Annotated in this window: 50 protein-coding genes (1 of these 50 cut by a window edge); 35 read left to right on the plus strand and 15 right to left on the minus strand. The window is 72.8% G+C overall.

Translation table 11 applies throughout. From position 1 onward, the window contains the following. A partial coding sequence (gene ilvC, locus ACIO3R_RS23590) for a ketol-acid reductoisomerase (protein ID WP_402108429.1) occupies positions 1-582 on the plus strand: 582 nt, incomplete at its 5' end. Between the two features lie 97 nt (positions 583-679). Here ilvC and ACIO3R_RS23595 read toward each other — a convergent pair. After that, positions 680-4,054, minus strand: a complete 3,375-nt coding sequence (locus ACIO3R_RS23595) for a pyruvate carboxylase (RefSeq protein ID WP_385355635.1) — start codon at positions 4,052-4,054, stop codon at positions 680-682. Positions 4,055-4,521: 467 nt separating this feature from the next. On the opposite strand from ACIO3R_RS23595, the gene ACIO3R_RS23600 reads away from it, so the two are divergent. Next, on the plus strand, positions 4,522-5,352 hold the full coding sequence (locus ACIO3R_RS23600; RefSeq protein WP_385039621.1) for an IclR family transcriptional regulator: 831 nt from the start codon (positions 4,522-4,524) through the stop codon (positions 5,350-5,352). A 67-nt stretch (positions 5,353-5,419) separates the two neighbouring features. Here ACIO3R_RS23600 and ACIO3R_RS23605 read toward each other — a convergent pair whose 3' ends face one another. After that, on the minus strand, positions 5,420-5,986 hold the full coding sequence (locus ACIO3R_RS23605) for a flavin reductase family protein (RefSeq protein ID WP_385039613.1): 567 nt from the start codon (positions 5,984-5,986) through the stop codon (positions 5,420-5,422). A gap of 299 nt (positions 5,987-6,285) precedes the next feature. Here ACIO3R_RS23605 and ACIO3R_RS23610 point away from each other — a divergent pair, with 299 nt between their 5' ends. From ACIO3R_RS23610 to ACIO3R_RS23640, 7 genes are all read left to right on the plus strand, one after another. After that, positions 6,286-7,155 carry an alpha/beta fold hydrolase gene (locus ACIO3R_RS23610; RefSeq protein WP_402108433.1) on the plus strand — a complete coding sequence of 290 codons (870 nt, stop codon included), beginning with the start codon at positions 6,286-6,288 and terminating at the stop codon, positions 7,153-7,155. After that, a complete protein-coding gene (locus ACIO3R_RS23615) occupies positions 7,152-8,858 on the plus strand; it encodes an FAD-binding protein (RefSeq protein WP_402108436.1) in 1,707 nt (568 codons plus the stop codon). The genes ACIO3R_RS23610 and ACIO3R_RS23615 overlap by 4 nt, the downstream gene beginning before the upstream one ends. Further along, positions 8,855-9,892, plus strand: coding sequence for a 2Fe-2S iron-sulfur cluster-binding protein (locus tag ACIO3R_RS23620; protein WP_402108439.1), 1,038 nt, complete (start codon positions 8,855-8,857; stop codon positions 9,890-9,892). Before ACIO3R_RS23615 ends, ACIO3R_RS23620 begins: the two co-directional genes overlap by 4 nt. 111 nt (positions 9,893-10,003) lie before the next feature. Then, positions 10,004-10,858: an acetaldehyde dehydrogenase (acetylating) gene (locus ACIO3R_RS23625; protein ID WP_385352047.1), complete on the plus strand. Its 855-nt coding sequence runs from the start codon at positions 10,004-10,006 to the stop codon at positions 10,856-10,858. A gap of 28 nt (positions 10,859-10,886) precedes the next feature. Then, a complete protein-coding gene (gene dmpG, locus ACIO3R_RS23630; RefSeq protein WP_385039602.1) occupies positions 10,887-11,945 on the plus strand; it encodes a 4-hydroxy-2-oxovalerate aldolase in 1,059 nt (352 codons plus the stop codon). Between the two features lie 8 nt (positions 11,946-11,953). Continuing rightward, positions 11,954-13,138 carry an acyl-CoA dehydrogenase family protein gene (locus tag ACIO3R_RS23635; protein WP_402108442.1) on the plus strand — a complete coding sequence of 395 codons (1,185 nt, stop codon included), beginning with the start codon at positions 11,954-11,956 and terminating at the stop codon, positions 13,136-13,138. Positions 13,139-13,256: 118 nt separating this feature from the next. Then, the gene (locus ACIO3R_RS23640) at positions 13,257-14,186 is read left to right on the plus strand and encodes a VOC family protein (RefSeq protein WP_385039596.1); all 930 of its coding nucleotides are present in this window, start codon (positions 13,257-13,259) and stop codon (positions 14,184-14,186) included. Between the two features lie 190 nt (positions 14,187-14,376). Here ACIO3R_RS23640 and ACIO3R_RS23645 read toward each other — a convergent pair whose 3' ends face one another. Next, positions 14,377-14,646, minus strand: coding sequence for a ferredoxin (locus ACIO3R_RS23645; RefSeq protein ID WP_402108445.1), 270 nt, complete (start codon positions 14,644-14,646; stop codon positions 14,377-14,379). Beyond that, positions 14,646-15,803 (minus strand): Rieske 2Fe-2S domain-containing protein, encoded by a 1,158-nt coding sequence (locus tag ACIO3R_RS23650; protein WP_385041242.1) that lies wholly within the window; start codon positions 15,801-15,803, stop codon positions 14,646-14,648. The genes ACIO3R_RS23645 and ACIO3R_RS23650 overlap by 1 nt, the downstream gene beginning before the upstream one ends. 256 nt (positions 15,804-16,059) lie before the next feature. Here ACIO3R_RS23650 and ACIO3R_RS23655 point away from each other — a divergent pair, with 256 nt between their 5' ends. The 14 genes from ACIO3R_RS23655 to ACIO3R_RS23720 all read left to right on the plus strand — a co-directional run bounded on the left by ACIO3R_RS23655 (position 16,060) and on the right by ACIO3R_RS23720 (position 31,297). Beyond that, on the plus strand, positions 16,060-17,220 hold the full coding sequence (locus tag ACIO3R_RS23655; RefSeq protein ID WP_385041246.1) for a steroid 3-ketoacyl-CoA thiolase: 1,161 nt from the start codon (positions 16,060-16,062) through the stop codon (positions 17,218-17,220). Positions 17,221-17,229: 9 nt separating this feature from the next. Beyond that, positions 17,230-19,425: an acyl-CoA dehydrogenase gene (locus ACIO3R_RS23660; protein WP_402108449.1), complete on the plus strand. Its 2,196-nt coding sequence runs from the start codon at positions 17,230-17,232 to the stop codon at positions 19,423-19,425. A gap of 1 nt (position 19,426) precedes the next feature. Then, positions 19,427-20,317, plus strand: a complete 891-nt coding sequence (locus tag ACIO3R_RS23665) for a MaoC/PaaZ C-terminal domain-containing protein (RefSeq protein ID WP_402108452.1) — start codon at positions 19,427-19,429, stop codon at positions 20,315-20,317. Next, positions 20,314-20,961 carry a PaaI family thioesterase gene (locus ACIO3R_RS23670; RefSeq protein WP_385041254.1) on the plus strand — a complete coding sequence of 216 codons (648 nt, stop codon included), beginning with the start codon at positions 20,314-20,316 and terminating at the stop codon, positions 20,959-20,961. Before ACIO3R_RS23665 ends, ACIO3R_RS23670 begins: the two co-directional genes overlap by 4 nt. A gap of 13 nt (positions 20,962-20,974) precedes the next feature. After that, on the plus strand, positions 20,975-21,736 hold the full coding sequence (locus ACIO3R_RS23675; protein WP_402108455.1) for an SDR family NAD(P)-dependent oxidoreductase: 762 nt from the start codon (positions 20,975-20,977) through the stop codon (positions 21,734-21,736). Positions 21,737-22,012: 276 nt separating this feature from the next. Continuing rightward, positions 22,013-23,674: an AMP-binding protein gene (locus ACIO3R_RS23680; protein ID WP_402108458.1), complete on the plus strand. Its 1,662-nt coding sequence runs from the start codon at positions 22,013-22,015 to the stop codon at positions 23,672-23,674. A gap of 67 nt (positions 23,675-23,741) precedes the next feature. Next, complete coding sequence (locus tag ACIO3R_RS23685) at positions 23,742-24,908, plus strand: acyl-CoA dehydrogenase family protein (RefSeq protein ID WP_402108460.1); 1,167 nt, start codon at positions 23,742-23,744, stop codon at positions 24,906-24,908. After that, positions 24,905-25,876 (plus strand): bifunctional MaoC family dehydratase N-terminal/OB-fold nucleic acid binding domain-containing protein, encoded by a 972-nt coding sequence (locus tag ACIO3R_RS23690; RefSeq protein WP_402108463.1) that lies wholly within the window; start codon positions 24,905-24,907, stop codon positions 25,874-25,876. Before ACIO3R_RS23685 ends, ACIO3R_RS23690 begins: the two co-directional genes overlap by 4 nt. Beyond that, positions 25,876-26,994 carry an acyl-CoA dehydrogenase family protein gene (locus ACIO3R_RS23695; protein WP_402108466.1) on the plus strand — a complete coding sequence of 373 codons (1,119 nt, stop codon included), beginning with the start codon at positions 25,876-25,878 and terminating at the stop codon, positions 26,992-26,994. Before ACIO3R_RS23690 ends, ACIO3R_RS23695 begins: the two co-directional genes overlap by 1 nt. Beyond that, positions 26,991-27,425: a MaoC family dehydratase gene (locus ACIO3R_RS23700; protein WP_385036020.1), complete on the plus strand. Its 435-nt coding sequence runs from the start codon at positions 26,991-26,993 to the stop codon at positions 27,423-27,425. Before ACIO3R_RS23695 ends, ACIO3R_RS23700 begins: the two co-directional genes overlap by 4 nt. Further along, complete coding sequence (locus ACIO3R_RS23705; protein ID WP_402108469.1) at positions 27,422-28,606, plus strand: lipid-transfer protein; 1,185 nt, start codon at positions 27,422-27,424, stop codon at positions 28,604-28,606. The genes ACIO3R_RS23700 and ACIO3R_RS23705 overlap by 4 nt, the downstream gene beginning before the upstream one ends. Next, positions 28,603-29,466 carry a MaoC/PaaZ C-terminal domain-containing protein gene (locus ACIO3R_RS23710; protein WP_402108471.1) on the plus strand — a complete coding sequence of 288 codons (864 nt, stop codon included), beginning with the start codon at positions 28,603-28,605 and terminating at the stop codon, positions 29,464-29,466. Before ACIO3R_RS23705 ends, ACIO3R_RS23710 begins: the two co-directional genes overlap by 4 nt. Beyond that, positions 29,459-30,268, plus strand: a complete 810-nt coding sequence (locus ACIO3R_RS23715; RefSeq protein WP_402108474.1) for a 2-keto-4-pentenoate hydratase — start codon at positions 29,459-29,461, stop codon at positions 30,266-30,268. The genes ACIO3R_RS23710 and ACIO3R_RS23715 overlap by 8 nt, the downstream gene beginning before the upstream one ends. A 102-nt stretch (positions 30,269-30,370) precedes the next feature. Beyond that, on the plus strand, positions 30,371-31,297 hold the full coding sequence (locus tag ACIO3R_RS23720) for a 3-oxoacyl-ACP reductase (protein WP_385036024.1): 927 nt from the start codon (positions 30,371-30,373) through the stop codon (positions 31,295-31,297). Between the two features lie 42 nt (positions 31,298-31,339). On the opposite strand, the gene ACIO3R_RS23725 is transcribed toward ACIO3R_RS23720, so the two are convergent. Continuing rightward, positions 31,340-31,951 carry a TetR family transcriptional regulator gene (locus ACIO3R_RS23725; protein ID WP_385036025.1) on the minus strand — a complete coding sequence of 204 codons (612 nt, stop codon included), beginning with the start codon at positions 31,949-31,951 and terminating at the stop codon, positions 31,340-31,342. A gap of 68 nt (positions 31,952-32,019) precedes the next feature. Here ACIO3R_RS23725 and ACIO3R_RS23730 point away from each other — a divergent pair, with 68 nt between their 5' ends. The 4 genes from ACIO3R_RS23730 to hsaA all read left to right on the plus strand — a co-directional run bounded on the left by ACIO3R_RS23730 (position 32,020) and on the right by hsaA (position 37,456). Continuing rightward, entirely contained in the window at positions 32,020-33,687 is a 1,668-nt protein-coding gene (locus ACIO3R_RS23730; protein WP_402108477.1) for an FAD-dependent oxidoreductase, read from the plus strand. Positions 33,688-33,796: 109 nt separating this feature from the next. Further along, on the plus strand, positions 33,797-34,591 hold the full coding sequence (locus ACIO3R_RS23735; protein ID WP_402108479.1) for an SDR family NAD(P)-dependent oxidoreductase: 795 nt from the start codon (positions 33,797-33,799) through the stop codon (positions 34,589-34,591). Between the two features lie 63 nt (positions 34,592-34,654). Further along, positions 34,655-36,247 carry a FadD3 family acyl-CoA ligase gene (locus ACIO3R_RS23740; RefSeq protein WP_402108482.1) on the plus strand — a complete coding sequence of 531 codons (1,593 nt, stop codon included), beginning with the start codon at positions 34,655-34,657 and terminating at the stop codon, positions 36,245-36,247. Between the two features lie 42 nt (positions 36,248-36,289). Continuing rightward, positions 36,290-37,456: a 3-hydroxy-9,10-secoandrosta-1,3,5(10)-triene-9,17-dione monooxygenase oxygenase subunit gene (gene hsaA / locus ACIO3R_RS23745; RefSeq protein WP_402108485.1), complete on the plus strand. Its 1,167-nt coding sequence runs from the start codon at positions 36,290-36,292 to the stop codon at positions 37,454-37,456. Positions 37,457-37,508: 52 nt separating this feature from the next. Here the strand turns inward: hsaA and ACIO3R_RS23750 are convergent, their stop codons facing one another. The 5 genes from ACIO3R_RS23750 to ACIO3R_RS23770 are packed head-to-tail and all read right to left on the minus strand — an operon-like array spanning position 37,509 to position 42,433. After that, the gene (locus ACIO3R_RS23750; protein ID WP_402108488.1) at positions 37,509-38,297 is read right to left on the minus strand and encodes an SDR family oxidoreductase; all 789 of its coding nucleotides are present in this window, start codon (positions 38,295-38,297) and stop codon (positions 37,509-37,511) included. Between the two features lie 28 nt (positions 38,298-38,325). Then, positions 38,326-39,399: an acyl-CoA dehydrogenase family protein gene (locus ACIO3R_RS23755; protein WP_402108491.1), complete on the minus strand. Its 1,074-nt coding sequence runs from the start codon at positions 39,397-39,399 to the stop codon at positions 38,326-38,328. Between the two features lie 24 nt (positions 39,400-39,423). Continuing rightward, positions 39,424-40,410 carry an acyl-CoA dehydrogenase family protein gene (locus ACIO3R_RS23760; RefSeq protein WP_402108494.1) on the minus strand — a complete coding sequence of 329 codons (987 nt, stop codon included), beginning with the start codon at positions 40,408-40,410 and terminating at the stop codon, positions 39,424-39,426. Then, positions 40,410-41,585, minus strand: coding sequence for an acyl-CoA dehydrogenase family protein (locus tag ACIO3R_RS23765; protein WP_385036033.1), 1,176 nt, complete (start codon positions 41,583-41,585; stop codon positions 40,410-40,412). Before ACIO3R_RS23765 ends, ACIO3R_RS23760 begins: the two co-directional genes overlap by 1 nt. After that, complete coding sequence (locus ACIO3R_RS23770; RefSeq protein ID WP_385036034.1) at positions 41,585-42,433, minus strand: enoyl-CoA hydratase; 849 nt, start codon at positions 42,431-42,433, stop codon at positions 41,585-41,587. The genes ACIO3R_RS23765 and ACIO3R_RS23770 overlap by 1 nt, the downstream gene beginning before the upstream one ends. A 46-nt stretch (positions 42,434-42,479) precedes the next feature. Here ACIO3R_RS23770 and ACIO3R_RS23775 point away from each other — a divergent pair, with 46 nt between their 5' ends. From ACIO3R_RS23775 to ACIO3R_RS23795, 5 genes are all read left to right on the plus strand, one after another. Next, positions 42,480-43,646 carry an acyl-CoA dehydrogenase family protein gene (locus ACIO3R_RS23775; protein ID WP_402108498.1) on the plus strand — a complete coding sequence of 389 codons (1,167 nt, stop codon included), beginning with the start codon at positions 42,480-42,482 and terminating at the stop codon, positions 43,644-43,646. Beyond that, positions 43,643-44,428, plus strand: a complete 786-nt coding sequence (locus ACIO3R_RS23780; RefSeq protein WP_402108501.1) for an SDR family oxidoreductase — start codon at positions 43,643-43,645, stop codon at positions 44,426-44,428. Before ACIO3R_RS23775 ends, ACIO3R_RS23780 begins: the two co-directional genes overlap by 4 nt. Then, positions 44,425-45,027 (plus strand): TetR/AcrR family transcriptional regulator, encoded by a 603-nt coding sequence (locus ACIO3R_RS23785; protein ID WP_385036037.1) that lies wholly within the window; start codon positions 44,425-44,427, stop codon positions 45,025-45,027. The genes ACIO3R_RS23780 and ACIO3R_RS23785 overlap by 4 nt, the downstream gene beginning before the upstream one ends. 32 nt (positions 45,028-45,059) lie before the next feature. After that, positions 45,060-46,217, plus strand: a complete 1,158-nt coding sequence (locus tag ACIO3R_RS23790) for an acetyl-CoA C-acetyltransferase (RefSeq protein ID WP_385036038.1) — start codon at positions 45,060-45,062, stop codon at positions 46,215-46,217. Between the two features lie 165 nt (positions 46,218-46,382). Further along, positions 46,383-47,339, plus strand: coding sequence for a DUF4862 family protein (locus ACIO3R_RS23795; RefSeq protein ID WP_402108503.1), 957 nt, complete (start codon positions 46,383-46,385; stop codon positions 47,337-47,339). Positions 47,340-47,433: 94 nt separating this feature from the next. Here the strand turns inward: ACIO3R_RS23795 and ACIO3R_RS23800 are convergent, their stop codons facing one another. Continuing rightward, positions 47,434-48,801: a M64 family metallopeptidase gene (locus ACIO3R_RS23800; protein ID WP_385034350.1), complete on the minus strand. Its 1,368-nt coding sequence runs from the start codon at positions 48,799-48,801 to the stop codon at positions 47,434-47,436. Positions 48,802-48,940: 139 nt separating this feature from the next. On the opposite strand from ACIO3R_RS23800, the gene ACIO3R_RS23805 reads away from it, so the two are divergent. Together ACIO3R_RS23805 and ACIO3R_RS23810 are read left to right on the plus strand one after the other, a co-directional pair. Next, positions 48,941-50,374, plus strand: coding sequence for a helix-turn-helix domain-containing protein (locus tag ACIO3R_RS23805; protein WP_402108505.1), 1,434 nt, complete (start codon positions 48,941-48,943; stop codon positions 50,372-50,374). Positions 50,375-50,469: 95 nt separating this feature from the next. Further along, the gene (locus tag ACIO3R_RS23810; RefSeq protein ID WP_385034354.1) at positions 50,470-51,672 is read left to right on the plus strand and encodes a teichoic acid biosynthesis protein C; all 1,203 of its coding nucleotides are present in this window, start codon (positions 50,470-50,472) and stop codon (positions 51,670-51,672) included. Between the two features lie 81 nt (positions 51,673-51,753). Here the strand turns inward: ACIO3R_RS23810 and ACIO3R_RS23815 are convergent, their stop codons facing one another. Genes ACIO3R_RS23815 through ACIO3R_RS23830 form a run of 4 tightly spaced genes read right to left on the minus strand, consistent with a single transcriptional unit; the run spans position 51,754 to position 55,212 of the window. Then, positions 51,754-52,821 (minus strand): NAD(P)H-dependent flavin oxidoreductase, encoded by a 1,068-nt coding sequence (locus ACIO3R_RS23815; protein WP_401285698.1) that lies wholly within the window; start codon positions 52,819-52,821, stop codon positions 51,754-51,756. After that, positions 52,818-53,597 carry a CoA-transferase subunit beta gene (locus tag ACIO3R_RS23820; RefSeq protein WP_402108509.1) on the minus strand — a complete coding sequence of 260 codons (780 nt, stop codon included), beginning with the start codon at positions 53,595-53,597 and terminating at the stop codon, positions 52,818-52,820. The genes ACIO3R_RS23815 and ACIO3R_RS23820 overlap by 4 nt, the downstream gene beginning before the upstream one ends. Further along, a complete protein-coding gene (locus ACIO3R_RS23825) occupies positions 53,594-54,442 on the minus strand; it encodes a CoA transferase subunit A (protein WP_385034408.1) in 849 nt (282 codons plus the stop codon). The genes ACIO3R_RS23820 and ACIO3R_RS23825 overlap by 4 nt, the downstream gene beginning before the upstream one ends. A 14-nt stretch (positions 54,443-54,456) precedes the next feature. Then, the gene (locus ACIO3R_RS23830; protein WP_385034360.1) at positions 54,457-55,212 is read right to left on the minus strand and encodes an enoyl-CoA hydratase family protein; all 756 of its coding nucleotides are present in this window, start codon (positions 55,210-55,212) and stop codon (positions 54,457-54,459) included. 139 nt (positions 55,213-55,351) lie between these two features. Between ACIO3R_RS23830 and ACIO3R_RS23835 the strand changes: the two genes are divergently transcribed. Continuing rightward, positions 55,352-56,260 carry the 5' portion of an SDR family oxidoreductase gene (locus tag ACIO3R_RS23835; protein WP_385034362.1) on the plus strand. The gene runs 12 nt beyond the window's last position, so 909 of the gene's 921 nt are visible here — the first part of the coding sequence; its start codon is at positions 55,352-55,354; its stop codon lies off the right edge, out of view.

The raw sequence follows: 56,260 nt of genomic DNA on the forward strand, positions 1-56,260 counted from the left end.
CAGTACGAGGAGGGCCGCGGCGTTCCGTGCATCGTGGCCGTCGAGCAGGACGCCACGGGCAAGGGCCTGGAGCTGGCGCTGTCGTACGCCAAGGGCATCGGCGGCACCCGCGCGGGCGTCATCAAGACGACGTTCACGGAGGAGACCGAGACCGACCTCTTCGGTGAGCAGGCCGTTCTCTGCGGCGGTACCGCGGCCCTGGTGAAGGCCGGGTTCGAGACGCTGACGGAGGCGGGTTACCAGCCGGAGATCGCGTACTTCGAGTGCCTCCACGAGCTGAAGCTGATCGTGGACCTCATGTACGAGGGCGGTCTGGACAAGATGCGCTGGTCGATCTCGGAGACCGCGGAGTGGGGCGACTACGTCACCGGCCCGCGCATCATCACGGCCGACACCAAGGCCGAGATGAAGAAGGTCCTCGCGGAGATCCAGGACGGCACCTTCGCCAAGGCCTGGATGGCGGAGTACCACAACGGTCTGCCCAAGTACAACGAGTACAAGAAGGCCGACAGCGACCACCTGCTGGAGACCACCGGCCGCGAGCTCCGCAAGCTCATGAGCTGGGTCGACGACGACGCGTAACAGCACTCCGGCCGTCGGACGTCCGGCCCCCGGTGCGCGCAGGCGCCCGCGGGGACCGGACGCCGTGCTGTCCGGGGCCGGAGTCCGGTCCGGTGGCTCAGGCGGTCTCGATGAGCAGATCGCCCGCCTCGACCTGCTGGACCCGGCCGATCGCGAGGCGTCGCACCACCCCGGCGGCCTGGGCGGTGATCGAGGCCTCCATCTTCATCGCCTCGATGGTGGCGACGGTCTGGCCGGCCGACACCGAGGCACCCTCCTCCACCTGGAGGGTGACGACTCCGGCGAACGGCGCCGCGACATGGCCCGCGTTGCCGCGGTCCGCCTTCTCCGCGGCCTTGACCTCGGTGGCGACGGACCGGTCTCGCACCGACACCGGCCGCAACTGCCCGTTGAGGGTGGCCAGTACGCTGCGGAACCCGCGCTCGTCGGCCTCGGAGATGGCCTCCAGCTCGATCAGCAGGGTAACACCGGGTTCGAGCGTGACCGTGTGCTCGGTCTCCGTCTCCAGCCCGTACAGGAAGTCCCGGGTGGGCAGGACCGAGGTGTCCCCGTACGTCTCGCGGTGCGCCTCGAACTCCTTCGTCGGGCCGGGGAACAGCAGCCGGTTCAGCGTCGCCCGCGGCGAATCCCGCAGACCCTCGCGGTCCTCGTCCGACAACCGCGGCGTCTCGGACTTCGCGGGCCGGCCCTGGAGCGCGCGGGTACGGAACGGCTCGGGCCAGCCGCCGGGCGGGTCGCCCAGCTCGCCGCGCAGGAACCCGATCACGGAGTCCGGCACGTCGAACCTGCCCGGGTCGGACTCGAAGTCCGCCGCCTCCACCCCGGCGCCCACCAGATGCAGCGCCAGGTCCCCGACGACCTTCGACGACGGCGTCACCTTCACCAGCCGGCCGAGCATACGGTCGGCCGCGGCGTAGCAGTCCTCGATGAGTTCGAAGCGGTCGCCCAGGCCGAGGGCGATGGCCTGCTGGCGCAGGTTGGACAGCTGGCCGCCGGGGATCTCGTGGTGGTAGATCCGGCCGGTGGGCGAGGCGAGTCCGGACTCGAAGGGGGCGTAGACCTTGCGGGTCGCCTCCCAGTAGGGCTCCAGGTCGCCGACCGCCTGGAGGGAGAGGCCCGTCGCGCGCTCGGTGTGGTCGGTGGCGGCCACCAGCGCGGACAGCGGGGGCTGGCTGGTGGTGCCCGCCATGGAGGCGACCGCCGCGTCCACCGCGTCCACGCCCGCGTCGATGGCGGCGATCAGCGTGCCGAGCTGCCCGCCGGCCGTGTCGTGGGTGTGCAGGTGGACCGGCAGGTCGAACCGCTCGCGCAGCGCGGTGACGAGGGTGCGGGCGGCGGGCGGGCGCAGCAGCCCGGCCATGTCCTTGATGGCGAGCACATGGGCGCCCGCGTCCACGATCTGTTCGGCCAGCCGCAGGTAGTAGTCCAGGGTGTACAGGGTCTCGCCGGGGTCGGAGAGGTCCGCGGTGTAGCAGAGCGCCACTTCCGCGACCGAGGTGCCGGTGGCGCGTACGGCGTCGATCGCCGGACGCATCTGGGACACGTCGTTGAGGGCGTCGAAGATCCGGAAGATGTCCATTCCGGCGGTCGCGGCCTCGGCGACGAACGCCTCGGTGACCTCGGTGGGGTAGGGCGTGTAGCCGACCGTGTTGCGGCCGCGCAGCAGCATCTGGGTGCAGATGTTGGGCACGGCCTCCCGGATCTTCACCAGCCGCTCCCACGGATCCTCGGCGAGGAAGCGCAGCGCCACGTCGTAGGTGGCGCCTCCCCAGCATTCGAGGCTCAGCAGCTCCGGCGCGGTCCGGGCGACGTGCGGTGCGACGGCGAGCAGGTCCCGGGTCCTCACCCGGGTGGCCAGCAGCGACTGATGGGCGTCGCGGAACGTCGTGTCGGTGACGGCGACGGCCGACTGGGCGCGCAGCTCGGCGGCGAAGGCCTCCGGGCCGAGGGCCGCGAGGCGCTGGCGTGAACCGTCCGGCGCTGTCCCGGCCGGCAGGACCGGAAGCTTGTCCGCCGGGTCGATGACGGAGGGGCGGGGGCCGTACGGCCGGTTGACGGTGGTCTCCGCGAGGTAGCCGAGCATCCGGCTGCCGCGGTCGGCCGAGGGACGGGCCCGGATCAGCTCGGGGTGTTCCTCGATGAAACTCGTCGTGATGTGTCCCGCCCGGAAGTCGGGCTGGTCCAGCACGGCGCCCAGGAACGGCAGGTTGGTCGCCACGCCCCGGATGCGGAACTCCGCGATGGCCCGGCGCGCCCTGCGGGCCGCGTTGGTGAAGTCGTGTCCGTGACAGGTGAGTTTGACGAGCATCGAGTCGAAGTGGGCGGACACCTCCGCGCCGGTGTGGACGGTGCCGCCGTCCAGCCGCACCCCGGGCCCGCCGGGGGAGCGGTAGGCGGAGATGGTGCCGGTGTCCGGCCGGAAGCCGTTGGCCGGGTCCTCGGTGGTGATGCGGCACTGCATCGCGGTGCCGTTGAGGGTGATGTCGTCCTGGGTGAGGTTCAGTTCGGGCAGCGTCATGCCCGCCGCGATACGGAGCTGGGCGATCACCAGGTCGCGGCCGGTGACCTGTTCGGTCACGGTGTGCTCGACCTGGATGCGCGGGTTCATCTCGATGAAGACGTGGTTGCCGCGCTCGTCGACGAGGAACTCGACCGTGCCCGCGTTCACGTAACCGATGTGGTGGGCGAAGGCGACGGCGTCGGCGCAGATCCGGTCCCGCAGCTCCGGATCGAGGTTCGGGGCGGGCGCGATCTCGACGACCTTCTGGTGGCGGCGCTGGAGCGAGCAGTCCCGCTCGTACAGGTGCACGACGTTGCCCTCGGCGTCGGCGAGGATCTGCACCTCGATGTGGCGGGGGTTGATCACCGCCTGCTCCAGGAAGACCGTCGCGTCGCCGAAGGACGAGCGTGCCTCGCGCATGGCCGCGTCGATCGACTCGCGCAGCTCGCCGGCCTCGGCGACCCGGCGCATGCCGCGCCCGCCGCCGCCCGCGACGGCCTTGACGAAGACCGGGAAGCCGATGCCGTCGGCTGCGGCGACGAGCGCGTCGACGTCCTCTGAGGGCTCGGAGGACTTCAGGACCGGTACGCCGGCCTCCCGGGCGGCGGCGACCGCCCGGGACTTGTTCCCGGTCAGGTTGAGCACCGGGGCCGGGGGGCCGACGAACGTGATGCCGGCCGCGGAGCACGCGGCCGCGAGGTCGGGGTTCTCCGACAGGAAGCCGTAGCCCGGGTAGATCGCGTCGGCGCCCGCCTTCCGGGCGGCCTCGACGACCTCGTCGACCGAGAGGTAGGCGCGCACGGGATGGCCGGTCTCACCGATCCGGTAGGCCTCGTCGGCCTTGGCCCGGTGGAGGGAGTTGCGGTCCTCGTGGGGATACACGGCCACCGTGGAGATGCCGAGCTCGAACGCCGCGCGGAACGCGCGGATCGCGATCTCGCCACGGTTGGCGACCAATACCTTGTCGAACATCAAACTCCCCAGTCGTGTCACGAGCGCGTGGCGTCAGGACGGGCGATGTCGCACGAGTACGCCGGTCGGCGTCCCGTGGTCACTCGGCGGCGGCGGACTGCTCCGTGGTTTCTCGGGCCCGAAGCGTTCGACACCGTACCGGAGACCTACCCAGAGATCGCGGACACAGAGGATGGTCTGCGTCACGTGGGACGGACCCGGGGATTTCCCGGTTCATGACGGTTCGTCGGCAATCGGCCGGCTGTCCGGTGCGGAGGCGCCCGGCCGCGCGGCGGAGGGTGTCCGCGGGGCGGCGGTGCCCCGCGCGTCGAAAAGAGGAGGCGCGCATGTCTTCACTGGGATCGGGGGGCGCTGTTACATTCCGGAAAACAAGAATTCATTTCAGTCTGTGACTGGAGGCTCCCATGACGGCTGTCCATGAGGCTCTCGACGTGCATGTGCCGGACCGTCGCGAGCTGCCACCGTCGATGGTCGAGCGGGTGACGCTGATCATGGACGTCTTCGAGGGCCGGACCGCCCGGCTGTCGCTGGAGGAGGTGGCCAGGTCCACGCGGCTGCCCCGGTCGACGGCGCACCGGATACTCGACCAGCTCGTACGGCTGCGCTGGCTCGAACACACCGGACTCGGCTACGGGCTCGGCCGCCGCGCCCTCGGCCTCGGCGGCGGGGACGGCGCGCACAGCAGGATCCGTGAGGCCGCCGCCGCCCGGCTGCACCACCTGCAGATCAAGACCGGCCTGGTCGTCCATCTGGCCGTCCTGGACGGTGCGGAAGTGCACTACCTCGACAAGGTCGGCGGCCGCTTCGCCGCGGCGGTCCCGTCCCGTGTCGGCGGCCGGGCCCCCGCTCATTCGACCGCGCTCGGCAAGGCCATGCTGGCCTGGCTCGAACCGGAGGACGTCGAGACCAGGGCGGCCGGTGCCATCGGCCGCCTGACCCGGCACACCATCTCCGACCTCGGCACCCTCCACCAGGAACTCAACCGCATCCGGCGCCGCCACGGCCTCGCCTTCGAACGCGGCGAGTGCTTCCCCGACATCGCCTGTGTCGCCACCGCCGTGCGCGGCCCCGAGGGCCCGGTCGCGGCGATCTCACTGGTGGGGGACGCCCTGTCCCCGCTGGAGAAGGTCGCACCGCTGGTCGTGGACGCGGCCCGGCAGGTGTCCCGCGAACTGTTCCCCGAACAGGAGGCGCCGGTCAGAGGGGCGCGGCGCGCGGCGGCCGTGCCGGAGGAGACCTGGTCCCCGCAGGCCATGGACCGGCTGCTGGCCGCGGGACAGTACGGCGACTGGCAGTAGAACGCGGACGGCCTCCTGCGGCGGACCGGAGTCCGCCGGCAGGAGGCCGTATACGAACGGGGACGCCTCACCCCCAGGGGGCGCCCCAGCCCCACGGGTCGGGGACCGCGGCCACCGGGCCCCCGACGCCGAAGCCGCCGCGGAAGAAGAGCATCGGCCGCTGATCGGTGACGGTCTCCAGAGCGAGGACCCGGCCCACCACCACATCGTGGTCGCCCGCGCCGCGCACGTCCTGGACATCGGCGTGCACCCGGGTCAGGACGCCGGGCAGCGACGGCGTTCCCCAGCGGGACACCTCCCAGTCCAGCCCCTCGAACCTGCGGCCCCGGGCCGACCCGAACCGGCCGCAGAGATCCGACTGTTCCTCGGCCAGGATGTTCACGGCGAACCGCCCGGACTCCCTGATCCTCGGCCACGTACGCCCCCGGTGGTCGGCGCAGAACAGCACGAGGGCCGGTTCGAGCGACACGGACGCGAACGACTGGCAGGCGAAGCCGGCCGGTTCCCCGTCCCGGCCGATGCCCGTCACCACCGTGACCCCCGAGGCGAAGGTCCCCATGGTGCGCCGCATCCGCAGGGGTGTCGGCTCGGTCTCCTCACAGGCCTCGGGCGCGGACAGGGACTCTGCGGTCATCGGATTCACCTCGACGGGGACGGTGCGGTGGTGTGCCCGGGACCGGGCAGGGGGCCGAAGCTAGGACACCGGCCGGGCCCGCCGGGAACGCGCTCCCGATCAGTGGAACGCCGCCGGCCGCCCGGCCCTTGAGGCCGTCGACGGCCCCGTGACCGTACGCATCCCGCTGACCGAGACGGCCGCCGCGCCCTCCCGCGGGGCGTGGCTACCGTCCAGGAACTGTTCACGCGGCCCTCACGGCCGCCCAGGGCCGGCGGCGGCCCGGACCCACCCGAACACCGAGGCCAATCGAGGCAGGGATGATGACGGAGCTGAGCCACGACTCCACATTGCGCGAACTCACGACCGATCAGGGCGTGCTGCGCTACCACGAGGCCGGTGACGGCCCGCCCCTGCTCCTGTTGCACGGATCCGGGCCCGGGGTCACGGGCTGGCGCAACTACCGGCACAACCTGGCCGCGTTCGCGGGGCACTTCCGCTGCCTCGTCCTGGAGTTCCCCGGATTCGGCGTCAGCGACCCGGCCGGCGGCCACCCCATGGCGACGGCCGCCGCCTCGGTGACCCGGTTCCTGGACGGGCTCGGCCTTCAGCGGACCGACATCGTCGGCAACTCCATGGGCGGCATCGTCGGCACCGGGTTCGCCCTCGCCCACCCGGACCGGGTACGCCGCCTCGTCACGATCGGCGGCATCGGCCGGAACCTGTTCAGCCCCGGACCCGGTGAAGGCATCGGGCTGCTCACGGAGTTCACCGACGCACCGACCCGCGAGCGCCTGATCCGCTGGCTCAACTCGATGGTGCACGACCGGTCGCTGGTGACCGAGAAACTCATCGAGGAGCGGTGGGCGCAGGCCACCGACCCGGAGACGCTCGCCAGTGCCCGGCTGATGTACGGCAGCGAGGCGTCCGCCGCACGGGCCGCCGACGCCGCCGCGTCCGACGAGCCACCGTACTGGGCCATGCTGCACCGGCTCCGGGCGAAGACCCTGCTCACCTGGGGCCGCGACGACCGGGTCAGCCCCGTCGACATGTCGATCCTGCCGATGCGCACCATTCCGGACGCGGAACTGCACGTCTTCCCCGACTGCGGGCACTGGGTGATGATCGAGCAGAAGGCCGCCTGGGAGAGCGCGGTCCTCGCCTTCCTCACCCGTGAGGACGCGGCGTGAGCGCCGGGGCCAGGGAAGCCTGGGACGAGGAGTTCGACTTCGTCGTCGTCGGCAGCGGCGGGGGCGGCATGGCCGCCGCGCTCACCGCGGCCGACAGCGGCCTGACCACCGTCGTCGTCGAGAAGGGCGCGATGTACGGCGGCACGACCGGGATCTCCGGCGGCGGCATCTGGATCCCCAACAACCCGACCCTGCGGGCCAGGGGCCACGACGACAGCCGGGCCTCCGTGCGCCGCTACCTCGACCGGCTCACCGGTGACCGGGTACCGGGCGCCCGACTCGACGCCTACGTCGACCAGGGGCCGGCCGCGATGGAACTGCTCGGCAGGAGCCGCTGGATGCGCTTCTTCTGGGTCAAGGGCTACGCCGACTACCACCCCGAGTACGAGGGCGGCCGTCCGCTCGGCCGGTCCGTCGAGGCGCTGCCCTTCGACACCCGCAAGCTCGGCGAGGACGAGAGGCACCAGCGGCCCAACAGCCTCAAGGGCCCGCTCGGACTGTGGATCACCGCGAAGGACTACCGGGACCTCGCCATGGTCAAGCGGACCTGGCGCGGCCGCTGGGCCTCCGTGATCGCCGCCTGGCGCGTCTCGTCCAACACGGTCCGCCGCCGCCACATGGCGACCGGCGGCCGGGCGCTCGTCGCACGGATGCGCATGGCCCTCAAGGAGGCCGGCGTCCCCGTGTGGCTGCGCAGCCCGATGACCGGGCTCGTCACCGGCCCGCGCGGCAGGGTCACCGGAGTCGTCGTCGAACGGGACGGCAGGGCCGTGCGGGTCGGCGCCAGGCACGGCGTCCTCCTCGCCACCGGCGGCTTCGACCACAACCAGGAGATGCGCGAGAAGTACCTGCCGGAGGGCGGCCGGGACAACCACAGCGCCGGAGCCGTCGAGAACGTCGGGGACGGCATCGTCGCCGGTCAGGAACTCGGCGCGGCCCTCGACTTCATGGACGACGCCTGGTGGATGCCGTCCGTGCACCACCCCTCCGGAGCGACGGTTCCGCTGGTCTCCGAGCGGTGCATCCCCCCGTCGGTGATCGTCTCCGGCGACGGCCGGCGCTTCACCAACGAGTCCTCGCCGTACGTGAACTTCGTCCACGACCAGATCGAGGGCGGGCACACGCCCGCGTGGTTCGTGATGGACGCCAAGGCCCGCGCCCGCTACCCGTTCGCCCAGATCCTCCCCGGTATGCCGTTCCCCAGAGCGTTCTACGAGAACGGCACCGTGCACCGCGCGGACAGCATCGCCGGACTCGCCCGGAGCATCGGCGTCCCCGCGGACGCCCTCACCGCGACCGTCGAACGGTTCAACGGCTTCGCCCGGACCGGCCGGGACATCGACTTCGGGCGCGGCGACAGCGCCTACGACCGCTACTACGGCGACCCGACGATGAAGAACCCCAACCTCGACGAGATCGTCAAGGCCCCCTACTACGCGATCCGGATCGAGGTCGGTGACCTCGGCACCAAGGGCGGACTCGTCTGCGACGAGCACAGCCGGGTCCTGCGCGAGGACGGTTCGGCCATCACCGGGCTCTACGCCACCGGCAACACCTCCGCGTCCGTGATGGCCAACGAGTACGCGGGACCGGGCGCCACCATCGGCCCGTCCATCGTGTTCGGCTACATCGCGGCCCGGCACGCGGCCACCGCCCGCGCCGCCCCGTCCGCCGGGGCCGGCACCACCGGGGGCGCGCCATGAGACCCGCTCCGCTGACCGTGCGCGTCGTCGAGGTGATCCGGGAGACGGCCGACGCGCACTCCCTGGTCCTGGAGCCCGCCGACGGGGAACGAGCCCGGTTCACGTACCGGCCCGGCCAGTTCCTCACCGTCCGGGTGCCCTCGGAGCGCCCCGGCGGAGCCGCCCGCTGCTACTCGCTGTGCAGCTCCCCGGCGCGCGACGAGCACCTGAAGGTGACCGTCAAGCGCACCGCCGGGGGATACGCCTCGCACTGGATCTGCGACCACGTCACCGAGGGCGACACCCTGGAGGTGCTGCGGCCCGCGGGCACCTTCACCCCCGACTCGCTCGACGGCGACTTCCTGCTGTGCGCCGCGGGCAGCGGCATCACCCCGGTGATGTCGATCCTCGTCTCCGCCCTGCACGCGGGGACGGGCGCGGTCACCCTCCTCTACGCCAACCGCGACGAGCGCTCCGTCATCTTCCGCGACGAACTGGCCTCGCTGGCGAAGGAGTACGGCGACCGGCTCACCGTCCTGCACTGGCTGGAGTCCGTCCAGGGCCGGCCCACCGCATCCGGCTGGCGAGCCCTCGCCGGCCCCTACGCCGGGCGTCCGGTCTTCGTCTGCGGGCCCGGCCCCTTCATGGACCTGGCGACCGGGGCGCTCACCGGGCTGGGGATACCACCGGACCGGATCACGGTGGAGCGCTTCACCTCGCTGACCGGCGACCCCTTCGCGGAACCCGGGCCCGCGCCGGAGCCGGAGGGCGCGGGGCCCGCCGGTACGGCGGAGGTGGAGCTGGACGGGGTGCGCCACACCGTCCGATGGCCGCGGGACACCCCGCTGCTCGACGTGCTGCTCGCCGCCGGACTGGACGCGCCGTACTCCTGCCGGGAGGGCAGTTGCAGCGCCTGCGCCTGCCTCCTCACCGAGGGCGAGGTCGCCATGGAACGCAACGAGGTCCTCGACGCGGCCGACCTCGCCGACGGTCTGATCCTCGCCTGTCAGGCGCGCCCGCTCAGCGACCGGCTGAAGGCCACCTACGACGGCTGAGCCACCCCCTCCCGCATCTGTTCCCCGTTCCCACTCGACCCGGATGAGGTTCGAACCGTGACCAAGGCGACCGCCGCGATCGTCGGATCCGGCAACATCGGCACCGACCTGATGTACAAACTCCTGCGCTCGCGGGACATCGAGCCGCGCTGGATGATCGGCATCGACGAACAGAGCCCCGGCCTCAAGCGCGCCGCCGACCACGGCCTGCACACGAGCGCCGACGGCGTCGACGCCCTGCTGGCCGGCGAGGAACGGCCGGACCTGGTCTTCGAGGCCACGTCCGCGTACGTCCACCGGGCCAACGCACCCAAGTACGCCGGACTCGGCATCCAGGCCATCGACCTGACCCCCGCCGCGATCGGCCCGGCGGTCGTGCCCGCCGTCAACCTCGGCGACCACCTCGACGCGCCGAACGTCTCCCTCATCACCTGTGGGGGACAGGCCACCATCCCGATCGTGCACGCCGTCTCCCGGGTCACCGAGGTCGCCTACGCGGAGATCGTCGCGAGCGTCGCCTCGCCGTCCGCCGGGCCCGGTACCCGCGCCAACATCGACGAGTTCACGCTCACCACCAGCCGGGGCATCGAGACGATCGGCGGCGCCGCCAAGGGCAAGGCCATCATCATCCTCAACCCGGCCGAGCCGCCGACGCTGATGCAGGACACCGTCTTCTGCGCCGTCCCCGCCGACGCCGACCGGGACGCCGTCACCACGTCGATCCGCGAGACCGTCGCCCGCGTCGCCACGTACGTACCCGGCTACCGGCTGCGCACCGAGCCGCAGTTCGACGAGCCGACCGCGCTCAGCGGTGGGTTCGCCCGGGTCGCGGTCCTCATCGAGGTGGAGGGCGCGGGCGACTTCCTGCCGCCGTACTCCGGGAACCTCGACATCATGACCGCCGCCGCCACCAGGGTCGGCGAGGGCTTCGCCCAGCGGATCACCGCCCGCCGCGCCGGCGCCTGACCGCCGCACACCGAGGAGTACACGAGCCATGCCCTACAGTTCCGGCCTGGACATCCGGGTCACCGACTCGTCCCTCAGGGACGGATCACACGCAAAGCAGCACCAGTTCACCGTCGACCACGTCACCTCCGTCGTCGCCGCCCTCGACGACGCGGGCGTCCCCGTCATCGAGGTCACCCATGGCGACGGCCTCGGCGGGTCCTCCTTCAACTACGGCTTCAGCCACACCCCCGAGCAGGAGCTGATCAAGGCCGCGGTGAAGACCGCCCGCCGGGCGAAGATCGCCTTCCTGATGCTGCCCGGTCTCGGTCTCCAGGACGACATCCGCGAGGCCGCCGACAACGGCGCCGCGATCTGCCGCATCGCCACCCACTGCACCGAGGCGGACATCGCCGTCCAGCACTTCGGGCTGGCCCGCGAACTCGGCCTGGAGACCGTCGGATTCCTGATGATGTCGCACAGCCGACCGCCCGGAGAACTGGCCCGGCAGGCACGCATCATGGCCGACGCCGGCTGCCAGTGCGTCTACGTCGTCGACTCCGCGGGCGCCCTCGTCATGGAGCAGACCAGCGACCGTGTCGCCGCCCTGGTCGCCGAACTCGGCGACGACGCCCAGGTCGGCTTCCACGGCCACGAGAACCTCGGCCTCGGCGTCGCCAACTCGGTCCTCGCGGTACGCGCCGGAGCCCTTCAGATCGACGGATCGACCCGCCGCTTCGGGGCGGGCGCGGGCAACACCCCCGTCGAGGGGTTCGCCGCCGTCGCCGAGAAGCTGGGCATCCGTACCGGCATCGACGTACTGAAGATCATCGACGCGGCCGAGGACGTGGTGCGGCCCGTCATGGACGGCGAGTGCCTGCTCGACCGGCTGTCGCTGACGATGGGCTACGCGGGTGTGTACTCCAGCTTCCTGAAGCACGCCGCCCGTCAGGCCGAGACCTACCAGGTGTCCGGCGCCGAGATCCTCATGGAAGCCGGCCGCCGCAAGCTCGTCGGAGGCCAGGAGGACCAGCTCATCGAGATCGCGGTCGCCCTCGCGGCCAGGAACCGGGCCACGACCGCCGCCCAGAACTCCCCGGGGAAGTGAGAACAGCCATGTCCAATCCGGTACTCGACGCCGTCGAAGCCCGCGCCGACGAGATCCGTGCGCTCGGCCCCGCCAACGAGGCGCTCGGCAGGCTCGACGACCAGGCGGCGAAGATCCTGCGCGAGGTCGGCGCGATCCGCATGCTCCAGCCCAAGGCCCACGGCGGTCTCGAACTGCACCCGCGCGAGTTCGCCGAGACCGTCATGAGGATCGCCTCCCTGGACGGGGCCACCGGCTGGGTCGCGGGCGTCGTCGGCGTCCACCCGTGGGAGATGGCGATGGCCGACCCCCGGGTCCAGGAGGAGGTCTGGGGCGAGGACCCCGACACCTGGATCGCCTCCCCGTACGCACCGATGGGCCTGCTCAGGCCCGTCGACGGCGGCCACGTCTTCAACGGCCGCTGGCAGTTCTCCTCCGGCACCGACCACTGCCGGTGGATCTTCCTCGGCGGCTTCCTCGCCGACAGCGACGGCAACCGGATCAACCCCCCGCAGTCCGTGCACGTCATCCTGCCGCGCGCCGACTACGAGATCGTCGACGACTCCTGGGACGTGGTCGGGCTGCGCGGCACCGGCAGCAAGGACGTCATCGTCAACGACGCCTTCGTGCCCGCCCACCGCGTCATCGAGTACGCGAAGGTCGTGGACGGGTCCCTGGCCGCCGAGTCCGGGCCGGCCAACCCCGCCTACCGGCTGCCGTTCTCCGCCACGTTCCCGCTCGGCATCACCGCCGCCGTGATCGGCATCTGTGAGGGCGCACTCGCCCACCACCTCGACTACCAGCGCGACCGGGTGCAGATCACCGGCCAGGCCGTGCGGGACGACCCGTACGTCCTGTACGCCGTCAGCGACGCGGCGGCCGAGATCGCGGCCTCCCGCTCGGCGCTCCTGGACAACGTCTGCCAGATGTACGACGCGGTGGCGGCCGGCCGGGAGATCAGCTTCGAGCGACGGGCCGTCGGCCGGCGCACCCAGGCGGCGGCCGCCTGGCGGGCGGTCCGCGCGGTGGACGAGATCGTCGCCCGCTCCGGCGGCAACGCGATGCGGCTGGACAACCCGATCCAGCGGTTCTGGCGCGACGCGCACACCGGTCTCGCGCACGCCATCCACGTACCGGGCTCGGTCTTCCACGCCTCGGCGCTCACGGAGATCGGCATCGAACCGCCGCCCGGTCCGATGCGCTCGATGATCTAGGGCCTGTATGGGGTTGTCATGCTGCGAGCGTGCGTGCCCAGCCCCGTGACGCCGCGGGACAACCCCATACAGGCCCTGGAAACCCTTCCGTTCGCAGCGGGACCAGAGAGGAACGCACATGACGCAGATCCGCGGACTCGGATACCTCCGGGTCCAGACACGTGACATCGACCGCTGGCGCGAACTCACCGTGGACGCCCTCGGCTTCGCCGAGGGCTCGGGGCCGGACCCCGACGGCCTCTACCTGCGCATGGACGAGCGCCGCGCCCGCCTCGTCGTCCTGCCCGGCGACAGCGACCGGGTGCTGTCCGTCGGCTGGGAGGTGCGGGACCAGTTCGCGCTCGCCGCCGTCGGCCGCGCCGTCGAGGCCTCCGGCACGCCGGTGAAGCCGCTCTCCGCCACGGAGGCCGACGACCGGGGCGTGGAGGAGGGCATCGTCTTCGACGACCCGGCCGGGGTGCCCGTCGAGGTGTACTTCGCCCCGGTCCTCGACCACAGCCCCGTACTGACCGGGTTCGGCCAGCGGTTCGTCACCGGCGGCCAGGGGATGGGGCACGTCGTGCTGCCCACCACCTGCGCGGACGAGACCGTCGCCTTCTACACCGAGGTGCTCGGCTTCCTGCCGCGCGGCGGAATCCGGCTCAGCGGCCGGTCGCCCGGGGCCCCGCCCCGCCGGGTGCGTTTCATGGGCGTCAACGAACGCCACCACAGCCTCGCCGTCTGCCCCGCCCCGCACGGCGAGGAACCCGGCCTGGTGCACCTGATGGTCGAGGTCGACAGCCTGGACGCGGTCGGCCGCGCCCTCGACAACGTGGGCAACCGGGGATTCTCCCTCTCCTCCACGCTGGGCCGGCACACCAACGACAAGATGGTGTCGTTCTACGTACGCGCGCCCGGCGGCTGGGACATCGAGTACGGCTTCGACGGAATGCGCGTCGACGAGACGCACTACACCGCGGAGGAGATCACCGCCGACAGCTACTGGGGCCACGACTGGTCCGGCTCCGAACCACTGGCCGCCTTCACCCCGCCGGGCAAGGCCACCTGAGGACCGCCCGGCCGACGACACCGGTCCGCGCCGCGCCGGCCAGCCGGCCACGGCGGCGCGGCCGGATGCTCGATGCCCGGTACGAGAGTCGTCAAGGGTGGTTCGGGACCGGCGGGGCGAGACAGCCGTGCACGCCTGCCCGGCCCCGGTCCGAAATGACCGGGGCCGGGCAGGCGTGCGCCGACGGTGGTCAGCGGGCGGCGGTGGCGGGACCGCCCCCGTCCGCGAGCTCGAGCGTGCCCCGCAGCGCGGCCTCGCGGATCGTGTCGCGCAGCGACCCGCAGCCCTCGAAGGAGCCGTCGGCCGGAGCGCGTTCCGCGCAGAGCGCCATGGCCCGGCCGTCCCACTGCACACTGGTCTGCTGCCGGCTGCTCTTGCGCACCAGGACCTGCGCCGCGCACCGTTCACAGGCCAGCGACCGCATCGGTGTCCCGTCGACGAGACGGTTGTCCACCCGCATCAGGCCGGCCGGCCCTCGGTGGCGGCCTTGCGGGCGAGGTTCGCCTCGACCTCCTTCTGCCACGCCTCGACCGGCCGCGTGGTGTCCAGCTCGAACTCGAAGCGGTCGGTCATCTCCGGCTTCACGTCGGCCACGTCCACGTAGAACTGCTCGTACCAGCGGCGCAGTTGGTAGACCGGGCCGTCCTCCTCGCAGAGCAGGGGGTTGTCGATCCTTGCCTTGTTCTGCCAGATCTGGATGTCCTGCTCGAAGCCGAGCTTGATGAACTGGCCCATACCCGAGGCGAGTTCATCGGCGGCGTCGCCGGACGTGGACGGTGAGCGCTTCACGATGATCCCGTACTGGAGCACGAACCGGTTGGCGTCGACGGGGTAATGGCAGTTGATCAGGACCGACTTCGTGTCACCGGTCTCGTAGTGGTAGGTGAGGTCGTCGATCATGAACGACGGGCCGTGGTAGGAGGCCACCGAGTTGCTGCCGGTGGTCTTCGGCCTGTCGTCCTGTTCCTGGGGGCGGGCGTCGGGGCGGCCGGTGGCGCGCATGTGCTGGGTGGCGGTGTGGCCCTCGAAGACGTTCCTGAAGTACGTCGGGAAGGAGTAGTGGACGTAGAAGAAGTGGGCCATGTCCACCACGTTGTCGACGACTTCGCGGCAGTTGGCGTCGATGACGGTCTCGTACCAGAGCCAGTCGGTCCACTCGTCGCTCGTCGCCCCCTCGATCCGGGGGATGGTCACGCCGGCGGGCGGGGGGCTGCCCTCCGGGTCGTTCCAGACGAAGAGCATCCCGTCCTGGTCGAGCGTCGTCCAGGCTGCCGTGCGGGCCCGCAGCGGAACCCGCTTGGAGTACGGGATCTGCTTGCAGCGGCCGTCGCCGCCCCACCGCCAGTCGTGGAACGGGCAGGCGACCTCGTCGCCCTTGACGGTGCCCTGCGAGAGATCGCCGCCCATGTGGCGGCAGTAGGCGTCCAGGACGCTGAGCGTGCCGTCGCCCGCCTGGAACACCACGAGCTTCTGGCCGAAGGCCCGGACCGCGTGCGGTTTGCCGTCCTTGAACTTCTCCGCGAGGCCCAGACAGTGCCAGCCGCGCGCGAAACGCGTGGGTGCCGCGGTGGCTTCGATGTCCCTGACGTCGTCGTGTGCCGACTCGACTGCGCTCACGTGGCTCTCATCCCCTTTACGCCGCTTGGTCTCCGGGGTCCGGACGCTAGGTGCGTACCCCGGCGTGCGGGCGGGGGAGTCCCACTGACCGGTACCGGCGCTCCGGGACCGCTGGGCGGCGGGACGGGTCCGGCCGAGCGGCCGGGCGGGCCGGGCCACTGAGCGGGACTGACCCTTGCCTATTTCGAGAACAAATTCTAGTTTTCCTTCATCAGTGTCCCTGGCCCCCACGGGCCCCTCACCCCTACGGAGAGCCATGACAGAGGCCGTCATCGTCGAAGCCGCACGGACGCCGGTCGGCCGGCGCCGCGGTGTCCTGTCCGGACTCCATCCGGCGGAACTTCTCGGGCTCGCCCAGAAGGGCCTGGTGGAGCGGGCGGGCATCGAGCCCGGCACCGTGGAGCAGGTCATCGGCGGCTGTGTCACCCAGGCCGGCGAACAGTCCAACAACGTCACCCGCAACGCCTGGCTGCACAGCGGACTCCCGCACACCACCGCGTGCACCACCGTCGACTGCGCCTGCGGATCGTCCCAGCAGGCCGTGCACCTGGTCGCGGGCCTGATCGCCGCCGGTGCCATCGAGACCGGCATCGGCTGCGGCGTCGAGTCCATGAGCCGCGTCTTCCTCGGCGCCGCGCTCACCCCCGACAACGGCTCCCCGGTACCGGACAGCTGGTCCCTGGACATGCCCGACCAGTTCACGGCCGCCGAACGCATCGCCCGCAACCGGGGCATCACCAGGGCCGACGCGGACGCCCTCGGCCTCGCCTCCCAGCAGAAGGCCGCCCGCGCCTGGGCCGAAGGCCGCTTCGACCGCCAGATCATCCCGATCCAGGCCCCGGTCGCCGGCCCCGACGGGCCCACCGGGGAGACCGCGACCGTCACCCGTGACCAGGGGCTGCGGGACACCACCGCCGAGGCCCTGGCCGCCCTGCGCCCGGTCCTCCCCGACGGCATCCACACCGCCGGGAACTCCTCCCAGATCAGCGACGGCGCCGCCGCCGTCCTGCTCATGAGCCGGGAGCGCGCCGCCCGCGAGGGACTCCGCCCCCGCGCCCGCATCGTGGCCTCCACCATGGTCGGCTCCGACCCGTACTACCACCTCGACGGGCCCGTCGTCGCGACCGAACGCGTCCTGCGCACCGCCGGGATGACCCTCGCCGACATCGACCTCGTCGAGATCAACGAGGCCTTCGCCTCCGTCGTCCTGTCCTGGGCGCAGGTCCACCGGGCCGACCTGGACAAGGTCAACGTCAACGGCGGTGCCATCGCGCTCGGTCACGCGGTCGGCTCCACCGGCGCCCGGCTCCTCACCCAGGCCCTGCACGAACTGGAACGGACCGGGAAGTCCACCGCGCTGATCACCATGTGCGCCGGTGGAGCGCACGCGACCGCCACCGTCATCGAACGCATCTGAGGAGGCGCCATGACCATCGGACTCACCCAGGAACACCGCGACCTGCGCGACGCCGTACGCGCCTTCGCGAACCGGCACATCACGCAGGACACCCTCCACGCGGCGGCCGACGCCGACAAGGAGACCGTGCCCGCCCACTGGAGCGGCCTCGCGGAACAGGGACTCCTCGGGCTGCACCTGCCGGAGGAGGTGGGCGGCGCCGGGTACGGACTCGTCGAACTCGCCGTCGTCACCGAGGAACTGGGCCGCGCGACAGCCCCCGGACCCTACCTCCCGACGACGCTCGCCTCGGCCGTCCTGCACGCGGCCGGACACCGCCGGTACCTCGCCCCGCTCGCCGCCGGCACCACCCTCGGCGCGGTCGGACTGGCCCCCGGCACCCTCGTCCTGGCGCGCGCCGCCGACGGCACGGCCACCGTCACCGGAACGTCCGACCTCGTCGTGGGCGGACACCTCGCCGACGTGTTCGTCCTGCCCGCCTCCGACAACGGCAGCACCACCTGGCTGGTGCTGCCCCGCGCCGCCGTGGACACCACCGACGTCCGCAGCCACGACCTCACCCGCCGCTCGTCCCGGGTGACCGCACGGTCGGTCCCGGTGCCGGCCGCCGATCTGCTCGACCTCGATCCGCAGCAGCCCCGGGACCTCGCCGCGACACTGTTCGCCGCCGAGTCCTCCGGCCTCGCGGACCGCTGCGTGACCACCGCCGCACAGTACGCCCGGGTCCGGGAGCAGTTCGGCCGCCGCATCGGCCAGTTCCAGGGCGTCAAGCACCGCTGCGCCCGGATGCTCGCACAGGCCGAACAGGCCCGCGCCTGCGCCTGGGACGCCGCCCGCGCGGCCGGACCCGGCGGCGCGGGCGACGCCCGTGAGGCCTCGCTGGCCGCCGCCGTCGCCGGAGCGGCCGGCGTCGACGCCGCGTTCTCCGTGGCCAAGGACTGCATCCAGGTACTCGGCGGTATCGGCTTCACCTGGGAGCACGACGCGCACCTCGCGCTGCGCCGCGCCCAGACCCTCCGGATCGCCCTCGGCCCGTCCGCCGCCTGGCGCCGCCGGGTCGCCCGCCTCACCCTGGAAGGCACCCGCCGCACCCTGGGCGTGGAGCTGCCCGCGGAGGCCGAAGCCGTACGCGAGGACATCCGCGCCGAACTGCGGCCGGCCGCCGCCCTGGACGGCCAGGAACGCCTCGACCACCTCGCGGACCACGGCTACACCGCCCCGCATCTCCCGGCCCCCTGGGGCAAGGGCGCCGACCCGGTGACGCAGCTCGTCATCGCCGAGGAGCTCGGGGCCGCGGACCTGACCCCCGTCGACATGATCATCGGCGGCTGGGTGGTGCCCACGCTCATCGCCCACGGCGACCCGGCCCAGCAGGAGCGGTTCCTCGGGCCGAGCCTGCGTGGCGCCGTCGTCTGGTGCCAGCTGTTCAGCGAGCCGGGCGCGGGCTCCGACCTCGCCGGGCTCACCACCCGCGCCGAGAAGACGGACGGCGGCTGGCGCGTCACCGGCCAGAAGGTGTGGACGTCCATGGCCCGCGACGCCCACTGGGGCGTCCTGCTCGCCCGTACCGACACCGACGCGCCCAAGCACAAGGGGATCTCCTACTTCCTCCTCGACATGACGAGCCCCGGCCTCGACATCCGGCCGCTGCGGCAGATCACCGGCGACGCGGAGTTCAACGAGGTGTTCCTCGACGAGGTGTTCATCCCCGACGAACTGCTCGTCGGCTCCCCGGGCGACGGCTGGAAGCTCGCCCGCACCACCCTCGCCAACGAACGCGTCGCCCTGTCCCACGACTCGGTCGGCTCCGGCGCGGAGGCGCTGCTGGAGATCGCCGCCGCCTCCGAAGGCCTCGACGACGAACAGCTCACCACCCTCGGCGGCCACCTCTGCGACGCGCAGTCCGGTGCCGTCCTCGCCCTGCGCACCACCCTGCGCACCGTCTCCGGGCAGCAGCCGGGCGCCGAGGCGTCCGTCGCCAAACTGCTCGGCGTCGAACACCAGCAGCGGGTCTGGGAGACCTGCGTGGACTGGCAGGGCTCCGCCGCACTGACCGGTGAGGGCGAACGCCTCGACGCCACCTGGCAGTTCCTCAACGCCCGCTGCCTGTCCATCGCGGGCGGTACGACGGAGATCCAGCTGAACATCGTCGGCGAGCGCCTCCTCGGCCTGCCCCGTGACCCCGAGCCCACCGAGAAAGGCTGACATGCCCATCGACCGAGAGAAGGCGCTGACCGCGGACCCGTCCGTCCGCGAGATCCGCTGGACCACCCGCGACGTACTCCTCTACCACCTGAGCCTCGGCGCGGGCGCCGACGCCGCCACCGGACCCGAGCTGCACCTGACCTTCGAGAAGGCTCTCGCCGTGCTGCCGACGTTCGCGGTGGTGGCCGGCTCCGGGATCTCCTCAGGTGAGGGCGCCGCGCCGGGATTCCACCTGCCCGGTATCGACATCGACCTGCGGGCCCTGCTCCACGCGGGCCAGGGACTCCAGGTCCACCGGCCGCTCCCGGCATCGGGCACCGCCACCCTCCGCTCACGGGTCGCCGAGATCCGCGACAAGGGCACGGCCGCGCTCGTCGTCCTGGAGTCCGCGGCCACCGACGCCGACGGCGAGCCGCTGTGGACCACCACCACCCGGATCTGGGCGCGCGGCGAGGGCGGCTTCGGCGGAGACCCGGGACCGGAGGAACACTGGAGGGCGCCGGACCGGCCCGCCGACTCCGTCCTCACCAGCGCCACCACACCGCAACAGGCGCTGTGGTACCGGCTCAACGGGGACCTCAACCCGCTGCACGCCGACCCCGCGTTCGCGCGGGCCGCCGGATTCGACCGGCCGATCCTGCACGGGCTCGCCTCCTACGGACTGGTCTGCAAGGCCCTCGTCGACGGAGTGCTCGACGGCGACGTCACCCGGCTCACCGGGCTCACCGTGCGCTTCGCCGGCCCCCTCGTCCCCGGGGAGACCCTGGTGACCTCCGTATGGCACGACGCACCGGCGGACGACGGCGCCGGGCGGCTCGTGCTGCACGCGGCCTGCCCCGAACGCGACGGCGCGCCCGTGCTCACCCACGCGACGGCGACGGTGACCTCATGAGCGTCCCCCCGCACGACACCACCGCACCCGCGACCGGCCCCAGACTGGTCGCCGAACCGCACAAGGACGGCGTGGACGCCGCCGTCGCCGCGGCCCGCCGGGTGGTCGCCGCCCTGCTCCGCGCCGGCGACCGGTCCGGCGCCGACATGGACGCCGTGGCCGCTCGACTCGACGCCGTCGCCGACGGACTCACCGAGAAGGCCCCCTCCGTCGAGGACCGCCTCGCCGAGATGTGGCGCGGCGAGGGCGTCACCCGGCACGACCCCGTCACCGGCCCGGAGAACGCCCTCGCCCCGCCGCTGCACCTGCGCGGCAGGGACGACGGCTCCGTCGAGGGCGTCGTCACCCTCGACCTCCCCTACCAGGGCCCGCCCGGCCATGTGCACGGCGGCGTGTCCGCCCTGCTCCTCGACCACACCCTGGGAGTGGCCAACCACTGGGGCGGCCCCTCCGGGATGACCGCGGAGCTGACCCTGCGCTACCTGCGGCCCACCCCGCTGTTCGAACCCCTGACGGTCACCGGGCGCCAGATCTCGGTGGACGGTTCGCGCATCCGCACGGTCGGCGAGATCTCCGCCGGCGGCCACAGCTGCGTCACCGTGACCGGACTGTTCATCAACAAGCATCTGCCCCGGCCCAGTTGAGGGAGTTGAGCCCATGCGAAACCTCGACGGAAAAGTGGCGGTCATCAGCGGAGCCGGCCAAGGCGTGGGCCAGGGCATCGCGCTCGCCCTCGCCTCCGACGGAGCATCCGTCGCCGTCCTCGGCCGGACCGCGGCGAAGCTGGAAGCCACGTGCGCGATGCTGCGCGAACGGGGTGCGAAGGCGGAGCCGTTCGTCCTCGACGTACGGGACACGGACCGGATCCCCGCCGTGGTGGAGGACGTCGCCGCACGCTTCGGCCGGATCGACATCCTGGTCAACAACGCCTACACCGGCTGCTACGGGCCACTGCTGTCACTGAGCGACGAACAGTTCCGGAAGGGCTTCGACAGCGGCCCGTTCGCGGCATTCGCCTTCATGAAGGCCGCCCACCCGCACCTGAAGCGCGACGGCGGGGGAGTGATCATCAACCTGGTCACCTCCGCCATGGTCCGCTGGGACCTGAGCACCTACGGCGCGTACGCGGCCGCCAAGTCCGCGCTGCGCTCCCTGACCCGGGCTGCCGCCAACGAATGGGGCCGCGACGGAATCCGGGTCAACGCCATCGCCCCGCACGCGACCTCGCCCGCCTACGCCGGCTGGCAGGACGCCCATCCGGAGGAGGCCGCCGAGTTCTGCGCGTCCATTCCGCTGGGGTACGTCGGCGACTGCGAGCAGGACATCGGGCGCGCGGTCGCGATGCTGTGCGGCCCGGACGCCCGCTATCTGACGGGCGCCACCGTGCCGCTCGACGGCGGCCAGGCCAACTTCGGCTGAGCAGTGGGGGAGACGGCCGGGGGGAGCGGGCTGTCTCCCCCCGGCCGTCTGTGGCGACCCCGGCCCTGATTCCGGTCCCGCCTCGGCCCTTTCGAGTGCCCCTCTCCCGGTCAGCGGGACCGTCCCGGCCGGGCCGTCCCGACCGCGGCTAGCGTCGCCACCGGCGCGGCGCGGACCGCGACCCCGCCCGACCGCGGGCGCCACGGCCGTCACCCGACGCGACCCGTCCGCGTACCGACACCGGCAGACCCGGGCACCGGGTGAGAGGGACCGACGTTGCCACACGAGACCATTGCCGACCTGCTGCTCGCCCGGTCCGGGGACGACCGCCCGGGGCTGCTGACCCGTGAACGCACCTGGACCTGGGACGAGGTGGTCGAGGAGAGCGCGGCCCGCGCCGCCTGGGCCGAGAAGCTGCGCACCGACGGGCCGTTCCACATCGGCGTACTCCTGGACAACGAGCCGGAGTACGTCTTCTGGCTCGGTGCCGCCGCCCTCGCTGGCGCGGCCGTCGTCGGCATCAACCCCACCCGGCGCGGCGCCGAACTCGCCCGGGAGGTACGGCACACCGACTGCCAGGTGATCGTCACCGACCGGGCGGGCGCCGCGCTGCTGGACGGCCTGGACATCGGAGTGGACCGCGACCGGTTCCTCGTCGTCGGCACACCGGAGTACGGGGCCGGCCTCGCCGCCCGCACGGACGCGGTCCGGCCCGCACGCGCCCCCGACGTCACCGCCACCACCCGGATGCTGCTGCTCCTCACCTCCGGCACCACCGGCGCGTCGAAAGCGGCGATCTGCTCCCAGGGCCGGCTCGCCGCCCTCGGCGCCTCCAACTGTGCCAAGTACGACATCACCCGCGCCGACACCTGCTACTGCCCGATGCCGCTGTTCCACGGCAACGCGCTGATGGCCCTGTGGGCCCCCGCCCTCACCGCGGGCGCCACCATCGCCCTGCCCCGCAAGTTCTCCGCGTCCGGATTCCTCCCCGACGTCCGCCGCTTCGGGGCCACCTACTTCACCTATGTCGGCAAGGCGATCGGCTACATCCTGGCCCGCCCCGAGACCGGACAGGACGCCGACAACCTGCTCACCCACGCCTTCGGCACCGAGGCGTCCCCCGAGGACGCGGCCCTGTTCCTGCGGCGCTTCGGCTGCCGTCTCGTCGAGGGCTACGGCTCCAGCGAGGGCAGCGGCATGCTCAGGCGGGCCCCCGAGGCACCCACCGGGGCGCTGGGCATCCCCGCCCGGCCCGGCGTCCGGATCGTCCACCCCACGACCCGGACGACCTGCCCGCCCGCGGAACTCGACTCCTACGGGCGGGTCCGCAACCCGGAGGAGGCCGTCGGCGAGATCGTCGACACCGAGGGCGCCGCCCGCTTCGAGGGCTACTACAACAACGAGGCGGCGAACGCCGAGCGTGTCCGGCACGGCTGGTACTGGACCGGCGACCTCGGATACGTCGACGAGGCCGGCTACTTCTACTTCGCCGGCCGCTCCGGCGACTGGATACGGGTCGACGGCGAGAACACCTCCGCCCTCCTCACCGAACGCGTCCTGCGCAGGCACCGGGGCGTCGTCGCCGCCGGGGTCTTCGGCGTACCCGACCCGCGCTCCGGCGACCAGGTCATGGCCGCCGTCGAGATCGCCGAGGGAACCCGCTTCGAGGACCTGGACCTGCCCGCCTTCCTGGCCCGCCAGGAGGATCTGGGCAGCAAGGGCGCCCCCCGCTTCGTCCGCGTCTCGCACGCGCTGCCCACCACCGGCTCCAACAAGCTGCGCAAGAAGGAGATGCAGCTCGAGGGCTGGCGCACGGACGACCCGGTGTACCGCTGGGCGGGCCGGGGCGAGCCCGCATACACGCTGATGACCGACGACGAGAAGGCCCTGCTGCGCGGGGAGTTCCTGGCCAACGGGCGCGCACGCTTCCTGCCCTGACGGCGCGCCACCCGCCCGGCCGGCTCCGCACGTCCGCCCCGGCGGCGACATCCAAGGAGAACCACACATGCAACTGCGCGAGAGCGCCGCGCACCAGGAGCTGCGGCGGGAACTGCGGGCGTACTTCTCGGGTCTGATGCCCGAGGACGAACGCCGTCGTACCGGCGAGGAGGGCGTGGGCGGCGACCGCTTCCGCGAGGTCGTCAAACGGCTCGGCTCCGACGGCTGGCTGGGGATCGGCTGGCCCACCGAGTACGGCGGCCAGGGCCGCCCCGCCGAGGACCAGTACGTCTTCTTCGACGAGGTCCAACGGGCCGGCCTGCCCTTCCCGTTCGTCACGGTCAACACGGTCGGCCCGACCCTCATGGCCCACGGCTCCGAGGAGCACCGCAAGCGGTTCCTGCCCGGCATCCTCTCCGGCGACATCGTGTTCGCGATCGGCTACACCGAGCCCGCCGCCGGCACCGACCTCGCCTCCCTGACCACCCGGGCGGTCAGGGACGGCGACACCTACCTCGTCAACGGCAGCAAGATCTTCACCAGCGGTGCCAACACCGCCGACTACGTATGGCTCGCCGCCCGCACCGACCCGGACGTCCCCAAGCACCGGGGCATCTCCATCCTGATCGTGCCGACCACCGACGCCGGCTTCTCCTGGAGCCCCATCCGCACCGTCGGCGGGATGGTCGTCACCGCGACGTACTACAGCGACGTACGGGTCCCGGCCACCGACGTGGTCGGTGAGGTGGACGGCGGCTGGCGGCTGATCACCGCGCAGCTCAACCACGAACGCATCGGCCTCGCCGCCCTCGGCGGCCGCATGATCCAGCTCTGGGAACGGGTCCTGGACTGGGCCGGAGAGAACGGCACGGCCGAAGTGCCCTGGGTGCGGCAGGAGTTCGCCCGCACGTACGCCCGGCTGGAGGCGATGCGGCTGATGAACTGGAAGATGACCGCGGCCGTCGCCCGTGCCACGCTGACCGGCGCCGACGCGGGCGCCGCCAAGGCGTACGGCACCGAGACCCACATCGACGTCCAGCGCGGACTGACCCAGATCCTCGGCGCGGCCGGGCGCATCCGGCCCGAATCGCCGGGCGCGGTCCTCGCCGGGCAGGTCGAACAGCTCTCCCGGCAGGGCATCGTGAACACCTTCGGCGGCGGCGTCAACGAGATCCTGCGCGACATGGTCGCGACCCAGGGACTCGGACTGCCGCGCAAGGGGCGTGGCGCATGACCGGGCAGGGCGGGCACGGACCGGGGTACGAGGAGCGGCTGCGGGCCTTCACCGGACGCGAACTGCGCGCCCCCACCCCGGCCCAGGACCCGGTCAACCAGCCGATGATCCGGCACTGGGCCGAGGCCATGGGCGACACCAACCCGGTGTACACCGACGACGCGGCGGCCCGCGCCACCGGCCGCGACGGAGTGGTGGCACCCGCGTCGATGGTCCAGGCCTGGACGATGCGCGGCTACGCGGCCACCGTCGCCGCGAAGCCGGGCGACCCGAGCGCCTTCGACGAACTGGTCGCCCTCCTCGACGAGGGGGGCTACACCTCCGTGGTGGCCACCGACTCCGAGTTCACCTTCCTGCGGGAGCTGACGCCGGGCGACCACGTCGCCGTGCGGGAGACCGTCGAGTCGGTCTCGGCCCGGAAGCGGACCGGCCTCGGCCCGGGACGGTTCGTCACCACCCTCAAGACGTACACCGACCAGCACGGCGAGACCGTCGCCACCCAGCGGTGGCGGACCCTGAGGTTCCGCCCGGAGCCCGGTGAAGCCCCGCCGCCGGTCCTCGCGCCGAGGCCCCGCCCCGCGGTCAACCGCGACAACGCCTTCTTCTTCGAGGGCGCGAACCGGCACCGGCTGCTCATCCAGCGCTGCGCCGACTGCTCCGCCCTGCGCCACCCACCGGGCCCCTGCTGCCCGCAGTGCCGGTCACTGGAGTGGGACACGGCCGAGGCCTGCGGTCGCGGCCGGGTCTACAGCTTCGTCGTGAACCACCACCCGCGCCACCCCGCCTTCGAGTCGCCGTATCTCGTCGCCGTCGTCGAACTCGCCGAAGGCACCCGGCTCATCACCGGCCTGACCGGTGTCGCACCCGAGGACGTCACCATCGGCATGCCCGTGGTCCTCGACTGGCTCGACGCCGGCCCCGAACCGACCCTGCCGGTGTTCCGGCCCGCCCCGACGGAGGCGCCCTGATGGATTTCTCCCTGGGAGAAGAGCTCGAAGCGGTACGTGACCTGGCCCGGGAGATCCTCACCGACCGTGCCACGCCCGAGCGGCTGCGCGAGGTGGAGAACTCACCGACGCGCGTGGACGAACGGCTCTGGGCGGACCTGGCCGCGGCCGGACTGCTCGCGGCCGTGCTGCCCGAGGAGGACGGCGGCGCGGGGCTCGGCATGGCCGGACTCTGTGTGCTCCTCCAGGAACAGGGCCGGCAGGTGGCCCCGGTGCCGCTGTGGCCCGCGCTGACCGGTGCGCTGACCGTGGCCGCGTACGGCACCCGGACCCAGCGGTCCGGGCTGTTGCCGGGCCTGGTGGACGGCAGCGCCCGGCCGACCGTCGCCCTGGAGGAGTTCGGACCCGCCGATCCGCTCAAGCCCCGGACGGCCGCCGTCCGGGACGGAACGGGCTGGCGGCTCAGCGGCGTCAAGGCCGTCGTGCCGGCGCCGGCGGGTGCGCGGCAGGTGCTGGTGACCGCCGCCACGGGCGACGGGCCGGGCGTCTTCCTGGTCCGCCCGGACGCCCCCGGGGTGAGCCGGGAGTACGCCGAGACCACCAGCCACGACATGAGCGCCCACCTCACCCTCGACGGCGCCCCCGCCGAGGCCGTCGGCCCGCCGGGCTGCGGAGCCGTGGAACACCTCGTCCGCAACGCGTCCCTGGCCCTGGCCGCCGTCCAGGCGGGCGTGGCCGACGGGGCGCTGGCGCACGCGGCCGCCCACCTGCGCGGACGCGAACAGTTCGGCCGCCCCCTCGCCACCTTCCAGGCCGTGCAGCACCAGCTCGCCGACTGCTACATCGACATCGAGGCGATGCGGGTCACGCTCTGGCACGCGGTGGACGCGCTGGCCCCGCCCTTCGACGCCCGGGCAGCCGACCGCGCCGCCCTGGTCGCCAAGTGGTGGGCCACCGAGGGCGGCCTGAACACCGTCCACCGGGTCCAGCACGTCCACGGCGGCATCGGCGTCGACACCGACTACCCGGTGCACCGCCACTTCCTGTGGGGCAAGCAGATCTCCACCACCCTGGGCGGTGCCGGCGCCGACCTCGAACGCCTCGGTGCCCTGGTGACCGGCGGGGCGGTGACCGAGTGACCCCGCGGCCCGGCACCCGCGGCTATGCCGGGGTGGCCGTCGGGGACGTACTCCCCGAGCTGTCGATCCCGGTCACCCGCACCCTGATCGTCGCCACCGCACTCGCGAGCCGCGACTACCAGGACGTGCACCACGACCCCGCACTCGCCCGGGAACGCGGCTCCAAGGACATCTTCATGAACATCCTGACCAGCAACGGCCTGGTCGACCGGTACGTCACCGGCTGGGCCGGTCCCGCCGCCGTCGTCCGGGCCATCCGGATCAGGCTCGGCGCCCCCAACCACCCCGGCGACACGATGGTGCTCACCGGCACGGTCACCGGGAGGTCGGACGAGGACCGCAGCGTCGAGATCGCCGTCCGGGGCACCAACAGCCTGGGCGCCCACCTCACCGGGACCGTGTCCGTGCGACTTCCCCTGGAGGCGCGATGAGTACGTCGACCGGGCTGTCCGGGGCCGCCGCCGTGGCCGGTATCGGCGCCACCGAGTTCTCCAAGAACTCCGGCCGCAGCGAACTCCGGCTCGCCTGCGAGGCCGTCCTCGCCGCCCTCGCCGACGCCGGGCTGCGACCCCGCGACGTCGACGGGCTGGTCACCTTCACCGCGGACACCAACTCCGAGATCCACGTGGCCCGCAACACCGGGATGGGCGATCTGACGTTCTTCTCCCGCATCGGGTACGGCGGCGGGGCCGGCTGCGGCACCGTGCAGCAGGCGGCCATGGCCGTGGCCACCGGGATCGCCGACGTGGTCGTCTGCTACCGGGCGTTCAACGAGCGGTCCGGCGAGCGGTACGGCCTCGGGCAGGCCGACCGGCCCATGGACACCACCGCGGACCGGGCCGCCTACGCCTGGATGACCCCGTTCGGGCTGAGCACCCCCGCCCAGTGGGTCGCCATGTTCGCCCGCCGCTATCTGCACGAGTACGGCGCCACCACCGACGACTTCGGCCGGGTCGCCGTGGTGGACCGCAAGCACGCCGCGAACAATCCGGCCGCCTGGTTCCACGGCCGCCCCATCACCCTTCAGGACCACCGCGACTCCCGCTGGATCGCCGAACCGCTGCGGCTGCTCGACTGCTGCCAGGAGACCGACGGCGGCCAGGCCCTGGTGATCGTCTCCGCCGAACGCGCCCGCGACCTCCCCCGCCCGCCCGCGGTGATCCGCTCGGCCGCACAGGGACTCGGGGCCGACCAGCACATGATGACCAGCTACTACCGCCCCACCATCACCGGCATTCCCGAAATGGGCCTGGTGGGAAGGCAGTTGTACGGGCAGAGCGGACTCGGGCCCGACGACATCGACGCGGCGGTCCTCTACGACCACTTCACCCCGCTGGTCCTTCCCCAACTGGAGGAGCTGGGCTTCTGCGAGCCCGGTGAGGCCAAGGACTTCATCGCCGACGGCCACCTGGAGCTCGGCGGCCGGCTGCCCTTCAACACCCATGGCGGGCAGCTCGGCGAGGCGTACCTGCACGGCATGAACGGCATCGCGGAGGGCGTCCGGCTGATCCGCGGCACCTCGGTGAACCAGCCCGACCGGGCCGAGCACGTCATAGTCACCGCCGGCACCGGAGTCCCCACCAGCGGTCTGGTCCTGGGGGCCGACCGATGACCGTCTCCGCGTGGCAGGGCCGCGAACTCGGCACCCGTACGGTCTCCTTCACCGCGCGCGACGCGATCCTCTACGCACTCGCGGTCGGCGCACCCGCCGACCGGCTCGACCTGGTGTACGAGGAGCGTCTGCGGGTGCTGCCCACCTTCGCGCTGACCCTCGCCCAATGGGCGCCCGACGCCCTCGGCGCCCTCGGTGCCTTCGACGTCACCACCGCCGTGCACGGCAGCCAGCACCTCCTCGTGAAGCGGCCGCTGGAGGCGTCGGGCGAGCTGACCACGACGGCACGGGTCGCCCGGGTCAGGGACAAGGGATCGGCCGCCGTCTTCGACGTGGAGGTGTCCTGCGCGTACTTCACGGCGACCTGGTCGGTCTTCGCCCCCGGCGCCGGCGGCTTCGGCGGCGAACGCGGTCCGTCCGCCCCGCGCCGCCCGGACCGGCCGGCCTGCCACACCCGGACCGTGGTCACGCACTCCCGGCAGGCGGCGCTCTACCGGCTGCTCGGCGACCGGCATGCCATGCACATCGACCCGGCGGCGGCGAAGGCCGCGGGGATGCCGCGGCCCTTCCTGCACGGACTGTGCACGCTCGCCACGAGCCTGCTGCCCCTGGCCGGTGACCTCGGCGCGCACCCCGCCGGTCTCGTGGAACTGGAGGCCCGGTTCGCGGCGCCGGTCTTCCCCGGCGACCGGCTCACCGTGCACGGCTGGGACGACGCCGGGGGCGAGGGCGGCGTCGAGGGGCGCGGGGCCGCCGTGCGCTTCGAGGTGGCCGCCGCCGACGGCCGCACGGTGCTCTCCGGCGGCCGCGCCCGGTTCGCCACCGACCCGACCACCCAGGAGGAGACCCCCGATGATTGAAACCGCGCAGCGCGCAGAGGCCGCCGAGGTACTGTGGGCCGCGCAGCGGGACCGGACCCCGGTCGACCCGCTGACCACCGGCTACCCGGCCATCGAGGCGGCCGACGCCTACGAGATCCAACTGATCAACATCCGGCGGCAGTTGGCCGAGGGGCGCACCGTCAGCGGGCACAAGGTCGGGCTGTCGTCGAAGGTCATGCAGCAGATGATGGGCGTGGACGAACCCGACTACGGCCATCTGCTCTCCGACATGGTGCTGCCCGAGGGGACCCCCGTCGGGACCGACCGCTACTGCGCCCCCCGGATCGAGGTCGAGATCGGGTACGTACTCGGCCGGAGCCTGCCCGGGGAGGGATGCACCGCGGCGGATGTCCTCGCTGCCACCGAGTACGTCGTCCCGAGCATCGAACTCATCGACAGCCGGATCAAGGACTGGCGGATCGGGCTCGCCGACACCATCGCCGACAACGCCTCGTCCGCCGGCGTCGTCCTCGGCTCCGCCAGGGTCCGGCCGGGCAGCCTGGACCCGGCCGACATCGACGCGGTGCTGTACCGGGGCGGCGAGGAGATCGCCCGCGGCAACACGAGCGCGGTGCTCGGCGACCCGACCGAGGCCGTCGCCTGGCTGGCCCGCAAGGTGGCGTCCTACGGGGTGGCCCTGGAGGCCGGACACGTCATCCTGCCGGGCTCGTGCACCAGGGCGGTCGACGTACGGCCGGGGGACGAGTTCCGCGCCGAGTTCGAGGGGCTCGGCTCCGTCTCGGTCGGCTTCGTCCACTCAACGGGACAGCACCGGCCCTAGAACTGAAATCGATACTAGTTTCGGCGGCCGGGGCGGACCCCGCGACATTCCCGGGGCGCGCCCGCGTATCCATCGGCTCGACGGAACACGGAAAGAGGCAGCATGAGCGCGACGAACACCCTGGAGGGGCGGACCGCCGTCGTCACCGGTGCCGGAGCGGGGCTCGGCCGCGCCGAGGCCCTGGCACTCGCGGCCCTCGGCGCCCGGGTGGTGGTGAACGACATCGGTCCGTCGGCCGACGACGTGGTCGCCGAGATCAAGGCCCTGGGCTCGGAGGCGGTGGCGGTCAACGGTGACGTCGGGGACTGGTCCATGGGCGACCGCCTGGTGCAGGCCGCCGTGGAGACCTTCGGCAGCCTGGACATCGTCGTGAACAACGCGGGCGTGCTCCGGGACAAGATGCTGTTCAACCTCACCGAGTCCGACTGGGACGACGTCATCCGGATCCACCTCAAGGGCCACGCCGGTGTCTCGCGCGCCGCCGCGGTGCACTGGCGCGCGGCGAGCAAGGCGACGGGCGCCCCGGTCTACGGCCGCGTGGTCAACACCTCGTCCGAGGCCTTCCTGTTCGGCGCACCCGGCCAGCCGAACTACTCCGCCGCCAAGGCCGGCATCACCGCGCTGACCCTGGCGACCGCACAGGGACTGGCCCGCTACGGTGTGCGCGCCAACGCGATCTGCCCGCGGGCCCGTACCGCCATGACCGCCGACGCCTTCGGCGAGGGCGTACCGGCACCGGGCGGCCTCGACATCATGGCCCCCGAACGGGTCGCGACCCTCGTCGCGCACCTCGCCTCACCGGCCGCCGACAACATCAGCGGGCAGGTGTTCGTCGCCTACGGCGACATGGTCGCCCTGCTCGCCCCGCCCACCGTGGAGGAGAAGTTCATCGCCGCCGACGGCACCTTCACCCCCCAGGAGCTCGACGCCCGGCTGACGCCGTACTTCAGCGGCCGCGACCCGCACCGCACGTACGCCGCCCACAGCGTCGCCGGACTCGACACGACGGGTACCCAGCCGGCCCCGTGAACCCGCGGGCGCACCCGGCCGGCGCGCCCTCCGCCGGCCGGGTCAGCCGGCGTCCGGGCCGGGAGCCAGCAGCAGATGGCACGCCATCCGCAGATCGGCGTCGGCCTCCTGCGGGGTGAGCCGCTCGTTGAGCCGGGACTGCAGAACCCCGTACCAGAGCAGGATCAGCAGCCGCAGCCGGGCGATGTGGTGATCCGTGGGCTTCTCCACGCCCCACGCCCGCAGCAGCAGGTCGAGGAAACCCGAATCGATCCGCGCCAGGTCCGGAACGGTCGTGGCGCGGGCCGCGTTCGCCGACTGGATCATCGCGGTGGCGAGGGCCGGTCTGCGCAGCAGATTGCGGGTGGCGCTGCCCAGCGTCTCGAAGACGGCGTCCTCGGGGCGGGTGTCCGGCGCACGGTCGGGGACCCGCGCCGCGAATCCCTCGATCTGGTCGGCCATCAGCGCGGTGAACAGATGGGTCTTCGACGGGAAGTACCGGTACAGGGTGGCGATCGCCACCCCCGCGGACTTGGCGACCTCGTGCATCTGCACCCGCTCAAGACCCGTCGAGGCGGCGATGTCCGCCGCCACTCTCAGGATGCTCTGACGGCGTGCGCGCTGCCGGGGCGAAGTGGGCTCGGCCCCCGCCCTGGCCTCGGCGATTCTGGGCACGCTCTCCCTCCCGGCGCTCGGTTGGCAATGGTGCTCCAGACAATACGCCGGGCCAGGTTCCGCGTCAGGTGCCGACCGCCCCCGCCCGTACCGGTCAGCGGGACCGCCCCCGCGCCCGCCGCCCCGGAGGCGGTCTGCTGGGCCCTCACACCACCGAGCGGCAGGAGGGCACCCCCATGCGGGACGGCCGGCAGGAATGGGACGCCACCCACGACGTGATCGTCGTCGGGTCCGGTGCGGGAGCGCTCACCGGGGCCCTGGCGGCCGCGGCGGACGGCCTCGACACCGTCGTACTGGAACGGACGGCGCTGCTCGGCGGCACCTCCGCCTACTCCGGGGCGGCCTGCTGGCTGCCCGGCACCCAGGTGCAGGAGCGGGCCGGACTCGACGACTCCACCGAGGCGGCCGGAGCGTACCTGCGGGCCCTGACCGGCGACGCCGAGACGGAGCGCCTCGAGGCGTTCCTGCGGCACGCGCCCGAACTGGTCGCCCGGCTGGAGGACGACCCGGCCCTCGCGTTCGAGTGGCGCGCCTTCCTCGACTACGTCGCCGCTCCCGGCCGGATGGACGCCGGACGCTCCTTCGTACCGCTCGACCTGGCGCCGGAGCTGCTCGGTGAGCTGCTGCCCCTGGTGCGCCCGGCGGTCGACCGGGACCGCGCGGGCCGGGAACATCCGGCCGGGCCGCTGAGCGCGGGCCGCGCCCTGATCGGCCGGCTCCTGCTGGCCGCCACCCGTACCGGGAACGCGCGGATCCGCACCGGGCACCGGGTCACCGGGCTGGTCACCGAGGACGGACGCGTCACCGGCGTCGAGGCCCGGACGCCGCGAGGCACGGTCCGGGTAGGGGCCCGGCGCGGTGTCCTGCTCGCCGCGGGCGGCTTCGAGGGCGATGCCGCCCTGCGCGCCGAGCACCGGGTGCCGGGCAGCGCGGACTGGAGCATGGCGCCCCGGGGGACCAACACCGGGGAGGTGCTGCGTGCCGCCGTCGCGGCCGGTGCCGCCACGGGCCTCATGGACGAGGCCTGGTGGTGCCCGGGGACCGAACTCCCCGACGGTTCGGCCGCGTTCACGCTCGGCCTGCGCGGCGGCCTGGTCGTGGACGGTACGGGGCGCCGGTTCGCCAACGAGTCGCTGCCGTACGACCGCATGGGCCGGGCCATCGCCGCCGCCGGGGGAGCGGCGGACTCCGTCCACCTGGTCTTCGACTCGCGGGAGGGCGGCGCGCTGCCCGCCATCACCGTGCCGCCCGCCGACCCCGCGCGGCACCTGGCGGCCGGCACCTGGGTGCGGGCTGACTCGCTGCCGGAGCTCGCCGCCCTCATCGGCGTACCGGCCGGCGCGCTGACGGACACCGTCGGCCGCTTCAACGGCTTCGCCGCCACCGGGACCGACGAGGACCACCACCGCGGCGAGGACCCCTACGACCTGTTCTTCGCCGACAGGAACGCCCCGGGGCCCAACCCGTGCCTGGTCCCGCTCGACCGGCCGCCGTACTACGCGGCCCGGCTGGTCCTCGCGGACCTCGGCACCAAGGGCGGACTCCGCACGGACGCCCACGCCCGCGTCCTCGACGCCCAGGGCCGTCCGCTGCCCGGCCTGTACGCGGCCGGGAACACCAGCGCCTCCTTCACCGGCCGGGTGTACCCGGGCCCCGGCGTCCCCCTCGGCACCGCCATGGTCTTCGCCTCCCTCGCCGTGCGGCACATGACGCGGCGGTCCGCCGACCCGGCCTGACCAGGGGCGGGCGCCGCCGTCCCGGCCAGTGGGATCCCCGACGGCGCCGCCCCGACGGCCGTTCTACGGTCACGGCACCGCCGGCCAGGACAGAAGGACGAGGTATCCGATGCCGAACAAGAGCGAGTACGGGCCGTGGGCGGTCGTCGCCGGAGGATCCGAGGGAGTCGGCGCCTCGTTCGCCGACCGGCTCGCGGACGCCGGGATCAACGTGGTGCTGATCGCCCGCACCCCCGGCCCCCTGAACGAGACCGCCGACCGGGTACGGGCCAAGGGCGTCGAGGTCCGCACCCTCGAACTCGATCTGCTCGACCCCGGCGCCCTGGCCGCCGTCCGCGCGGTCACCGACGGCCTGGAGGTCGGCCTGCTGATCTTCAACGCGGGAGCCAACAGCTACGGCCATGAATTCGTGACCGGCGACCTGGCCCGGGTACAGGGCGTCCTCGATCTGAACATCACCGCGCAACTGGCCCTCACCCACCACTTCGGCGCCCTGATGAAGGACCGCGGCCGGGGCGGCATCCTGCTCGTCGGCTCCCTGGCCGGCTACCTGGGCCAGGCGCAGATCAGCGTGTACTCGGCGGCCAAGGCCTTCAGCCGCGTCTTCGCCGAGGGGCTGTGGCTGGAACTGCGGCCGTACGGCGTACACGTCCTGGAACTCGTCCTCGGTGTCACCCGCACCCCCGCCATGGAGCGCGCGGGGCTGCGCATGGACCTGCCCGGACTGAACGTCGCCGAGCCGGACGACATCGCCCGTGAGGGCCTGGAACACCTCGCCGACGGCCCGGTGCGGGTCGCCGGCGGCAACGCCGGGGCGGCGGAGAAGCGCAGCGGATTCCCCCGCGCCGACCTGGTCCTGGAAGCCCACGAGGCCTCCAAGCGGCTTCTTCCGCCCTCCTCCTGACGGGTCGTCACCGTCTGTCCCCTCCCGCGCTCACCGCGCAGGCCCGCCCCTCCCGGAGAGCAGATGAGCGAGACCGAACACCCCCTCACTATCCCCGGCGCCCTCGACCTCGCCGCGAGCCGGCACCCCGGCCGGGACGCGGTCGTGGACGGTGACGTACGGCTGACCTGGGCGCAGTTGCGCGACCGGGTACGAGCGGCCGTGAAGTCGCTGCTCGCCCTCGGCACCCGCCCCGGCGACCGGATAGCCGTCTGGGCGCCCAACAGCCACCGCTGGGTGGTGGCCGCACTGGCCGCCGCATCGGCCGGCGCGGTGCTGGTGCCCGTCAACACCCGCTACAAGGGCACGGAGGCGAGCTGGCTGCTGGAACGCGGCGGCGTGCGCCTGCTGTTCGTCGACAACGGCTTCCTGGGCAAGGACTACCTCGCCATGCTGGGAACGGGCCAGGCGCAGGACGACGGCGGACGGCCGGTGGCGGAACTGCCCCTTCTGGAAAAGGTGGTGACCTTCGACGGCATCGAGCGCCCCGGCACCCTGCCGTGGGACGGCTTCCTCCGGTGCGGCGAGCCGCTGCCGGACACCGAGGCCACCGCCCGTACCGCGGCCGTGCACCCCGACGACCCGTCCGACCTCCTCTTCACCTCGGGCACGACCGGCCGCCCCAAGGGCGCCCTGACGACGCACCGGCAGAACCTCACCACGTACCGGGCCTGGAGCAGCCGCACCGGAGTCACCGGCGACGACCGCTGTCTCGTCGTCAACCCGATGTTCCACTGCTTCGGCTACAAGGCCGGGGTACTGGCCTGCCTGCTGCGGGGCGCCACGATGGTGCTGCAGCCGGTGTTCGACGTGGACCGGGTCCTGCGCGCCGTCGAGGCCGAACGGATCACCGTGCTGCCCGGCCCGCCCACGATCTACACCGAACTGCTCGACGCTCCCGGCCGGGAGCGGTACGACCTGTCGTCGCTGCGGCTGGCGGTGACCGGCGCCGCCATAGTGCCGGTGGCGCTCGTACGGCGGATGCGGGCCGAACTCTTCCCCGAGGTGCTCACCGCCTACGGGCTGACCGAGACCTGCGGCACGGTCACCGTGTGCTCGGCGGACGACGACGAGACCGTCGCCCGGACCGCGGGCCGCCCCATCGACGGCACCGAGGTGCGCGTGGCCGACGGTGCCCGGCACCCGCTGCCGGCCGGGCAGGACGGCCGGATCCTGGTCCGCGGCTACCACGTGATGCTCGGCTACCTGGACGATCCGGTGGCGAGCGCGGCGGCCGTCGACGCCGACGGCTGGCTGGACACCGGCGACGTCGGACACCTCGACGCACGCGGCAACCTGGTGATCACCGGACGGTCGAAGGACATGTTCGTGGTCGGCGGGTTCAACGTCTACCCGGCGGAGGTCGAGCAGGTGCTCGCCGGGCACGACGCCGTCGCCGAGGCCGCCGTGGTCGGAGTCCCCGACGCGCGGCTCGGGGAGGTCGGACGCGCGTACGTGACGGTCCGGCCGGGCACCGGGACCGGACCGGACGAACTCGTGGGCCACTGCCGCGAGCTGCTCGCCAACTTCAAGGTGCCCCGCGAGGTCGTCGTCCTCGGGGCCCTCCCGCGCAACGCCACCGGCAAGGTGGACAAGGCCGCCCTGCGGACGATCTGACGGACACACCGCACAGTGCGACAAGGGCATGGAGGACGGACTATGGGCAACGAGGTTCTGGAGTCGGTGCGCGCCCTGCTGCCGGCCATCGAGAAGCGGGCCGCGGCCGTGGACGAGGAGCGGCGGATACCGGATGCCACGGTCCGTGAGCTGGCCGGGGCAGGGGTGTTCCGGATGCTCCAGCCGACCCGGTACGGCGGCCTGGAGGCCGACCCGGTCGACTTCTACCAGGTGGTGCGGGCGATCTCCGCGGTGTGCTGCTCCACCGGCTGGGTGGCGTCCGTCCTGGGCGTCCACCCCTGGCAGCTCGGCCTGTTCCCCAAGCGGGCGCAGGAGGACGTGTGGGGCGAGGACCGGGACACCCGGATCTCCTCGTCGTACGCCCCGGTGGGCCGGCTGACCCCGGTCGACGGCGGCTACCGGCTCACCGGCCGGTGGAGCTTCTCCTCGGGCTGCGAACACGCCTCGTGGGCGCTGCTCGGCGCCCTCGTCGTCGGGGCGCAGGGACGGCCGGTGGACTTTCTCACCGTCCTGGTGCCGCGGTCGGACTACCGGATCGAGGACATGTGGGACGTGGTCGGGCTCCGCGGTACCGCGAGCAACGACATCCTCGTCGAGTCGGCGTTCGTGCCGGCCCACCGGGTGCTCCGCAACTACGAGCAGGCCCGGCTGAAGGTGCCGGGGCAGCAGGTCAACCCGGGTCCGCTGTACCGGCTGCCGTTCGGCGCGATCTTCACGAGCGCCGTCACCGCACCGGTGATCGGGGCGGTGTCCGGCGGCTACGCGTCGTACGTGGCCCGGATGAAGGAGCGGGTGCGGCTCAGCCTGGGCGGCGGCAGGTTCACCGAGGACCCGTTCGCCCAGGTCGCCATCGCGCGCGCCGCCTCCGACATCGACGCGACGGTGTTGCAGATGGACCGCAACCTGCGCGAGCTGTCCGAACTCGCGGTGGCCGCACAGGAGATACCCATGGAGCTGCGCCTGCGCACCCGGCGCGACCAGGTCCGGGGCACCGAACGGGCCGTCGCCGCGATCGACCTGCTCTTCAAGACCGCGGGCGGCAACGCGCTGCGGCGCGGCAACCCCGTGGAGCGCGCCTGGCGCGACGCCCACGCGGGCAGCGTCCATGTCGCCAACGACGTGGAGCGCGCCCTCGCCATGTACGGCCGGGGGGCCTTCGGGCTGACGGTCGAGGACAACCTGGTCTGAGCGCGGGCCGAGGTCCCGGGCCCCGCGCGGGGCCCGGGACCTCGCCGCGTCCTCACTCCGGTGCGGCGGCCGCCTTCGCGGCGAGGTAGCGGGCCGGGAACTCCCCGCCGCCGTGCACCGCCAGGTCCGCCCCGTTGACGTACCCGGACAGGTCGCCCGCGAGGAACAGGCAGGCACGGGCGACGTCCTCGGGCACGGCCATCCGGCCCATCGGGATGACGCCCGCCACCGCGGCCCCGCCGTCCGCGCCGTAGACCGACGCCGCGCTCGGTGTGCGGATCAGCCCGGTGGTGATGTGGTTGACCCGGACCGCCGGTGCCCACTCCAGGGCCAGCGCCTTGGTGAGCGCCAGGAGCCCGGCCTTGGCCGCGGTGTACGCGGCGGTGCCGGGCTGCGGGTCATGGGCCGAGACACTGCCGATGTTGATGACCGAACCACCGCCGTCCTGGGCCCGCATGGCGCGGTGGGCCGCCTGCGCCACGTAGAACGGCGCGAGCAGGTTGAGCGCGACGATCCGCTCGACGAACCGCGGCGAGACGGTGGCCGCGTCGGCGTCCGGGGAGCCGCCGGCGTTGTTGACGAGTACGTCGAGCCGGCCGAAACGCTCCACGGCGGTGTCCACCAACGAGGCCGCCGCCGCCGGATCCCGCACATCGGCCGCCACGAAGACGGCCTCCCTGCCCCCGGCCGCGGGCAGGGTGTCCGGGGTGGTGCGGCCGCAGACCACCACGTCCGCCCCGGCGCCGAGGAACGCCCCGGCGATGGCGGCCCCGATGCCCTTGGTGCCGCCGGTGACCAGCACCACGCGTCCCGTGAAGTCCAACGGGCTTTCGGTGTCCATGATGTGAGGCCTCTCTCGTCCGACGGTTTCAGCGCGCGGTCAGTCCGAGTCCGGCGGCGAGCCGGGCCCGGTGGCGGGCGGGCGGGCCGAACAGCTCGCCGGCCCCGTGCGCCCGTTTGAAGTAGCGGTGCGCGTCGTGTTCCCAGGTGATCCCGATCCCGCCGTGCAGCTGGATCATCTCGCCGGCCACCGCCGAGAACGCCTCGGAGCACACGGACTTGGCGACGGCGGCGGCCCGCGGCAGCGCGCCCGGGTCCTCGTCCGCCGCGAACGCGGCCCCGAGCGCCGCCGAACGCGCCGACTCCACCAGCACATAGGCGTCCGCCAGCCGGTGCTTGACGGCCTGGAAGGACCCGATGGCCCGGCCGAACTGCACCCGGTCCCGGGCATACGCGACGGTGAGTTCCAGAGCGCGTCCGGCCGCGCCCACCTGCTCCGCGGCGAGGGCCGTGCACGCGAGGTCCCGCACGTGCTCCAGGCTCCGCCCGCCGTCGCCGTCCGCACCCAGCAGACGCCCCTCGGCCGCCTCCAGTACCCATCGGGCCTGGCCACGGGTGCCGTCCATGGTCACGACGGGTTCCCGGCGCACCCCGGCGGCGTCGGCCGGCACCTCGAAGAGCGACACCCCGCAAGCCGTGCGGGCGGCGACGAGCAGCACGTCGACGACGGGCCAGTCCAGCACGTGTTCCTTGGCCCCGGTGACCAGCCAGCCTCCGTCTGGGCCCGGCACGGCCTCGGCGCGGATCGCGTCCGGCTCCCAGGAGCCCCGTTCGGCCCAGGCCAGCGCGCCCACCGAGGTGCCGTCGGCGAGCCCCGGCAGCAGCCGCCCGCAGGCCTCCTCGTCACCGGAGGCCAGCAACGCCCCGACGGTGAGCACCGCGGAGCCCAGACACGGCAGCGGGCTCAGGCCCCGGCCGAGTTCCTCCATCAGCACATGGACGTCCCGGGCGCCGCCGCCCACCCCGCCGTACTCCTCGGGCACGGCGAGACCGGCGGCGCCGATCTGTTCGGACAACGGGCCCCACGCCGAGGCGCCCTGATGTCTCGTCAGCAGTGACCGTACGGCCGACCGCAGCTCTTCCTGCTCCTCAGTCAGCCTCATCCGGCTGCTCCCCTCTGTGTGCGGTCAGCCGGTCAGTACGCGGGCCCGGCACGCGGCCGGGGTGCCCCACGCGTCGCGCAGCGGCCGGGCCTTGCGGATCCACAGCGACAGGTCGAGCTCGTCGGTGTAGCCCACGGCCCCGTGCAGTTGGAGGGCCGTGCGCGCGGCCCCGTACGCGGCCTCGCCCGCCGTGACCTTGGCCGCGGCGACATCCCGCCCCGCCCCGTCGTCGCCGGCGGCGAGGGCGAGCGCGGCGCCGTGCACCAGCGGCTCGGCGAACTCCAGAGCCAGCAGGGTGTCCGCCAGCCGGTGCTTGACCGCCTGGAAGGAGCCGATCGCCACGCCGAACTGGGTGCGCTGCGTGACGTAGGCGACGGTACGGGCGAGCAGGGTCCGGCCGACCCCGAGCGCCTGGGCGGCCGTGGCGAGCGCGGCGACGTCGGCCGCGTACCCGGCGGCGGCGGTCACCGCCGGGCCCCGCGCGAGGACCGTCCCGCCCGACGGCCTCGACAGCCGTCGCCCCGGATCGGCCGACGGCTGCGCGGGACCGGCCCCGGCGGCGACGCGCAGGGTGTCGCCGTCCACCACGAACACCGCGTCGGCCATGTCGGCGTCCAGGGCGTAGGGGCCGAGCGAGGTCAGGCAGAGGGAGACGACGGACTTCCCGGAGGCGATACCGGGCAGCCGCTCGGCGGCGACGCGCTCGTCGCCGAGCCGGTCCAGGAGGGCCGCCGCGGCCACCGTCTCGACCAGCGGCCCGGGTACGGCGTGACGGCCCAGCGCCTCGAAGGCGACGGCCAGTTCGAGGGGCAGCGGGCCGAAGCCGTCGTGCCCTTCGGGGACCGCGAGGGCGAACACCCCGGCCTCGGCGAGCCGGGCCCAGACGGCCCGCCCCGGGCCGTGGTCGCCGCCGGCCCAGGACCGTACCGCGGCCGGGGTGTCGCAGGAGGTGAGCAGGGCGTCGAGGGAGCGGGCGAACTCCCGCTGCTCGGCGTCGGGGAAGAAGCGCATCACCGGCGTCCCTTCGGCAGGCCGAGCAGCCGCTCGGCGATGATGTCGCGCTGGATCTCGTTGGTGCCCGCGTAGACGGGGCCGGCCAGCGAGAAGGTGTAGCCCTCCGCCCAGCCCCCGGCGGCGGGCGACTCGTCCGCGTGGTCGGCGAGTTCGCCGTACGGGCCGAGCAGGTCGAGCGCCGTCTCGTGCAGGGCGATGTCCAGTTCGGACCAGTAGACCTTGTTGAGGCTGGAGGCGGCCCCGGCGGGTCCGCCCTCGTCGTGCAGCACGTGGGAGGCGCCCCGGTAGGAGAACAGCCGGTAGGCGCGGGCGCCGATCACCGCGTCGGCCACCCGGTCGCGCAGCGCCGTGTCCGCCGGGTCGCCGTGTTCGCGCCACAGGGCGGTCAGCCGGTCCGCGGCGGCCGTGAACCGGCCCGGACTGCGCAGGGTGAGTCCGCGTTCGTTCCCGGTGGTACTCATCGCGACCCGCCAGCCCTGTCCGGGCTCACCGATGACGTCCTCGTCCGGGACGAACACCTCGTCCAGGAAGAGTTCCGCGAAGGCGGGTTTCCCGTCGAGCCGCCCGATGGGCCGCACCGTGACGCCCTCGGCGTCCAGCGGGAACATCAGATACGTCAGTCCCCGGTGCGGCCGGTCCGCGTCCGGGTCGCTGCGGAACAGGCCGAAGGCCCGGTCGGCGAAGGCGGCCCGGGAGGACCAGGTCTTCTGGCCGCTGAGCAGCCAGCCGCCCTCGGTCCGTACGGCCGTCGACCTCAGCGAGGCCAGATCCGAGCCGGACTCCGGCTCCGACCAGGCCTGCGCCCAGATGACCTCACCGCGCGCCATGGCCGGCAGGATCCTGGCCCGCTGCTCGGCCGTGCCGTGCTCGAAGAGGGTGGGGGCCAGCAGGCTGATGCCGTTCTGGCTGACCCGGCCGGGCGCCCCGGCGGCGTAGTACTCCTCCTCGAAGACCAGCCAGCGCAGCAGGGAGCCGCCGCGCCCGCCGAACTCCTCTGGCCAGGACACCACCGACCAGCGGTCCGCGGCCAGGGCCGCCTCCCACTCCCGGTGGGCGGCGAACCCCTCCGCGGTCTCCAGGGACGGCAGCGCAACGGCCGGGACGTGGGCGGCCAGCCAGTCGCGCACCTCGGTACGGAACTCCTCGTCGGCCGTGTCGAAATCGAGGTCCATCAGGCACCCGCCTCCTTCATCGCCCGGATGTCCATGCCGCCGAGCGCGTCGGGCGCGGTCTCGGCGTTGTGGGCGTGCGCCAGGTGGTGGAGGCCGAACACCGAGTCCATGCCGGTGTGCATGCCCTGGAGGTCCTCGGCCTGGTTGACGGCGCGCTTGGTGAGGGCGAGGCCGAGGCGCGGCATCTCGGAGATCCGCAGCGCCAGCTCCCGGGTGCGCTCGGCCAGTTCCTCCCTCGGCACGACCCGGTTGACCATGCCGACCTCGTACGCGCGCCGCGCGCTCATCCGGTCGCCGGTGTAGAGGAACTCCTTGGCGATCCGCGGCGGCATCACCCAGGGGTGCGCGAAGTACTCGACACCGGGGATGCCCATGCGGACCACCGGATCGGCGAAGAACGCGTCGTCCGACGCCACGATCAGGTCGCACACCCAGGCCAGCATCAGGCCGCCCGCCACGCACGCGCCCTGCACGGACGCGATGACCGGTTTGGGCAGCTCCCGCCACCGGCGGCACATCCCGAGATACACCTCGGACTCGCGGGCGAACCGGCTCTCCGCGCCCTCCTTGTCCGAGTGGTCCCACCAGAGCCCCGCCCGGCGTTCGAACGGCAGATGGGCGTCCCGCTCGGGGGTGCCGATGTCATGGCCGGCGGAGAAGTGCTTGCCCGCTCCGGCCAGCACGACGGTCTTCACCTCGCTGTCGTCGGCCGCGCGGTAGAACGCCCGGTCCAGGGCGTAGGTCATCGCGGAGTTCTGCGCGTTGCGGTAGTCGGGCCGGTTCATGGTCACCGTCGCGACCGGCCCCCGCTTCTCGTAGCGCACCGGTTCGTCATGGGCAGCGGACATCGGCCCCTCCTTCCCTAACAAGTGTTTGGTAGATTAACGTACCCCCATGAGCAGCGTCGAGGAGTTCCGCACCGAGATCCGCGGCTGGCTGGCCGCCAACCTCACCGGCTCCTTCGCGGGCCTCCGGGGCCGCGGCGGACCCGGCCGCGAGCACGAGGCCTTCGCCGAACGGCTCGGCTGGGAACGGCACATGGCCGCCGAGGGCTGGACCTGTGTGGGCTGGCCGAAGGAGCACGGCGGCCGGGGCGCGACCCTCGGACAACAGGTCGCCTTCCACGAGGAATACGCCCTGGCCGACGCCCCCGCACGGGTCAACCACATCGGGGAACAGCTGCTCGGCCCGACGCTGGTGGCCTTCGGCACCCCCGAGCAGCGCGCCAGGTTCCTGCCGCCGATCGTCGCCGTCGAGGAGCTGTGGTGCCAGGGCTACAGCGAGCCCGACGCCGGGTCCGACCTGGCGAACGTACGGACCAGGGCCGTGCGGGACGGCGAGGACTGGGCCGTCACCGGGCAGAAGATCTGGACGTCACTCGCCCACGAGGCGCAGTGGTGCTTCGTGGTCGCCCGCACCGAACCCGGCTCGACCCGCCACCGGGGGCTGTCCTATCTCCTGGTCCCACTGGACGGGACCGGCGTGGAGATCCGGCCGATCGCCCAGCTGACCGGCACCTCCGAGTTCAACGAGGTCTTCTTCGACGGCGCCCGCACCCGCGCCGAGCACATCGTCGGCGCCCCGGGCGACGGCTGGCGCGTGGCCATGGCCACCCTCGGCTTCGAACGCGGCGTCTCCACCCTGGGCCAGCAGGTCGGCTTCCGGCGCGAACTGGAAACCCTCATCACGCTGGCCCGAGCCAACGGCGCCGCCGAGGACCCGCTGATCCGCGACCGGCTCGCCCGCGCCTGGACGGGCCTGGAGACCATCCGGTGCAACGCCCTGCGCATGCTCGACGGCGTGGCGGCCGGCGCACCCGGCCCCGAGGCGTCCATCGGCAAGATCTTCTGGGCCACCTGGCACCGCGAACTCGGCGAACTCGCCATGAGCGTGCTGGGCGCCGGTGGCATGGCCGCCGCCGGGGAGCCGTACGAACTCGACGACTGGCAGCGGCTGTTCCTCTTCTCCCGCTCCGACACCATCTACGCCGGATCCAACGAGATCCAGCGCAACATCATCGCCGAGCGTGTCCTCGGCCTGCCCAAGGAGATCCGCCCGTGACCACCCAGCCGCCCTATGTGGCAGGACACTCCCTCCTGGCCGGACGCACCGCCGTGATCACCGCAGCCGCGGGCGCCGGAATCGGCGGAGCGACGGCCCGCAAATTCCTTGAGGAGGGCGCCCGCATCGTCATCGGCGACGCCCACGAACGGCGGCTGGGCGAGAGCGCCACCGCCCTCGCGGAGGAGTTCGGCGCGGACAACGTCGCCGCCCTGCCCTGCGACGTCACCGACCAGGAGCAGGTCGACGCCCTGTTCGCGTTCGCCGCGGAGCGCCACGGCGGCCTCGACGTCGTCGTCAACAACGCGGGCCTCGGCGGCACCGCCGACCTCGTCGACATGACCGACGAACAGTGGTCGAAGGTCCTCGACGTCACCCTGAACGGCACCTTCCGCTGCACCCGCGCCGCCCTGCGCCACTTCAAGGACCGCGACAGCGGCGGCGTCGTCGTCAACAACGCCTCCGTCGTCGGCTGGCGCGCCCAGCGCGGCCAGGCCCACTACGCCGCCGCGAAGGCCGGCGTGATGGCCCTCACCCGGTGCGCGGCCCTGGAGGCCGCCGACTTCGGCGTACGGGTCAACGCCGTCGCCCCGAGCCTGGCCATGCACCCGCACCTGGTGAAGGTCACCACCCCCGAACTCCTCGCCGAACTCACCGAACGCGAGGCCTTCGGCCGCTACGCCGAGCCCTGGGAGATCGCCAACGTCATCGTCTTCCTGGCCAGCGGCTACTCCTCCTACATGACCGGGGAGACCGTCTCCGTCAGCAGCCAGAGGGCGTGACCCCCATCGCCGCGAACGCCAACGCCGAACGACGCGCCGAACTCCTGGCGACCGCCGCCGAGGTGTTCGCCGCGCTCGGCTACAACGCCACCACCGTCCGTCGCATCGCGGACGAGGCGGGGCTGCTCGCGGGCAGCCTCTACTACCACTTCGACTCCAAGGAATCGATGCTGGACGAGATCCTCGCGGCCTTCCTGGACGAGCTGTGGGCGGGCTACGGCACCGTCCTCGCCGCCGGACTCGGACCCGGGGCGACCATCGAGGCGCTCGTCACCCAGTCCTTCCGGCAGATCGACCGGCACGGCCCCGCGGTCGCCATCTACCAGAAGGAGTCCAGGCACCTCTCCGCCCAGCCGCGCTTCGCCTACCTCACCGGCTCCCGGGCGAAGTTCGAGGACGCCTGGCTGCGCACCCTGGAACGCGGCGTCGCCGAGCGGGCCTTCCGGGCCGACCTGGACGTCCGGCTCGTCTACCGCTTCGTCCGCGACACCGTCTGGGTCGCCGCCTCCTGGTACCGCCCCGGCGGTACCCACAGCCCGGAGGAGATCGCCCGCCAGTACCTGTCCATGGTCCTGGAAGGCATCACCCCCCGCACCTGACATCCCATCATGTCCCTCACGAAGGAGCAGTCATGGCCGAGGCCTACATCGTCGACGCGGTACGCACCCCGGTCGGCCGGCGCAAGGGCGGGCTGTCCGCCGTCCACCCCGCCGACCTCGGGGCCCACGTCATCAAGGCGCTCATGGAGCGCAGCGGGGCCGACCCGGCCGCCGTGGAGGACGTCGTCTTCGGCTGCCTGGACACCGTCGGCCCGCAGGCGGGCGACATCGCCCGCACCGCGTGGCTCGCCGCGGGCCTTCCCGAGGAGGTGCCCGGCACCACCGTCGACCGGCAGTGCGGCTCCTCCCAGCAGGCCGTCCACTTCGCCGCCCAGGGCGTCCTGTCCGGCACCCAGGACCTGGTGGTCGCGGGCGGTACCCAGAACATGTCGATGATCCCCATCGCCTTCGCCAGCCGCCAGGCCGCCGAACCGCTCGGGCTGACCGACGGCCCGTACGCGGGTTCCGTGGGCTGGCGCGCCCGGTACGGCGACGCGCCCGTCAACCAGTTCCACGGCGCCGAACTCATCGCCGAGAAGTGGGGGATCAGCCGCCGGGACATGGAGGAGTTCGCCCTGCGCTCGCACCGGCGGGCCCTGCACGCCATCGACGAGGGCCGCTTCGACCGCGAGACCGTCGCCTACGGAGACGTCCGGGTCGACGAGGGGCCGCGCCGCGACACCTCGCTGGAGAAGATGGCCGGCCTCAAGCCGGTCGTCGAGGGCGGCAGGCTGACCGCCGGGGTCTCCTCGCAGGTCTCCGACGGCGCCTCGGCGCTGCTTATCGCCTCTGAGCGGGCCGTCGCCGAGCACGGCCTCACCCCCCGCGCCCGCATCCACCACCTCTCGGTGCGCGGCGAGGACCCGATCCGGATGCTCTCGGCGCCGATCCCGGCGACGGCGTACGCCCTGAAGAAGGCCGGGATGTCCATCGACGACATCGACCTGGTCGAGATCAACGAGGCGTTCGCCCCGGTCGTGCTGGCCTGGCTGAAGGAGACCGGCGCCGACCCGGACAAGGTCAACGTCAACGGCGGCGCCATCGCGCTCGGTCATCCGCTCGGCGCCACCGGCACCAAGCTGATGACGACCCTGCTGCACGAACTGGAGCGCACCGGCGGCCGCTACGGCCTGCAGACCATGTGCGAGGGCGGCGGCCAGGCCAACGTCACCATCATCGAGCGCCTCTGAACGCCGGGACCGAGACGGCTGCCCGGTGGCCCCGTGAGCAGGGGGCCACCGGGCAGCGGCAGGAGTCGCCCACGCTAGACATCAGACGTCTGATGTTGGGTAGAGTCGCGCTGGGGCCGCGTACCGGAAGCGCCCGAGACTCGTCAGCACGGGAGAACCGACACCATGAACACAGCACGGCCCGCCGCTCTGGTGGGGGCATACGCGGCGCTGCCCTCCCCGCGCGCCGACCAGGAAGAGTTCTACGAAGGGCTCGCGGGCCGGGGAATCGCCGACGGGCTGGAGATCCCGTTCCGCGACGGCCTCGGCGAGGACGCGCATTGGCTGGCCGCACAGATGCGCGGCCGTTTCACCCGCTCGGTGATCACCCTGATTCCCGGCACGATGATGCGCGTCGGGGCCACGGGCGTCTTCGGGCTCGCCTCCGGGGACCAGGAAGGCCGACGGGCGGCGCTCGCATTCCTCCGTGAGGCCCGCATCGCCGCCGAAGAGCTGAACCAGCTCACCGGCGAGCAGTCGGTCTCCGCCCTCCACATCCACACCGCGCCCTCCACGACCGCGGTGGGGGAGATGTTCGCCCGTTCCCTCGACGAGATCGCGGCGGGCGAACCGGCCGCCGGCGGCTGGTCCACCCGGCTCGTCCTGGAGCACTGCGACGCGTACGCGCCGGCCGTCCCCGGGGAGAAGCGGTTCCTGCCGCTGGAGGACGAGATCCCCCTGGCGCGCGAAGGCGGGATCGGCATCACCGTCAACTGGGGCCGTTCGGCGATCGAGGCGCGGGATCCGGGCCGGCCGCTCGCCCAGATCGAACGGCTCGCCTCCGAAGGCTTGTTGGAGGGCGTGATGTTCTCCGGCGCGGGCCCGGCCGCGAACGAGTTCGGGGGACCGTGGGCCGACGCCCACCTGCCGCTCACCGAGGACGAGCCCACCTCCCTCATGGACGCCGACCAGGTACGCCGCTGCCTCCGCGCGGCCGAAGGCGCGTTCTCCTTCGCGGGGGCGAAGATCCAGGTTCCCGGCGATGCCACCGTCGACGAGCGGCTCACGAGGGTGGGCCACGTCATGCGGCTCCTGTCCGAGCACCCCGGAGCCACCGGACGCCCGGTCTCACGCGAGGCGTGAACGCACCTCTGGGATCGCCCCGCCGGGCGCGGTCCTCCGCCGGGCCGGCCCAGTGCCCTGGGCCCGGCGGGGAACCGGGTGCCGCGTCCGGCCGTCAGTGCCGCTTGTGGGCCGTGTGCCCGGACGCCTTGACCGTCCAGGACATGCTCTGCGTGGCCTCGGCGCGGACCTCGGGGTCGCGGATCGACCTGGTCCGGTCGGCGGACTCGACCGTGACGGTGTGTGTCCTGCCGTCCGCCCTGACGCCCAGCGCGGCGGGCACGACGGTGGTGAGGCCCTGCGCCCGCTTGACCCGTACGCCGTCGACGTACCAGCGCAGCTCGGGCGCGGCCAGGCCGGTGAGCTCGGCCCGGGACACCTTGATGCGGCCGGTCCTGAGGACCGCGCTGCTCGTGTTGACCTTGCTGCTCAGTGCGTTGGCCTTGCGGTAGAAGCCGGCGATCATGGCCTCACGGCCGGGCAGGTTGAAGTCGCGCACGTTCAGGGCCCGCATGAGCGAGTTGGAGGTCGGGCGGTAGATCCCGAACGGGTAGTAGCTGCTGCCCTCGTACGTGCCGACGGTGCCGCCCGTGGGGTCGCTCTCGCCGAGCCAGCGGTACCACTTCGTCCGGTTGGCGGCCATCTTCTCCGCGGTGAAGGTGCTGGAGTTGATGTCGGTGACCTCGCCGCCCGGCCAGGTGCCGTAGCTGTCGTAGGTGTACTCGTCCGCCAGCAGGCCGACCGAGTGGGCGATCTCGTGGGCGGCGATCATGCTCGACTGCGCGTTGTCCGAGGAGAGGGTCGAGACACCGTCGAACGGGTAGCCCTCCGCCTCCAGCCCCGAGTAACCGGCGCCGCCGTACTTGGTGGAATTCGAGACGACGATGACCAGGTCGGCCTCGGGTGCCTTGGCGGCGTAGGAGGCGACCTTGTCGATGTCGGCACAGATGAGCCGTTCGGTCTCCGAGCACCAGAAGTAGCTGCCGAGCGCGGTGTTCTTGACGACGTCGGTGCCGGGGTCGCCGGTGATTCCGGATTCGGCGGACACCGCGTCGACGGTCCACACGTTCATGAGGCCCTGGTAGCTCGCGTAGGGCTCGATGCCGGTGATGTCCGCCCACTTGCCGGCGGCCGCGGTGTGGAAGGCGTCCTGCTCGTCGGCGGTGTAGCCGTCGCCGATGATCACTACGTCGAGCCGGTCGGCCGAGGGGCCGGTCACGGACACCTCCCCGACCTCCCCGTCCGTCGTCCCCGCGGCGGGTGCCACGCCGCGGGCCGTGGCGCGGCCGGTCGCCGCCTCCGTGGTGGCCGGGACCTCGGTCCGCCGCCCCTCGCCGCCGGGCTCGGGGAAGTACTCGACGGTGACGCGCCGCTCCTGGTGGGGCTCCGGGTCCACGGCGACCGCGGGAGTGGCGAGGACCGCCCCCACTGTCGCGGCGAGCGCGACGCCCACTGATATGACGGCAGATCTGCTCGTGCGCATGTCAATCCTCACTCTGGTGTCCCGCTCGGAAGTGAAGTAAAGCGGTAATATAAGTATCCTTAAGTCGACGCTCAACCTAGGGTGACGGGTGTGTCGTTGGCAACAGACCACCGGCAGACGCGGGACGAGGGAACACGGCATGGCGGGAACCAGCAGCGCGATCGGCGAACCGGAGCGGACGACCGGTGAGGCTCCGGTCCGGCCGCGGCGGGAACAGGCGCGGGAGCAGGACGCACCGGCCGCGATCGGCAGCCGGGTGAAGCGGCTCCGCAAGGAACGGGAACTGACTCAGCGCCAGCTCGCCGAGCCCGCGTACACCGCCGCCTACGTCTCGACGCTGGAGGCCGGCAGGGTGCGGCCCTCCGAAGCCGCCCTCCGGCACATCGCCGAACGCCTCGGCGTCGCCCACGAGGAACTCGCCACGGGCAGGCCCACCCACATCGCCACGGCCCTCCGGACGGAACTGGCCGACGCCCAGCGGGTACTGGCCGTCGAGGACGCCACCGACGCGCGGGCGGCCTACGAGCGGATCCGCGGCCGGGCCGAGGAGTACGGGCTCACGCAGGAACACGCGGCCGCGCTCACGGGCCTCGGGGAGTGCGCGCTGGAGACGGGGGAACTGTCCGAGGCCCTGATCCGGTTCGAGGCGGCCGAACGGACGCTGGCCGGCGAACCGCTCCCCGCCCGCGCACGGGCGGTCCGGGGCCGGTCGGTCGCCCACTACCTCGCCGGTGAGCTGCGCTACGCGTGCTACCTGCTGGAAAGCGCGATCGACGAGCTGAACACGTCCGGGCTGCACGATCCGGGCGCGCTGCTCCAGCTCTACACGGCCTCGATCGCCCCGTACATGGACATGGGCGCCCACGCCCGCGCCGCACAGGCCGCCGAACTCGCACTCGCCCTGGTGCCCCAGGTGTCGGACCCCGCGCTGGTCGCCACCATGCACCGAACGGTGGCCCGCACGCTGATCGCCGAAGGCAGGGCCGACGCCGCCCAGGCGTCGTTGGCGCGGGCCACCGAGCTCTACCAGCAGTTGCAGATCCGTACCGAGCTCGCGCACTGCCACTGGATGCGGGGCTATGTCTGCGCCCAGCACGACGACCTCGTGCGGGCGGAGACGGAACTGCGCACCGCACACTCGATGCTGGTGTCCAAACGGGCAGCCCTGTACGTCTCACAGGTGGAGGTCGAGCTCGCCGACGTCCTGCGCAGGAGGGGGAAGTCGACGGAGGCCGCGGAACTGCTGGAAAGCCTGCTGGCCGGCCTGAAGCCCGGCCGCGGCGCGGTGCACGCCGGCGGTGCGCACCGGCTTCTCGGGCTGATCGCCGAGGAGGCCGGGGACGCCGAGGCGGCCGAACTGCACTACGCCACCGCGCTCTCCCTGCTCGAACAGACGGGAGCCGCCGGAGACCTCGCCGACATCTGCCGGCTGCTCGGAGACCTGCTGCGCGGCGAGGGCCGGACGGAAGCGGCGCTGAACGCCTACCGGACCGGCCTCGGGCACCGCGCCGAACCGGGCACGACCACCCTCGGCCCCGCCCCGGCCCGCCCGCCGTTCGCCCCCTGGGCCTGACGGCGGGGCGGGGCCCGGAGGTGCCTGCGGATCATCAGGCAAGATCAAGGGGGGAATGATTGAGTCCGCCCACACCTGTCGCTTGAATGGGCGTCATGACCCAGGACAGGAATTCCCGCCCCAGCCGCCGTTCCCTGCTCGCGTGGAGCGGCGCCACTGCGCTGACCGCCGCGACCGTGTCCCTCGGCACCGAGACGGCATCGGCCGCCACTTATCCCGCGCCGGGCTCCGCCCTGTTGGTGCCTTCCCCGCGGCTTGATCTGAACAGTGCGTCGAGCAAGTGGATACGCGAGAAGGCCACCCGTGATGCCACCATCATCCAGTCGTTCGGCTACGACAACGCCAACGGCCATATCTACCTGGCGCAGGTGACCCAGGGAGGACTGCAACTCGCGGGTGAGTCCGCCCCGGTCAGCAGCGTCGATCGCAACAGGCGCGGTGACCTGACCATCACCAAGTGGGACACGTCCGGCAACACCCTCGGCCACATGTATCTGCGCGGCTTCGGGCACGGTATGAGCATCGGCGTCGAACCTGTCGGCAGCAAGGCCTATCTGTGGACGGAGGCCGACGGCGCGGAGGTGGCGGACCCGGTGCACCCGGATGACCCGGACAAGACAACCAGCCGCGGCACTCGCCTGGCCCGTTTCCCCTTCACCGACGGCCAGGTGCTCGACACCACCTCGTCCACGCTCGCCAAGTACAAGCCGGTCCCGGGCTCCAACACCTACACCGCCTCCGTCGACCCGGTGTACGGTCGGCTCGCCATCCGCTACCGCGACACGGACGGCGTGATGAAGTTCCAGGTTCACGACCTCGATCTGGCGCGCCTCAACATCTGGAGCGAGCCGCTCGCGACCATCAGCGAGCCGTCCGTCAAGGCGGTCCCCGGATGGCCCCTCACCACTTACGGCAACCCGTTCCTCCAGGGCTACGTCGTCGTCGGTCAGTACCTCTACATGCTGCACGGCAACAGCTACGGTTCCACCCAGAAGATCAACGGCCAAACAATCGTGATCTCGGAGCCCGGGATCGGGAATACGTTCATCAGCTCCGTGAAGCTCACCACAGGCGCCTTCTCCCCCGCCCCGCCTTCGCCCTTCAACCAGAATGTCAATCCCGCCCACACCGCAGCCGCGTACTCACTGGACTACCGCGAACCGGAGGGACTCGGCGTCCTCATTCCCGACCTCAGCCGGCCCGGCGTGTTCAGTATCGGCATGGGCTTCGCCTCGGGACCGCCCGGCGCACGCGTGGCGAGCATCTACGGCAAGGCCGGGCTGATCCAGCCCTCCTGATACGTGTCGGAATGAGCCGATGGCCGTGAGGGGGCAGCCCGTGGATCCGGGAGCCCCCTCCGTCCGCGTGCGCCACGGGCTTCAGCCCGCCCCCGGGAGGGACTTCAGAGCCGCCGACGCCTCGTTCATGATCCGCTCGACCAGCTCCGCGCAGGAGGGCAGGTCCTCGATCAGCCCCGCGACCTGGCCCGAGGCCATGACCCCGATGTCGGTACGCCCCTCGACCAGTGAGGCCTTGAGCAGCATCGGGGTGTTGGCGGCCAGCAGCACCTGGCTCCAGGTCAGCTCCTTGCCGTGCCTCATCGCCAGCCCGTCGCGGATCAGCTGGGGCCAGCTCGCGCCGGACTCCTTCCGGAAGGCCGAGGCGTGCCGCACCGCCCTCAGCAGGGAGGCCGCCCGGCCGGAACGCTCCAGCGCGTCGACCATCTCGGTGCGCAGCATGCGGTGCGGCAGGCCGTCGACGCGGTCGGTGACCGTGACGTCCTTGACGGTGGCGGCCAGGTACTTCGCCTTCACCGCCGCCGGGACGGTGCTGTCGGAGGTGAGCAGGAAGCGCGTCCCCATCCCGATCCCGGCCGCTCCGTAGGCGAGCGCGGCGACCAGGCCGCGGCCGTCGTGGAAGCCGCCCGCCGCGATGACCGGGATGCCGACGGCGTCCACGACCTGGGGGAGCAGCACGGTGGTGGCCACGTCGCCCGTGTGGCCGCCGCCCTCGCCGCCCTGCACCATCACCGCGTCGGCGCCCCACGCGGCGACCTTCTCCGCGTGCCGCCGGGCCCCCACGGACGGGATGACGACGACGCCGGCGTCCTTGAGCCGGGCGATCAGCTCCTTGGACGGGGCGAGCGCGAACGACGCCACCCGCACGCCCTCGTCGATCATGATCCGTACCCGCTCGCCGGCGTCACCCGCGTCCGCCCGCAGGTTGACGCCGAACGGCGCGTCCGTACGGGACCTGACCTCGCGGATCGCCGCGCGCAGCTGCTCGACGGTCATCGTCGCGGAGGCCAGGATGCCGAGCGCCCCCGCGTTCGCGGAGGCGGACACCAGCCGGGGGCCGGCCACCCACCCCATCCCGGTCTGCACGAGCGGATAGCGCACCCCGGTCAGCTCGGTGAGCGCGGTCGGCACCGGCACGGGCCCCGTCATGCCGGGACCTCGCGCTCGCGCAGCCCCTTCGGGTCGATGACCTCGCGGATCAGCCGGAGTTCTGCGTCCGTGGGATCCCGGGTGAACGGGACGTCGCCGGGGATCGTGAGGCCGAACCCGGTTGCCTCGGCGACCTGTTCGACGCTCACCCCGGGGTGGAGGGAGCGCAGTCGCATGGTGCGGTCCGGGGTCTCGAAGTCGAAGACGCCCAGATTGCTGACGACTTCGGGGATGCGGTGGTAGCGGGTCGCGGAGGGTCCGGCGGCGGCCGCCCGGTCGTACCCGACCCCGCTGACCATGTCGACGTGCTCCACGAACACCCGCGCCGAGTGCTTGGGTACCCAGTAACTCGTCGGATTGTTGAGGGTGTTGACCGGGGCTCCGCGCACCCCGAGCAGCTGCCGGGTGGGCCTGTTCCAGGGGCCGATGCAGGAGATGTTCTGGTTGCCGTGCCGGTCGATCTGGCTGGCGCCCATCATCACGTGCCGGCGGCCGGTGGCGGTCAGCGTCAGGTGCTGACGGAACGGCAGCCAGCCCTCGACGCTCCCCGGCCCCGTCCCCAGCGCGGGGGTGCCGCCCATCAGCAGCGCCTCCCCGTCGGTCAGCAGCAGATCGGGTGAGAAGGTGAGCCTCGCCAGCCGCGCCCCGATGGCCGGGACGGTGCCCATCGGGCTGGCGAGGATCTCGCCCGCGTCCCGCCACGCCTCGGCGCAGGCCACCACGCAGTACTCCGCGCGGCTCACCGTCGCGATGCCGGTGGTCTCGGTGCCGCTCATGCTTCCTCCTGGTGGAACGCGGTGACGGCGGCCTGGTAGGCGGCCTCGTCGCCGGACAGGAACCGTTCGACGAAGGCGGGCCACGCCTCGGGGTCGCGGGCGGCCCGGACGTAGGCGCGCTGGAAGCTCTCGTCCCGGTCGTGGTCGGGCACGCAGGACGTGAAGTGGGCGCCGTTCGGCGTCTCGACGACACCGTCCACGAACAGCCGCTTCACCAGCAGCGTCTGCGGCCCGTGCTCCTTGAGCAGGTCCGCCGTCTCCACGATCCGCTCGCAGGAGACGTAACTGTGGTCGGCGGCCTCGCAGAACAGGTCGTCGAAGTACGGGTCGGGGCCCAGGTACTGGCCGTTGCCCTGGACGTCCGCGCGGTTGAGGTGGACCAGAGCGGCGTCCAGCCGCAGGGCCGGGGCGGCGACCAGCTTCTCCCCGTCCTCGTACGGCGAAGTGACCGTACGCAGAGCGGGGTTGACCTCCATCAGGTCCGAGCCGAGCCCGGCCCGCACCGGCATGAACGGCAGCCGCTGCGCGCCCGCCGTCAGCCCCCACATCATCATCGCCTCGTCGAGCTCGACCATCTCGAACGCGCCGCGCTGCCGGGCGGCGGTGAAGTGCGGCTCCAGCGGTATCGAGTCGAGGGTCCCGAACGCCGCGACCAGTTTGCGGATCCGGCCCGCGGCGGCGAGCAGGCCGACGTCAGGGCCGCCGTACGACACCACGGTCAGATCGGTGACGTCCGAACGCAGCAGCGCCCGGACCAGGGCCATCGGCTTGCGGCGTGAACCCCAGCCGCCGATGCCGACCGTCATTCCGCTCTCCAGCCGGCCGACGACGTCGTCGGCCGTCATCGTCTTGTCGTGTGTCACGCCTGCTGCTCCTTGTCCGTGCCGAAGGTGTCGCGCACGCGGTCCGCGACGCCGCTGAGATTGGCCTCGAAGGTGAAGCCCTGCTCGAAGCGGTAGCTGCGGCGTACGTCGACCGGGTCGATGCCGTTGATGGCGGCCTTGGCCAGCCGGATCAGATATCCGTCCTTCGCGGCGATCTCCCGGGCCAGTTCCAGGGCCGCTCCGGGCAGTTCGGCGCGCGGGACGACGCTCCACACCGAGCCGTGCCGGTGCAGTTCGCCGGCCGTCACGGTGCGCGAGGTGTAGTACAGGGTCCGCATCAGGTGCTGCGGAACCAGCCGGGCCAGATGCGTGGCCGCGCCGAGCGCGCCCCGGTCCAGCTCCGGCAGTCCGAAGGACGCGTCGTCACTGGCCACGATCGCGTCCGCGTTGCCCACCAGGCCGATACCGCCGCCCAGGCAGAAGCCGTGCACGGCGGCGACCACCGGGACCTCGCACTCGTAGACCGCCGCGAACGCCTCGAAACAGCCCCGGTTGGCGCCGATCAGCGCCTCGGGCCCGTCCGTGCGCTGCATTTCCTTGATGTCCACGCCCGCGTTGAACCCGCGGCCCTCGGCGGCGAGGACCACGCAGCGGACGTCCGGATCGGCCCCGGCGGCGCGGACCGCGGCGGCGAGGTCGTACCAGCCCTGTACGGGCAGGGCGTTGACCGGGGGGAAGTCCACGGTGACGACGGCGACGCCCTCTTCCGGGGCGGAGGTGGAGACACCCATGAGCAGATCAGCTACCTTTCCACCAAACGTTTGTTAGATTCAACGTAGCAGTGATACGGGCGCCGCGGGAGAGCGTCATGCCACTCAGTGGTCCCGGCGCCCCCATCTCCGCTCGTCGCCCCTCGAAAGGACACTCGTCATGACCTCACCGACAGCCCTGTGCGCCGGACGCGTCGCCGTCGTCACCGGCGCGGGCCGCGGACTCGGCCGCGCCCACGCCCTGGCCTTCGCCGCCGAGGGCGGACAAGTCGTCGTCAACGACCTCGGCGTGGGACCCGACGGCTCCGGTACGGCCACCGGTCCCGCCCAGCGGGTCGTCGAGGAGATCATCGCGGCCGGCGGCGAGGCCGTCGCGCACAACGCGGACATAGCCACCGCCGACGGCGCGGCCTCCCTCGTCGCGACCGCGCTCGACAACTTCGGCCGCCTCGACACCCTGGTCAACAACGCCGGATTCCTCCGCGACCGGATGCTGGTGAACCTGGATGAGGACGACTGGGACGCGGTGACCCGTGTCCACCTCAGGGGCCACTTCCTGCCGCTCAAGCACGCGGCGGCGCACTGGCGCGCAGAGGCGAAGGCCGGCCGGGCGCACGAGGCCAGGGTCGTCAACACCGCTTCCGGGGCCGGGCTGCTGGGCAGCGTGGGCCAGGGCAGCTACTCCGCCGCCAAGGCCGGGATCGTGGCCCTGACCCTGGTGGCCGCCGCCGAGATGGGCCGCTACGGGGTCCAGGTCAACGCGATCGCCCCGGCCGCCCGCACCCGGATGACCGAGGACACCTTCGCCGAGACCATGGCGGCGCCCGCCGGGGGAGGGTTCGACGCGATGGCCCCCGAGAACGTCTCGCCGCTCGTCGTATGGCTGGGTTCCGCGGCGTGCGCCGGGGTCAGCGGCCGGGTCTTCGAGGCCGAGGCCGGACGGATCACGGTGATGGAGGGCTGGCGGCCCGGCCCCACCGCCGACAACGGTGCCCGCTGGAGCCCGGCCGAGGCCGGGGCGGCGGTGTCCGGACTGCTCGCGGCGGCCGAGGTGCCGCAGCCGGTGTAC

Origin of the sequence: Streptomyces sp. NPDC087428 (assembly GCF_044744085.1) — a bacterium.
Classification (GTDB): domain Bacteria; phylum Actinomycetota; class Actinomycetes; order Streptomycetales; family Streptomycetaceae; genus Streptomyces.

What these genes read in the sequence shown, in the direction of transcription:
- ACIO3R_RS23645 (WP_402108445.1), bottom strand. Translation starts at nt 14,646, where the DNA reads ATGCGGGTGGACAACCGTCTCGTCGACGGGACACCGATGCGGTCGCTG.
- ACIO3R_RS23705 (WP_402108469.1), top strand. Translation starts at nt 27,422, where the DNA reads ATGAGTACGTCGACCGGGCTGTCCGGGGCCGCCGCCGTGGCCGGTATC.
- ACIO3R_RS23640 (WP_385039596.1), top strand. Translation starts at nt 13,257, where the DNA reads ATGACGCAGATCCGCGGACTCGGATACCTCCGGGTCCAGACACGTGAC.
- dmpG (WP_385039602.1), top strand. Translation starts at nt 10,887, where the DNA reads ATGCCCTACAGTTCCGGCCTGGACATCCGGGTCACCGACTCGTCCCTC.
- ACIO3R_RS23790 (WP_385036038.1), top strand. Translation starts at nt 45,060, where the DNA reads ATGGCCGAGGCCTACATCGTCGACGCGGTACGCACCCCGGTCGGCCGG.
- hsaA (WP_402108485.1), top strand. Translation starts at nt 36,290, where the DNA reads ATGGGCAACGAGGTTCTGGAGTCGGTGCGCGCCCTGCTGCCGGCCATC.
- ACIO3R_RS23740 (WP_402108482.1), top strand. Translation starts at nt 34,655, where the DNA reads ATGAGCGAGACCGAACACCCCCTCACTATCCCCGGCGCCCTCGACCTC.
- ACIO3R_RS23665 (WP_402108452.1), top strand. Translation starts at nt 19,427, where the DNA reads ATGCCCATCGACCGAGAGAAGGCGCTGACCGCGGACCCGTCCGTCCGC.
- ACIO3R_RS23735 (WP_402108479.1), top strand. Translation starts at nt 33,797, where the DNA reads ATGCCGAACAAGAGCGAGTACGGGCCGTGGGCGGTCGTCGCCGGAGGA.
- ACIO3R_RS23815 (WP_401285698.1), bottom strand. Translation starts at nt 52,821, where the DNA reads ATGACGGGGCCCGTGCCGGTGCCGACCGCGCTCACCGAGCTGACCGGG.
- ACIO3R_RS23635 (WP_402108442.1), top strand. Translation starts at nt 11,954, where the DNA reads ATGTCCAATCCGGTACTCGACGCCGTCGAAGCCCGCGCCGACGAGATC.
- ACIO3R_RS23670 (WP_385041254.1), top strand. Translation starts at nt 20,314, where the DNA reads ATGAGCGTCCCCCCGCACGACACCACCGCACCCGCGACCGGCCCCAGA.
- ACIO3R_RS23720 (WP_385036024.1), top strand. Translation starts at nt 30,371, where the DNA reads ATGAGCGCGACGAACACCCTGGAGGGGCGGACCGCCGTCGTCACCGGT.
- ACIO3R_RS23675 (WP_402108455.1), top strand. Translation starts at nt 20,975, where the DNA reads ATGCGAAACCTCGACGGAAAAGTGGCGGTCATCAGCGGAGCCGGCCAA.
- ACIO3R_RS23610 (WP_402108433.1), top strand. Translation starts at nt 6,286, where the DNA reads ATGATGACGGAGCTGAGCCACGACTCCACATTGCGCGAACTCACGACC.
- ACIO3R_RS23620 (WP_402108439.1), top strand. Translation starts at nt 8,855, where the DNA reads ATGAGACCCGCTCCGCTGACCGTGCGCGTCGTCGAGGTGATCCGGGAG.
- ACIO3R_RS23805 (WP_402108505.1), top strand. Translation starts at nt 48,941, where the DNA reads ATGGCGGGAACCAGCAGCGCGATCGGCGAACCGGAGCGGACGACCGGT.
- ACIO3R_RS23690 (WP_402108463.1), top strand. Translation starts at nt 24,905, where the DNA reads ATGACCGGGCAGGGCGGGCACGGACCGGGGTACGAGGAGCGGCTGCGG.
- ACIO3R_RS23810 (WP_385034354.1), top strand. Translation starts at nt 50,470, where the DNA reads ATGACCCAGGACAGGAATTCCCGCCCCAGCCGCCGTTCCCTGCTCGCG.
- ACIO3R_RS23795 (WP_402108503.1), top strand. Translation starts at nt 46,383, where the DNA reads ATGAACACAGCACGGCCCGCCGCTCTGGTGGGGGCATACGCGGCGCTG.
- ACIO3R_RS23685 (WP_402108460.1), top strand. Translation starts at nt 23,742, where the DNA reads ATGCAACTGCGCGAGAGCGCCGCGCACCAGGAGCTGCGGCGGGAACTG.
- ACIO3R_RS23830 (WP_385034360.1), bottom strand. Translation starts at nt 55,212, where the DNA reads ATGGGTGTCTCCACCTCCGCCCCGGAAGAGGGCGTCGCCGTCGTCACC.
- ACIO3R_RS23765 (WP_385036033.1), bottom strand. Translation starts at nt 41,585, where the DNA reads ATGGACCTCGATTTCGACACGGCCGACGAGGAGTTCCGTACCGAGGTG.
- ACIO3R_RS23625 (WP_385352047.1), top strand. Translation starts at nt 10,004, where the DNA reads ATGTACAAACTCCTGCGCTCGCGGGACATCGAGCCGCGCTGGATGATC.
- ACIO3R_RS23770 (WP_385036034.1), bottom strand. Translation starts at nt 42,433, where the DNA reads ATGTCCGCTGCCCATGACGAACCGGTGCGCTACGAGAAGCGGGGGCCG.
- ACIO3R_RS23750 (WP_402108488.1), bottom strand. Translation starts at nt 38,297, where the DNA reads ATGGACACCGAAAGCCCGTTGGACTTCACGGGACGCGTGGTGCTGGTC.
- ACIO3R_RS23695 (WP_402108466.1), top strand. Translation starts at nt 25,876, where the DNA reads ATGGATTTCTCCCTGGGAGAAGAGCTCGAAGCGGTACGTGACCTGGCC.
- ACIO3R_RS23600 (WP_385039621.1), top strand. Translation starts at nt 4,522, where the DNA reads ATGGTCGAGCGGGTGACGCTGATCATGGACGTCTTCGAGGGCCGGACC.
- ACIO3R_RS23655 (WP_385041246.1), top strand. Translation starts at nt 16,060, where the DNA reads ATGACAGAGGCCGTCATCGTCGAAGCCGCACGGACGCCGGTCGGCCGG.
- ACIO3R_RS23755 (WP_402108491.1), bottom strand. Translation starts at nt 39,399, where the DNA reads ATGAGGCTGACTGAGGAGCAGGAAGAGCTGCGGTCGGCCGTACGGTCA.
- ACIO3R_RS23605 (WP_385039613.1), bottom strand. Translation starts at nt 5,986, where the DNA reads ATGACCGCAGAGTCCCTGTCCGCGCCCGAGGCCTGTGAGGAGACCGAG.
- ACIO3R_RS23760 (WP_402108494.1), bottom strand. Translation starts at nt 40,410, where the DNA reads ATGCGCTTCTTCCCCGACGCCGAGCAGCGGGAGTTCGCCCGCTCCCTC.
- ACIO3R_RS23595 (WP_385355635.1), bottom strand. Translation starts at nt 4,054, where the DNA reads ATGTTCGACAAGGTATTGGTCGCCAACCGTGGCGAGATCGCGATCCGC.
- ACIO3R_RS23715 (WP_402108474.1), top strand. Translation starts at nt 29,459, where the DNA reads ATGATTGAAACCGCGCAGCGCGCAGAGGCCGCCGAGGTACTGTGGGCC.
- ACIO3R_RS23820 (WP_402108509.1), bottom strand. Translation starts at nt 53,597, where the DNA reads ATGAGCGGCACCGAGACCACCGGCATCGCGACGGTGAGCCGCGCGGAG.
- ACIO3R_RS23710 (WP_402108471.1), top strand. Translation starts at nt 28,603, where the DNA reads ATGACCGTCTCCGCGTGGCAGGGCCGCGAACTCGGCACCCGTACGGTC.
- ACIO3R_RS23800 (WP_385034350.1), bottom strand. Translation starts at nt 48,801, where the DNA reads ATGCGCACGAGCAGATCTGCCGTCATATCAGTGGGCGTCGCGCTCGCC.
- ACIO3R_RS23775 (WP_402108498.1), top strand. Translation starts at nt 42,480, where the DNA reads ATGAGCAGCGTCGAGGAGTTCCGCACCGAGATCCGCGGCTGGCTGGCC.
- ACIO3R_RS23660 (WP_402108449.1), top strand. Translation starts at nt 17,230, where the DNA reads ATGACCATCGGACTCACCCAGGAACACCGCGACCTGCGCGACGCCGTA.
- ACIO3R_RS23825 (WP_385034408.1), bottom strand. Translation starts at nt 54,442, where the DNA reads ATGACGGCCGACGACGTCGTCGGCCGGCTGGAGAGCGGAATGACGGTC.